Raw genomic sequence first — 57,671 nt, forward strand, 5'->3', positions numbered from 1 at the left:
TAGATAATAACAGTCACTTCTCTTGTCAATTTTACAGTGAGAATTTGAGCAAATGAGTGAGTGGTTTGTCTTAAAATGTCATTAGCGGTTCAGGCAAGAAAAGTGGCTTTAATATTCGTCCCCCAGCGAATATTAGGCAGTTATGATTAGCTGATAACAGTCACTCTTCTTGTCAATTTTATAATGTTTTATTGAACAACTAAGTTAAGCGAGTTACTCAATAATCATTAGCAGTTTCGGCAAGATAAGTTGTTTAGCTTTCGATCCCCAGCGAGAGTTAAAACTAGCAACATATCTTGTCAATTTATTATGCTGGATCTAGTGGTAATTAAGGTTAGGTTCACAGCGTAAAGTGCTACGACAAACTTGCTTGACTTCTCATCAGCGAAAGCGATTGGGAAGGGATAATAAAAATATAATGACAGGCAAGTTTGTCAGTTCATTCTTAATAATTGCTGTTGTGCCCCCATAAACAACAGCGGCTATTTTGAAGTACGTTACAGGGAATAAAAATAATAACATGTAACGATAAAATGTCGTAAGACAATGCAACAACAAAAGCCCTAATGAAATGGATTCATTAGGGCTTTTACCTTTCTATTCAATGGTACTTTTAATGACAGCTCGAATAACATCTGCATCTCACCATTTTTAAGTTAAAAACATACTGTCACAGGTACTGGTGATCATATTGTTCAGAATTAGCGGAATAAGAGTTTATTGACTCACTGCCAGATAACGCTCTGTAGACCAATCAAAATAGTACTCTTTACCATCCCATTGATAAAAAGTCTGACCATCGCGCTGAATTACTCGCGCATTTTCTGGTAGCTGAGTCAGTCCTTTGGCATATTCAATACTGGTTGTAGTACGTTTAGGCGCTTCGATCGGCGTCGCTTTTTGAACGTAATTACTGCGCGGTCTATTATTCATATATCGATCACGGTAATAACGATCATAATAATCGTATCGATATGGGGAACGCCAACCATTATAGCCCCAGCGGTTATGCCATCGATTATTCCAACCGCTACTCCAACCAATACCAACGCTCGGGCCCCAATAATTGTTATAACCTACACCCCATCTCACTGACGATCCTGAATGGCGAGAGTACCGATCGTTTACATGCTTACCTGTCGAATAACTTGTAGCGTGCCGCGAATGTTCATCAGCAGCCACTTTAGAGAGCTGATGATGAGTATATACTTCAGCATTAATAGCACTTGAATACACAGTTAGTAAAAGAGGCGTGAGTATTATTAAACCGTAAAGCCTACGGTGCAAAAGCTTTCGGTCATCATGTTTATCAGTCATACTATTACTCCTTAGTTTCTTCAGCTCATTCCCACTTACCTGACAATTGGGTTCAAACAAAAACTCACATGAAGAAACGGGCAAACTTTACTCATTTCAGTTTACCTCAAAATTCCGTCCTACTAATAATCTTGGCTTAACCCAATATTATAAAAATGCTATAGTGCGCCCCAAAGAGCGATTAACAATAGAGTGAATAAGCCATGAGTTTTAAGGATTTACGTAGCTTTATCGATCACCTAGAAACCAACGGTGAACTAAAACGTATTAGTTATCCTGTTGATCCCAATCTAGAAATGACAGAAATTGCCGATCGTGTATTACGATCTGGTGGTCCAGCCCTGCTTTTTGAAAACCCAACAGATAACAGCATGCCAGTGCTAGTTAACCTGTTTGGTACACCTAAACGTGTGGCCATGGCATTGGGTAAAGAAGATCCATTAGCGCTGCGTGAAGTCGGTGAATTGCTGGCGTTTTTAAAAGAGCCAGAACCACCTAGTGGCTTTAAAGACGCGATTGCTAAAATCCCTAAATTCAAGCAAGCCTTGAACATGCCGCCTAAAACCGTGCGTAACCCTCCATGTCAGGAAGTGGTTATTACCGGTGACGATGTGGATTTAACCAAATTACCAGTTCAACACTGCTGGCCTGGGGATATCGCTCCATTAGTAACATGGGGCCTGACCATCACTAAAGGGCCACGTCAGAAACGCCAAAACCTAGGTATTTATCGCCAGCAACTACTCGGTAAAAATAAGCTTATTATGCGCTGGCTTGACCATCGTGGTGGCGCGTTAGACTTTAAAGATTTTAAAGAAAAACACCCAGGTGAGCGCTACCCTGTTGTTGTAGCTCTAGGCGCAGATCCTGTGACCATTCTAGGCGCCGTTACTCCTGTACCAGATTCAATGAGTGAGTATGCCTTTGCCGGCCTATTGCGCGGTGAACGCACTGAAGTCTGTAAAGCATTAAGTTGCGACTTAGAAGTCCCCGCTACCAGCGAAATCATTTTAGAAGGTTATATTGACCCAGAAGAAATGGCTGAAGAAGGTCCTTATGGTGATCACACAGGCTACTATAACGAAACAGACAAGTTCCCAGTCTTTACTGTCACCCATATGACCCAACGTAAAGATGCTATTTATCACAGCACCTACACAGGTCGTCCACCTGATGAACCTGCAATGCTCGGGGTTGCACTGAACGAAGTATTCGTGCCAATTTTGCGTAAGCAATACCCTGAAATAATCGATTTCTACTTACCGCCAGAGGGCTGCTCGTACCGTATGGCAGTGATTTCGATTCGTAAGCAATATGCAGGTCATGCTAAACGCGTGATGATGGGCGCTTGGTCATTCTTACGTCAGTTTATGTACACTAAGTTCATCATCATTGTAGATGAAGACGTGAACTGCCGCGATTGGCAAGATGTCATTTGGGCTATTACTACCCGTATGGACCCAACCCGTGACACTGTGATGGTAGATAACACCCCAATCGATTACTTAGATTTCGCTTCACCAGTGGCTGGATTAGGCTCAAAAATGGGCTTAGATGCCACTAACAAATGGCCTGGCGAAACTGACAGAGAATGGGGTACGCCGATAGTGATGGACACCAAAGTGAAAGAAAAGATTGATCATATTTGGGAAGAATTAGGTATTGATGACACTCCAACGCTATAATGGTGATCTATATCACACTAGCTTGACCTAGAACCCACATATAAAAAGAAAATAACCCTTCTCAGAAAGGGTCATAAAGGACGTTAGATGAACACCATTCGCTGTAAAGTTGAAAAAGTCACCGCGTTTAATGACGCAGTTTTTCAGGTATTTCTTAAGCCTGAAGCGGCTTTTGAGTTCCAAGCTGGGCAATACTTATCGATCGTGATGGGAGAAAAAGACAAACGTCCTTTCTCAATAGCATCTGCACCAAATGCAGAACTGCTTGAGCTGCATATCGGCGCTGCTGTTTCTGAAAGCTACCCAATGCAAGTGGTAGAGCGTCTAAAAAATGATGAATACATAGACATTGAAGCCCCAGCAGGTAATGCTTTTTTACGCGTTGAAAGCCAACGTCCACGTATTATGGTAGCTGGTGGTACAGGTTTCTCTTACATCAAAAGCATCATTGAAAATCAAATCGCGTTAGGTCAAACAGTAGCAACTCAATTCTATTGGGGCTGCCGCACTGAAGATGCAATGTACTATCAAGCGATTGCCCGTCAATGGCACGCTGATCACAACTGGTTAGAGTTTGTGCCTGTTGTCGAAGAAGCACCTGCTAACTGGAATGGCAAACAAGCCAATTTGCTTGAGCAAATTAAGCAAGACTATGTCAGCTTAGTGGGTTACGACATCTACATTGCAGGCCGTTTTGATATGGTTGGTGCAGCACGTGAAGTCTTTCGTGAAATGGGCGTTGATGAAGCTCACCTTTATGGTGATGCCTTCGCATTTATCAAATAAGCCTAATTGATTTACCCATTAAAAAGCCGACTATTTTAGTCGGCTTTTTGTTTACCCCCATTATTTCTTCGCACTAAAACTCAATTATTCAGTACGCTAAACTAATGGCTAGAATTGTACTTTCTCATATTTAGACCAAGCTACAAGTCCATCCATAAAAGGGAATATCCATACAGCGGTATTCTCAGTGGAATGCACTCTAAAGAAAATCAATTCGGTTTCTTGAATATCCATTCGACGGATTTCACGGTAAAAGCGCATTGCTGACGGGGTAACGAAGTCTGGCTTAATAAACTCTTTTTGAGCTATTTTGCTATAGAAAACGTCAACCTCATAATCGCCAATGGTTTGTTCATATTGATTAAACGTACCACGGGTTTTCCATTTAATTGGCGTCGTGCTGCAATCTTCGTCAGTGATGCAGGTCGTAGTATAGATTTGGCCACTCTTTTCACCGTCGTAGACAAGTGAGAGACTAAAATCACCACGGATAAGCTTCTCACCTGCTGCGGGAAAATACACGTCAGCATGGTAATGATGCTCGATAATATTGCCAACGCTATCTTTTGGGATCAGCACTCGATTAAATCGAATACGTTCTTCCATTTTTTTAGTTAACGGTACAAATTCACGCATATTCAAGCCAGCAGGCTCTGGAGATAGCGCATTGATATTGATAATCCCAACGCCATTACAATCATCTAATGCATAACCAGGACAAGCAGCAAATGAGTAATTGTTTCCATTGGTCAATGCGAAAGCGCTAAAGCCCTTGAGTCCAAGCACAACATTACTTTCAGGCGCAATATGTTTTTGCCATTTCGACTCATGCAACTGATCTGTATCATCTTTATATAATAAGGTTGCGCTTTCTTTTACACCACCAATATTGAGTTCGACTTGCTTGTCGCTGCTCCAAAATGCGGTATTTTTTAGGACTTTATGGTACTCACATTGATACCAAGCAAGAATGATTAATCCAATAACAAATAACGCTCCAGCAATTTTGACCATAACGCTGACATCTAAAAAAGCAGCTCTAATCGTACCGGAGTCAGTTAAAGAAACCATTTTCACATGACTGCGTTCATCAATATGAAGCTGGTAGCCACGTCTTGCGACAGCTTTTAAATGAATTTCAGAAAAAGGCTCTAATTTACGGCGTAATGTACTAATACATTGAGTTAATGAGGTAGGCGCAACCACCCTATCAGGCCATCCTTCCGCCAATAGGTGCTCTTTTGTCCAGATTTCTTCGCTATTATCTAATAGTTTAATTAATACTGCATTTTCAGAAAAAGTCAGACTGGTTTTCTCATCATTAAGATGATTAATCAGCTGCTTGGCTGAAGTATCGAGTGTTAAATATGAAGTAATTTTTAGCACTGCCTGCACCTAAAGTTTTACTATTGAGTCAATTGAAATCACATGAATCATAATTCATATCTTATCAAAAATATGTGATTGCCGACTCAGTCTTAAAATATTTTAAAATCAGATAATACAAACACTTATATAGACATAGCTCAAAATATATTTTTGTTAATTACTGCTATTAATATTGTGAATGAATAACCATTTCATTCTCTAAAATTAAGCATTGCAGTTAAAATATTTTTCGATGAAATAAACTTTGTGAAATCAACATCATTACCCCAACCCATATTGTTAATGCGATATACAAGTTAGACAGAGGAAATTGAACTAACGACGATAAACTACTGCTAGTATCTTGTTGAGGGGCAGCAACTAACATCAGAGCGCGGAAAATGTCACTTGGATTAAGCAGTATCATTACCTGTAAAAGTTGACTAGAAAGCTCCACAGTTTCCGCTACCATAAGTGTGAGTAAAATAAGGTCGTAAACCAATACAACCGCTACCCAAATAAACAATAAAATAGCAATGGCTTTAGCTTTTTCAGCCACCTGCAAACTCACCACATAACCCACTAATACAAAGCACATACTCAGTAAAATACTGCTAAACACTAAATGACAGAACAACGGCAACAATAATGACAATTCAGTGCCAGTAAACACATGAATAAGTGCAGCTGTTAATCCAAAAGAAAATACAATAGTGCAAGCTAGCACAGTGATATGGCCAACAAACTTACCTAATAATATCTGACTGCGGCTTAAAGGGTATGACAATAACAACAGCAAGGTACCAGACTCTTCTTCACCAATAAAACTGTCATAACTCAACAAAATAGCCGTTAATGGTAAAATAAATACTCCAATGGAACTTAGACTGGCCATTAGCATTGGCAGCTCTGGAACAGCTAACTCACCCGTGACAACTGAACCTGAAAATGAAATTATTAATGATAAACTAGTTAATATCAGACCGATAAACACCACCCAACGATTACGAAAGTTGTCTTTAATTTCTTTACTGGCGATGGTTAAAATAGGTGTAAACATCATAATTCCTCAAGCAACGTTTTGCTGACGGTTATTCATGCAGTGATGATAAATATCACTTAAACCAGGTTCTTCAATAGAGAAGTTATAAACGCCACAATGCTGCGTGAGATACTGCATGACTCTTGGCTTATCTACCTGATGAATCAATAATTGATTATTCACAGCCAATGTATTTAAAAACTCATCCTCTGCTATCGCTTGATTAATTTCCTCTCCTTTAAACAACACTTTTAAGTCTGTTAATTGGCGCAACGTCTCTACACAGCCAGAGGCTAATTCCATGCCGTTAGCCATAATAAAAGCACGATCAATATTATCTTCAACAACTGCCAGCTCATGGGTACACACTACAATGGCGCAACCTTGGCGTTTGAGTTCATCAATCTTTTGATACATAAACAGTGAGGCCTGTGGATCAAGTCCAACTGTAGGTTCATCAAGTAATAAAATATCAGGAGATGACAATATTGCTTGGGCAAAACCTAGACGCTGCTTCATGCCTTTTGAATAGCTTTTAACCGGATTATCTTGCGCATGCTCAAGGCCAAACTCTTCCAGTACTTGTAGAACTTTTGATTTATCAATCCGCTTTAACGCGGCAAAATAATTCAACACCTCTTTGCCGGTGAGCTTTTCATATAAACTGATATTTTCAGGTAGGTAACCTAGATTGATCTGACGGCGATCTTTCTCATGAGTCACCGTTTTACCCATCATGGTAATTTGGCCCGATGTGGGTTTTACTATGCCTAACAGCATTTTTATCAGGCTAGATTTACCTGCACCATTGTGCCCTAGCAATGCTAACGTTTCCCCCGCATGTACCTGTAAACTGATATTGCCTACGGCAGTAAATTCACCGTACTGTTTAATGAGGTTCTGAACCTGAATAACTGAATTTCTTGGCATAAAAACCTACTTATTTAACGAATGCTCAGAAGACTGAATTGTTGAAACTATGTTTGAATTTACATATGGATAATCTGCTAGTTCAGCGGCATAACCAATACTGGATTTTGCAGCCGGACTCATCATTGGAAAGCTATCCATCACACCTGCTTCCGGCATAATTTGAAATTGCTGCTGAGTCCAGCGCAGCAAAGAAGCCACAGGACTTTTCAATAAAAAATGCGCTTCAGGATAAAGCCAATACAAACGATCTAAATGATCGCTTGGCTGATAAGCTTGCTCGCTAAACCCATCACCTGTTCGATCCCAACCGATAAAACCGCTCCAATAATTCCCTTGTTCTTTATGACTCCATTCAACAATCGTATCGCCGACATACTTCACATGAGCTTGATTATTAATAAACTGGTTACGATATATTTGATTGCCTTCGCCGCCCATCGCCATATAAATACCAATTTCGCTCTTAGCAAATTCATTGTTATAAACACGGTTATCACGGGCGCCATAAATGAACATGCTTTTACCTTCATCGCCCGTTGGCATTTTAGGGTTTGCATTAACGATATTATTCACATGATTGGCATGAACGTCTGAGTCATTGGTCATGTTTAGCAACACACCAAATATCGCAGCACCATTAACTTGATTATGATGTAGATTAATCCGCTTAGAGTTCATTAATGCGTAACCACCATCGACTTTTGTGGCTGCATTATTAAAGGCTTCGTCATCTTCGGTATACATGTAATGAATACCGTATTGCTGCTTAGAAAATTGATTATTGGTGACTAAACTGTGTTTACCTGATTCTAGATACACGCCATCTCTTACATCTTTAATAACATTGCCATTGATAACAGCATGATCCACACGTTTTAGATAAATACCATCGCCTCTATCCAATACAAAGCGTTCAGCGTCGCCGCTAATCAGGTTGTGAGAAATTTCAATATGCTGAGTATTATCGGCGCGTATGCCAAAACCATCGCCTGTGAGTACATTGTCTGTGATGACAATGTTAGTCATGCCATCATTAATCAATATGCCTGCATTCAGTTCATATTGATCGTCTCCCCAGTTGAGAATATTTAATTGCTTAATATTGACGTCATTGCTGGCGATCGTAATGGCACTACCTTGACCTTGAGCATCAATAATTGACCTGGGATGACCGATTAATGTGAGGGGCTTATTAATAATCGCATTACCAAGATAGGTTTGATTACTCAAAGCAATGCTGTCATGAGCACTCGCGTCGTCAATAATCTCTTGCAATAAAACAGATTTGACTAGTGGATTAACATTTATTTCCATTGAATCAGCAAGCGTAATAGGTGCAGTAAATACACCAATAATCCACCACCAAATCAATACAAATTTACCCATGGACTTTCTCACTTTCATCTAACCAATTATCTGAATTTGCTTAGCTAATGACTTTTAGTAAATTAAGAACATTAATACTTTACCAAGCTAACACCTTTGTTTTTATAGGCTTAATGATGGCTCATATTCTCGCCTAATAATTCAATAGTAATGTCGTCAAACTTCAATACAGCCCCACCAAACTCACGGGCAAAATCTTGCGCTGCTTGTTCAGTACTAAATGAGGCTACAGCTGGGCCCATCACCGCTTGTCGACTGGTGCCATAAACATATGTCGCAGTTTTACCGTCAATAAAGAATTCATCTTTGGGATTATCCCAGTCTGTTTTGGCCATATCATGCACCCAAACTTGGTTCACCTGACGGGTATTTTCTGGTTGTAATAAAAAGCTGAACATATCGCGTGTCGAACAAAAAGAAGGGTTTACTTCAACGTTTTTTAAGCTCAATTGCCCCTTAGGACCAGGGTACTTTGTGATCATCATGCCGCACATATGACAACGATCATGCTCATGTATGGCATGGCTGTGACCACTCGCCTCTGCGCCAACCTTGTCTGGAGTACAGGCAAATAACAATGGCACTAGTAGTAATAACGATAGGATTTTTTTCATTTAAATTTCCAACTCAACACGAGCTCTACAAAGTAAAAAGAATCACCCTTAAAAATGACTAAGGGAAGACATATGCGCTTAAGGGTGATTCTGGCAACACTAAATTGCGTATGTTTGTCCTGCATACAGGATAAACATGCGTAAACACATCATGCCGCTAATGGCACAAAATCCTGATAAGTAAAATGCTTTAGCTGAATGGCTAAAGGTTTTACCTGTGGCGAAGTTAAGCAAGATAGGCCCTAAGAACCCAACACCTACAACACCAATCCAGAATAGATTTGCCCATACACCAGCGGTAAATGCTTCAAAAGCTGATTGCGCACCAGCATTACCCGTTGCAAGCGACATTGCGATCATGCAGATAAACAAAATTTCAGCAATCATGATTGGCCATTCAGCCCCATGAAGGATTTTAAGTTCACTGCTGTGCATGTCTTCTTTGAACAAGAATACCGACAACATTTTTGATGCAGCCGCACCTGCTGAGACACCTGACGCTATAAATAGCGCTGGTAAAACTGCAGTATTAATCAGTGGGAAGCGGATCAACGCTGAAATCAAGAAACCGGTATAAGCACATACAGATGCCGCTAAAATTAATGCTGTCACTTCACAAGGTTTGCGAACTGGTTTAAGCATATTAATAATAGGTAGCAAGAAGCTTAATGCTGGAATCGATTTGATTTCATCTTCAAAGGCATAAAGACACAACACTGCCGTAAGTGGGATGTACACACATAAAGCGATAACCCCTACTGACATCACAGATGTGAAGTTGTAGAACACCAAGATACGCCAGAAGAACAATGGGTTGGTTAAGTCTAAAACCAGACATAACATACCCAGTGCAATCGTCACAAACGAGATTAAGCTGGCAGCTTTATACAGTGGGGTAGTTTCAGTTTGGCCTTTAAAAAAGCGAATTGCTAAAGCAACCACTAAAGAACCACCTGAAATACCGGCTAAGAAAAGGTAAACAGCAATTGGCCAAGGCCATGCAACCCCTTCAGATAGCCCCATGGTAAACTCCATTGAACCGTCCATCTTATACCCCCAACTTAACAACTGGAATGTAACGAAGGCTTGGTTCAGTACCAAATTGAGGCTTCATACGCACAGAGTCTTTCACCGCTAATAATTTATTAACGTATGAGGTTGGATCGTTTGCATCACCAAAGATCAACGCATCATATTTACACTGTTGTACACAAGCTGGTAACTCACCTTTTGATAATTTGCTGTTTAAACAGAAATCGCAATTATCAGCCACATCAGTTTCTTCATTAATAAAACGTGCATTGTATGGGCAGGCGCCAATACAGTATTTACAACCTGCACATTTACTTGCGTCCATGGTGACGATCCCTGTTTTAGGATCTTTATGTGCCGCACCTGTAGGACATACACTGACACATGGCGCGTTTTTACATTGCTGACAAGAAACACGAACAAACTTACGTTCGCAGTTACACTCTTCTTTGCCACAATGTGGACATGCTTGCCCTTCAACACCGCCAGATTGATGTTCCATCAACATTCTTGATTTGCCGTCAGGTAAGTTATTTGCGACATTACATACCTCTTTACACTCACCACAACCGACACATTTATTTTGATCAAACACCATAACGTAATGAGGTTTGTTAGCATCTTCGTTGTCATCTTTAACTGAAGTACAGCCCATAGGGCCCAGAATTAAAGAAGCAGCTCCAATACCTTTTAGAAACCTCCGTCTTTCTATATTTTCACTCACAACATCCTCCCTAGTGCAGCTATCGCTGACTGGTATTTATTGGTTCGCTGCAAATTCAAATGACGAATCATCGACTCAATTCATCTAATTTAAATTCGGCTTTCATAATTGCGTTATTAATAGATTGTCTATTAAAAGATTGAGTTTGATTGGTCAGTAAGATGCGCCAGTGATCTATTGCGTCAACATATTCACCCTTAAGGTAAGCATCTGTTGCGAGTAGCAATCTGGTATTAAGCTCATCACGTTGAAAACTCAACGCTGTATCAATGACCATTTTGGTTTCAGGTAAAAACTGACGACTATCTCGGTAATACATTGATGTCGCTTTTATGCCTAATAACTCAGCATCAGCACCCACTAGCTCAATTAACTGATCTAGCGTCGTCACAGAGTCAGCATATAAACCGCCTTCTGCATATGATTGTGCTAACGAAATAAGCGCTAATTCATTTTGTGGTTGTTGCTGAACTTGATCTCGCCCTTTAGTAATACTGGCTGCAATCAAGTAATCCACCGATTCATCTGCCTGACCTTTATCCCAACCTTGGAAATGTCCTCCACTGGCATATATAGATAATGAAAAAATCAATACAGCGACTGACATCCATAATGGACTTTGATAAGAACCAGCAAGCTTAAATTCATCATATTTAAGGCAATGCTCGCCATTGTTACCGTCAGCCACTTTATTGGCTTGTTTCATCACAGTGCTGCTCAAATTACGGTTATATACACTGTGATGAATCCAGAAGAGTCCGATAAATATACTCAGACATACTGCTATACCTAAGGCCAGAATATTCATAAGTGTTTCTTCTTTCTTGAATTTAATTAATGAGTTATCACCAAACGCTCAATGACAACTTGTTGTTAGTAAAAGCTTAGTGAGAGCCCATCATGCCGTTCATGCCCATACCTGTTAGGCCCATACCTTTTGCGTTTTCACTCGGTGCTTCAGACTTAACTAATTCCACTTCAAAAATTAATGCAGTATCTCCAGGAATATCACCAGCACCGTCTTTGCCATACGCTAGCTCAGATGGAATGGCAAAACGAAAGGTTGAGCCCTCAGGCATCAAGCGTAAACCTTCTTCCCAACCAGCAATGGCTGTCAGTAATGCAAAACGAACTGGATCTGTCGTTTCATCAAATACAGTCCCATCAACTAATGTGCCTTTGTACTTCACAGTGACCACATCTTCAGGGTTAGGTTTTTTGCCTTCACCCATTTTTATCACTTCATACTGCAAGCCAGAACCCGTCACCTTAACGCCATCTTTCGCTTTGTTTTCAACTAAGAAAGCATCACTGGCTTTTTTACTTTCAAGAGCAATTTGTTGCATTTTTTGGCTACTCAATAAATTAAGTAGTTCACTTCGATCGTTTAAGTAAGTCAGTACATCTTCATCAGACATTTTTTGTTCATTCTTAAGCGCATCAATCACACCATCAATCACCAATTGAACATTAATTTGAGCGCCAAGCTCCGTTTGGTTATAAATTTGGCTTGATAGGTAATTACCAATAGAAGCGCCCATGCTGTAAGACTGTTTTTCAACATCGCTTTCTACGTTTTGAGCAGCAAAACTGCCTGCTGATAAAACCAATGTCATACACGTTGCAATGGCTAAGGTACTTTTCTTTAATAATTTCATTTGGCACTCTCTCTTGGAAAATAGATTGACCCAGCGACAACACATCATCAGGTCTTAAATAGGTAATAAAATGGTTAAGGTAATTCTGTTACTCTTCCTGACAATCGCCAGCCGTAAATTCCATCGGCCATATGTCTAACCCCTGTGTAACCTAGTTTTACTGTTTCTCGTGCAGCCATCGCACTTGAAGTACATAAAGTGTTAGCACAGTAGAACACCATCACCGCATCCTTATTTTTTGGAAGTAACTTTTTCCAGTTCTTCACGTTGAAGTACACCGCACCAGGGATAAACCCTTCAGCCCATAACTCCAATGTGTTTACATCAAAAAAATAAACATCTTCATTGCCCACTAACGACTCAGCTTCACGCATTGAAATCGGATTAAGCTGAATGTCATTAATAGGAATTGGAATGAGATCCCCACCCGCACCAGCAAACACTTGTGCTTGCACTGCGACGAACAACGATACTGAAATCAAAATCTTGCTAAGTAGTTTTTTCATGGTTTTCTCTCAAAATATCTCGGCATCGGCTGACGCCGAGTTATTAAAAAAATGGCTACTCACATACGTGAGTAGCCATTAGGGTTTTACATTTTTTTACCATTAATAATGGCTTGAGCTTGAGTCACGTAAGTGAGTGCTGCATCAATACGTTTATGGGTATAACGCGCGCCATGGACACCCCAAGAACCATCTTTTTCAAGCAGCGTCACTGCATCTTGTGCTTTATCAGCCAATAGAAGAACTTGTGATTTATCTTCAACAGATAACTTAGTCACTTCTAATAATTGGTCGATAGTGTCAAGAGCGCCGACAACTTGAGCGTAAGTTTCTTTGATAGGCGTTTGGAACTTCATCACTTCGCCGTAGATCTCTTGTTGATCTTCGTAATGTAGGCTTGGGTCAAGTTCTGATTGGAACTGACTGTGACAACCTTTACCATTAACGACATTATCATCAGAGATAGCAGTACGAGCACAAGACCACATTAAATCTAAGTAGTTATTACCATTAGCATTCTTCGCAACAGTCCAACCTTTCACAGTAGATTCACGAGGTTTGCCTTCTGGTGGGTTCAATGTCTTCTGAGTTGGGTCGATTTCAATCTTCCACATGTGCGACTTACGAACCGCGTCGAAACCAGCTTGATCAGGGAACTGCATTGCGGTGAAGTTTTCACAACTGCCCATGTTAGGCATGTGACAACTTGTACAGCTTTGGTCGCTATGAGTCTTAGTGTTTGCTGCGATTTCAGCTTGCGCTGCGTGACAGTCAGAACACTCTTTCTTCATTTTCGGTTTGGTATAACCAGACTTCCAATCGTTGCTTGTAACTTCATGTGGATCATGACAAGTCGCACAACGCATGCCTTTTTCATAATGCATAGAAGCGAACATTTGCGAACCTTCAGTACCACATGATGGACATGCAGACTTCATTTTCACACCAAAAGCATACTCAAGTTTATCTTGGCCTTCTTCAGTATCAGCTAGCTCATCAACGAAGTTAAAACGTTGGTGACAACGTTCACAATTCGAAGGCATTCCGCCGCCATTACCGCCATCGAGATGACCACCAGCTCCGTGACATTCTTCACAAGCAATACCTTTAGAAATGGTATGTTCTTGTAGTTTTTTAGGGTCACCTAAAGCAGCTAAGTATTCATCTTTAGTTTCGAAGTCGAACTTGAAGCTATGACACACTTCACAGTAAGAGCTTGCAGGCTGGAACAACATTTCTTTTTCATACTTCGCACCGTATGAGCTCATGCCCACTTGGTGAGAACCACTTAGACCAAATGCTTTACCATCGTTAGTTTCAGGAAATTCTGGGATAACTGCGTTAATTTTGGCAGCCATTTCGGGTGTTAACCATTCAGCCCAACCACGTGAGAATTGGTTACCACCAGCGACCATTTTACCGCTGCCATCTCTCAATAAGCCGTCACGAATATGGTAAGTACCACGGACTAACCATGCATCAATGAAGCCGTATTTAGTACGTGGTGTACCCACAGTTGCGTAGATCATGTCAGGCGTAATACCATCAGCCAAAATAGAGGTATCTTTGGTGTTGTACATGGTCTTGTTCAAATCGTTATCCACTTCTGGATGTTCACCAGGGAAACGAATTGTTTTAGAGTGACGAGAACGATTCCATGCTTCGTATTGAACAGCATGACATTCACCACATTTTTCAGGTCCAACAAACTTGTTTGGGTAGTCAAGAATTGATTTAGCACCTAAACGATATTGAACAGCGCTTGGACGACCCACACGTTTGCTATATTTAGGGCTATTACCTGTATCTAAATACTCTTCACCACGATCACTAATGTGGTAATCACCCACTAAGTTACCTTCTTCATGGTATTTAAATACTGGATGGTTCTGGAATAAATAATCAAAAAGTTCTTGTTCTTGAACAATATAATCTTGTAGCGTTTTAACGCCTTTTGATTCTTCATCTCCATTTGGATTTGAAATAACTTTCTGTGCTGTCTTACCCATTTCTGGCAAACTATTATACTTGCCACCAGCAGCTGTTGCATTGCCAACAATGCCAAGACAAACTAGCACACTTAGTGCTGCTATCTTGTATTTAGCCTGTTTCATTGTCCCACTCCTAATCATCATTATTTTATATGTTGCAGTCGAACCTGGCAGTTCAGCTAGCGATATAATTAATTTGAGCAAGACTAAGTTTAAAGATAAAAACCAATGATTTGTTGAGCTAGATCACATCATAAAACGCCTCAGACCTAACAAAACCTAAAAACAATATTAACCAATAAAAACAACAGCATAATTATATTTTTATTTTATTTTTTATATAAAAATGCCATTTTTTTATCTATAAAAAATCATAAATATGTTTTTTACAAAATAAAAATATCTCAATATTAAAATTAGCAAAATTATTAAGATCAACCTCACAGAAAAATATCCTCAACATAGATAACCTTCAGTTGCTTCTTATTTAAGTGATGATATAAGTCACTAGAAACAAGTCGTTTAAAGACAACAAAACGTCTAATTAATATTGATATAACTTTCTCATTAACAAAATAGATTTAACTGATATTAATTATTAAACCCTCCACACAATATATAGGTAATAATATGATTCCAGAGATTGGGCATTTACTGTTAATAATAGCCGCTGCGTTATCATTATTATTAGCCGTTATTCCTATGGTGGGTTTATATAAGCGTAATGCTTATTTAATTAGCTATTATCGCCCTATCAGTAATATGATGATTAGTGCTTTTTTAGGTGCGATTATTTGTTTAGCTATTAGCTTTATTAGCAATGATTTTTCAGTAGCCTATGTCGCTGATCACTCTAATACTCAGTTAGCCACTTTCTATAAAGTCGCTGCTATCTGGGGCAGCCACGAAGGCTCAATGTTATTTTGGGTGAGTGCTATCGCGTTATGGACGGTTATTATTGCCAATACTCATAACAATGAAGCTGATCATGCTTTCTTTATCCGAACAATTTCAGTACTAGCAGCTGTGATCTGTGGCTTTAGTTTATTCATCATTTTCACCTCAAACCCATTTGTTAGGTTATTACCCAACTTCCCTATCGAAGGTCGAGACCTCAACCCTATCTTGCAAAACATCGGCTTAATTATTCATCCACCGTTATTATTTCTAGGTTACGTTGGTCTCACGGTGTGCTTCGCTGCGGCAGTTGCTGCACTCATGGGAAAACAATTCACACAACAGCATGCGCGCTATTTACGTCCTTGGGCTATTTTGGCGTGGGTTTTCTTAACAGGGGGTAATGCGTTTGGTTCTTGGTGGGCATATAACGAACTAGGCTGGGGTGGTTGGTGGTTTTGGGACCCGGTTGAAAATGCCTCTTTTATTCCTTGGCTAGTTGCCACTGCATTAGTCCACTCAGTGGTGATGACTGGACGCTTCGGACAATGTAAAAAGCTCACCTTGTTTCTGGCTATTTTAGCATTCTCATTAAGCTTACTGGGCACTTTTATCGTACGCTCAGGTGTGGTGCAATCTGTTCATGCATTTGCTGCGGATCCAACTCGTGGTATGTCAATACTGCTATTGTTGGTACTGTTTTCTGGTAGCGCCTTAGCACTTTTTGCCACTCGGGCTCAATATATACAATCTACCGATAAGTTTGCCTTAATTTCACGCAATAGTTTGATATTAATCGGCAACTTGTTACTGGTTATTGCTGCTTTATCGGTACTACTAGGTAGTTACTATCCGATTATTTACCGAGTTATTACTGGCGTCACCATCTCTGTAGGCGCTCCTTATTTCAACAGTATTTTTGTCCCTATCCTGGTACTACTCAGCTTATTAATGGGGCTAGCCCCTCTACTGCGTTGGCAACAAGATAGCGCTAATAACCTGAAAGTGCCGACGTTTTTGCTAGGTATCTCAATCGTATTAGCAGCAATCATCAACAACTCGTTTGAACAAGCCAATGCATGGTTTTTCATTGGATTAATGTCGGTAACTTGGTTAGTGCTCACATTGATCATTGCCATGATCCAGCATCAACTTCATACCAGTTCAATAACACAGACTCGTCGATTTTATGCTATGTGTGTCGCTCATCTTGGCGTCGCAGTGGCTATTTTTGCAGGCTCTGTTGTATCAAACCTTGAGCAAGAAGAAGTGTTGAGCATGGGCCCTAATCAAGGGCGAACACTAGCAGGTTATACCTTCGTATTTGAAAACACCCAACAAGTTTCAACCAACAGTTACGATGCGCTACAAGCCAACATTCGTATTATGGATGAGGAAGAAACGACGGTAGGTTATGCCTACCCGCAACGTCAAACCTTTAAAACTAACGGCATGCAGATGTCTGCTGCAGGAGTCTATTCAACCTTAGGTAAAGATTTATATGTCTCAATGGGCAACCAGCTCAACGACACAGAGTATTTAGTGCGTATCAGTTACAAACCTATGGTGAATTGGTTATGGATTGGCGCAATCTTGATGATGTTAGCAGGCGTATGGGTAGTCATAGCTTGCCGTGACAGCACTGCATCAAAACACTCACCATGTCGCACTAATGATCAGAAAACATCTCGACTAGAGGAAGCAACCTCATGACCCCATTCTATCGAATGCTCCACCGCATGTTCAGCCCTATTTCAGTGGCCATATTAACCGTGTTATTGATATTTAGCGTGCAAAATGTCACGGCTTCTGAGGCATTATCCCACCGAAATTATTCTGCTGATGAAAAACGTCAACTTGGTTTTGAAATTGCCCAAGAACTGCGCTGCCCAGCATCTGATAATCGCAGTTTATTTGATTCGGAAACCCAAATAGCAAACGAGCTTAAAGGGCACATATTTCAAAAACTCGATCAGGGTCAATCCAAACAAGAAATCATTGATTTTATGGTAGCCCGTTTCGGCGAACGAATCCGCTATCAACCTAGCCTGCACTCAGGCACGTTAGCTTTATGGCTCATCCCAACTGGGTTGTTTTTTTTCACAATAATCGGTGGTATCGCTTGGATTATTAAACAACCCCAAACGCCAATTAAACTCCATTTAAACGAGAATGAATATGAATAAATTAATGCCAATCACGTTACTGCTTTTAACTGGCTGCGTTACTTTTAATGCTGCTGCAAAGCCTGTGGATGTGAAAGTCTATGAAACGGGTGAACAAATAGAGAAACCTATGGTGATGTCGCGTTTTGTTGAGCTGCGAAATGCGCGCAAAATTCAAGACATTGACTTTAGCGATCAGCAACAAAACAAGGTCAACTTAGCACAACACCACGGCAAGCTAGTCATGGTGAACTTATGGGCAACTTGGTGTGCACCGTGTATCAAAGAAATCCCAGCGATGCAGGCAATTAAAGAGCGAAATCAAGATAAAGACTTTGCACTTGTGCCAATTTCTATTGATGAAAATCCAGATGATATAAAACCCTTTTTCGAACAACATGGTTTTGATAATTACGCGACTTGGATTGATCCTGACAAGAATGTTGATTACATCATGCCTGCAGATTTACTGCCTGCTAGCTTTATTTTAGACGGCAAAGGAAACCTAGTCGGCTTTGTTCGTGGATACATTGATTGGACAGATGAAGGTATCCAACCTTATTTAGATGGTCTGATTGAAAAATACGCCCATCGATAATTAATTTAAAAGTTTCATCATCACAAAAGGTTGTCTATTAACCTCCGCCTAACATCCCTGATTCATCCTAGGCGGTTTTTTTTATTCACAAACGGTGTCCCTGTGCAATTGGGCCGCCGTTTATCTTGAACAAGCCCTGTCAATTCATTACCATATTCGCCTATTTACTACTTTCTAGGCTTAATAAATAATGAAGTTATCTGTATTAGACCAACCCATTTATGACCATTTATATCGTGATATCAGAGAATTTCGTAGTACCTTTGATTTGCCCATTGAAAATGCAGCTAGCCTAGACGACAAAGCAGATACCCTACACACTTCATTGATTATTGAAGAGCTCACAGAGCTCGCAGAAGCAGATTGCCGTGTTGAACAAGCTGATGCCATTGTTGATTCTGTTTATGTGCTTATGGGCCGTTTAGTACACCTGGGCGCATCGAATATGACCGATCGTTTAGAGATCAGCTATTTGATAGATTTATTACTCGCCGTTGCTAAAAATCGTGAAGTTAACTTCATTGAATGCTGGGATGAAGTTCATTCAAGTAACATGAGTAAAGTGTGCCGCAACGAGCAAGAACTCACCGAAACTATTGCTCATTATGCCAAGCAAGGTGTTGAAATTGTCGGTAGCACTAAAGGTGAGTTTATCATTGCCAAGTGTGCCAAAGATGTGGAAATGGCAGGTAAGGTGGTTCGCCAAGGTAAGGTATTAAAATCCGTTTATTATCGCCCTGCAGATTTAGCTAAATTAGTTACGAACTGATCTCCCTTTGAGCTGAGCCCCAAGCCGAAAACAAAAAAGCGCTCTCATGAGCGCTTTTTTATGGCAAATAATCACTAAGTGAGCACTTATTATGACATTCTATTAAGCATTTCTTTAAGAAACCGCCCAGCGCTGAAAACGATTGCCAATAATTCCGCCTAAAATCAGCACAACCAAATACACCCAACCCGATAATGAAAAGTTAGCGATTGGCGTAAATAAAGCGCCCACATTACAACCATTGGCAAAGCGAGTGCCAAAGCCCATCAACAACCCGCCCAAAGCAAATAAGGCAAACTGTTTATAAGAATGATTTAAGCGTAATGAAAATCGGAACTTACCCATAAACAATACCGCAATTAACGCACCTAAAAATATCGCCATGTTCTGCACTGATATTTCATGGTCAAAAAATGCTGTAGTAAACATGCCTTCAGGGCGATCACTCATAGCTGAAATAGTCTCTAGCTCTACGCCAAACAACATCAGTCCTTTGGCAAACCAAATACCAAATGGCGTTGAAGCGCCCCAGCCTGACCCCGTACTAGCCATCATGACGCCAAATATAATTGCAATCACTAACGCTGTGGTGCGCATTTGCCATAAGCTAGCAAACCATGCTCGATATGTTTCCACACTCCACAACTTAAAGGGCTTGTCTTCTTGCTGAGCTAACTGTTGGCGGGCTAGCTCGCCATCGACGCCTAAATACGACCCATTCTGACGACGGTGGCTCTCATACTTTTTAGCAAGTACTACGACAATGAATGCCAATAAACAGGTAATCACCATCGCCATAAAGTAGCCATTCAAAGGCGTATTAGCGAATAAGTCAGGTAAAAATACTCCTTTACCGTCATAGCTTTGAGAAGAAACCCAAGTATCAGTTATCCACTCCTGTCCGCTTTGTAATGGAAAGCCAAAAAATACCCCAGCGCCAAAAAACACTAACGTGGTCGCAGCCCGTGGAATATCACTGACAAATTCAACCATCATGCCAGTGGCGCAACAGCTTGATAAACTCATCCCAGCACCAAACATCACCCCGCCTAGCAATAAGCCCAAGTTGATTGGATTAATCCACAGATCAAACTGACTGTATCCGGTATTCATCAACAGGCCTGCATTGATAAAGGCCGTAATAACAAACATAAACATCAAGGTTTGTAATAGTTGCGTTGAACCACGTCGATATGCACGATTAATACTTCCCGCAAAACCAATAGAGCCTTTCGCAAGGGCAAAACCTAAACTTAACCCTAGTAGTAACCGAAGAAACAACCCATCAGAGCTGAGCAAAGTGCTCCCAGCAACCAGAGTTAGCATGAGTATGATGAGACCAAACAGAGCTTGCTTGTTATTCATAGCTGTAACATTTACCAATATTATGAAACAATTTAGTTACAAAGCTATTGATTTAAATAGCTTTTAATCGTTGTGAGTTTTTCGGTAATTGTGGTGAATCATCATACTGATGTCTATTGAAACCCGCCTGATTGATATACCACTTTGGACTAGCTCATGCCTGAAACAAAAAAATGCCACTCTATGAGTGGCATAGTGAGTAGAATAATGAATAGGATAGTGAGTAAGGTAGAATTATAAGCAGTATTAACATTGCTTTTATAACGTTTACGACTCAGAGTCTGCCTTGTTGGATTGAGCAAGCTCGATGGTTTGTTGTAGCTTTTGTGGCTCATCCACCACCAGTAATAGCTGCTCAATTGGCTCTGGTAATTGCCCCATGGCGCCAAAATAACGTTGAGTTTGGTTAAAATCGACCGTCACATTGGCGACATCACCACGGCCAACAAACAAAATGTCTTCATCCTTGGTTTTGGTTGTTTCAGTGATGGTCACCGCTTTAATGTCAGCGATATTCACCATCAACAACCCCCAAATACTATTGTTAATCACCAGTTTGTCATCATGGACATACAATGAATAATGCCGAGATATTCTGTAGTTCGCGATAAAGGTCAAAAAGCCATAACCGACAATAGCCGACACCAGAATTGCCGCTATTTCACTCCAGTCCACTAACAATAAATACGCGATAGTCGAGCCAATAAAACATAAGCCAATCATTAACCACATGAACCAAGCTTTGGCACTCAGTAGCTTAATATTGGTCATTGCTTTGGGGTGATTAGCACTAAACTTAGGAATACTGTAAAACCAATTAGCCGCTTCCCCCGCCATGATCATGCCTACCATTTGGCTTTTCTCATCGTCACTAATATTCAGTGCTTTTATTCTTGGGTCGCCTTTTAATTTTCTTGCTTGCCATAAACCTTTAATCACACTAAATAATAAGTAAATTTCAAACAGTAGAATAACCGCAAGAATGGGATAGCGCACCCACATCACAAATTCAAAGTAGCTGGCAATGTCTTCAGGAAAGCTCAAACGTGCCATCAAGGCGCTTAAGCTGAGTATCGCCAATATTTTCCATGGTTTTTGCTTACCTATATTGATAATTGCAATCCAATAAAGTACCGGTAAAACCAGAAAATAAAGCACAGAAATACCACTCATAACCGTCATTTCATAAGTGCTATTAAGCTGCTCAGGCATCACCTGAAAACCGATGACATAACTGATAATGGCTAGGGCTAAAAAGCCCAAACGAAATTTAAGCGAACGTTTCACAATACACTCCTTGTAACGATAAACCGTGAGCTAGCGGATTAGTGCAAAGCCAACCTATTCTGCTGAGGCAAAAACCAACTTAAGCCCTGAATCGCAGCGGTTGGAAATGCCATGCTGTGATCTGCCTCGGCAATGACCTGTAATTTGACATTAACCCCTTGGGTCGCCGACAGCCTATTTTTTTGCTCTAAGATGGCTTTAAATTCCTTCGCATCTTTAACCATATCATGACCGAAATCAGTCAGCTCAGCCGTTTCAAACTCGCCAATGGCAATAAACACCTTGGCATTGATGCTTTTAAGCATAAAGTCACTGCCGCGAAACTGCTTCATCAGTTGTTTATCGTTAAACCACAGAGAAGGGCTACTCAATAAGTAATTATTAAATAAATCCGGCTGGGTCAGTAAACTATAGGCGCCAAATAACCCGCCTAATGAATGACCCACTAAGGTGTTTTGGCTAGGTAAAGTGCGGTAGGTTTTGTTGATATGGGGCATCAACTTATTCGCAATAAAATGCAAATGACGTTCGGCTTCGCCGGTTTTACGCTTCCAGCTTTCATCTGAGCTTGGGGTGTAATCACGAATACGACTTGCAGCTGGGCTCATACCCTCTTGCCAATCGATCCCCACTAAAATCGCTTGCTGCATATTGCGCATATTCATTGGTAATCGAGTAACACCTGAAACTACTTGAAAGTTGTACATGGCATCAGTCATATAGACCACAGGGTAATACTGAGCGGGATCGTTCTCTTGATAGCTATTAGGCAGCTTAATAAACACCTTATAGCTTCGGTCTGAGTCTTCTAGCGTAATGGAGCTTGTATTAGGAATGGAAAAGGCATCATTTGCCTTTGCTGGCGTCGGTAAGGTTGATAAACATAACCCCATTACCGCCACAACCAGCAATAAAAAAGTGTGCATCAGCTATCCTTGTTGATGTTGTTTTAGCGCTATTGATTAATGCTGAGCCTCTGATTGACCCAGCTATTATTCAGGCTATTGTACCGTTTTTACACTAAATTAGTAGGGCAACATATAATCAGCAGCGAGTGCAACGAACAAGGCAAATCCAGCCCAGTTATTATTCAAAAAAGCTTTGAAACAAGGTGCCCGTTCACGGCTGTAAATTAGCCATTGTTGGTAGCCACTAAAAACAATAAACGAGCTAATACCAATGCCATAAAATAAGCCGCGTTCAGCCGACCACCCTGCACAGATGAAACACACTAACGCAGCCAGTTGAAACAGTGCAATCCATTCTCTATCGTAGCGACCGAATAAAATTGCTGTCGATTTGATACCGACTTTTAAGTCATCATCTCTATCCACCATGGCATACATGGTGTCGTATGCGACTGTCCAGCACCAGTTAGCCGCAAATAGCCACCATGCTTCAATGGGGACATAACCCAGTTGGGCGGCATAGGCCATGGGGATTGACCAGCTCCAAACAATGCCTAAAAACATCTGTGGCATATTGGTGACCCGTTTCATAAACGGATACATGATGGTGAGAATGATCCCCACCACAGAAAGCTTAACCACCAGCGGGTTTAAAAACAGTACTAAGCTAAAGGCGATTAATGCCATCACCACAAATAGCAATAAGGCTTCTTTACTGCTGACTTCACCTGAAGCTAAAGGGCGGTGTTTAGTCCGCTCGACATGGGCATCGAGTTTTCGGTCGGCAAAGTCATTAATCACACAGCCACAAGCGCGCATGATAAACACCCCAAATACAAAGATAACCAGTACCTTTACATCCGGCATACCACCAGCCGCTAATATCAGTGCCATAAGGCATGGCCACATGAGCAACAAAGTCCCAATGGGTCTGTCTAAACGTGTTAAACGTTGGTAAATCGAAATTTTCTCTTTTAGCGTCCATGAGGATACTGCCATGGCTAACTTCACTCCCGCATTTGAAGTTTATTCACTTCTTATTAGTCACACTGTCATGACGTTCTTTATTATGTGTTGGCCAAAATAATAATCTAACACGCTGAAAATTGAATTAATCAGCAAAAGCCATTAAAGCTTATTCTAATGGCAATTGCTTGATCGATATCAACAAATGATATCAAACAGAAAACGGCTCACTTTCTCTATTAACACGCTTCCAATTTGGCTAAAGAGACTAATAACCATTTGCTGCCAAAATCAGTAAAATTAACTTGTACTCGGGCTTTATCGGCTGTGCCTTCAAAGTCAGTCACTATGCCTTGACCAAATTTAAAGTGTTTCACTTTTTGTCCCACTTTAAAGCCACTGTCATTGGCGATTGACTGGCGAGGCACGTTAAATCGGCTGCTCATCGCTGGTGCTGATACCGACGCTTTCATGCGAATTTCTTCCACATATTCCGATGGAATTTCACCAATAAAACGAGAAGGACTGGCGTAATCTTCACGGCCATAAATGCGACGAGATTCAGCGTAACTGATGTACAGTTTTTGCATTGCGCGGGTCATACCCACATAACATAAGCGGCGTTCTTCATCTAAACGATCGCCTTCATCCAATGCCATTTTACTTGGGAAGATCCCTTCTTCAACGCCCGCCATAAAGACCACTGGAAACTCAAGACCTTTAGCCGAATGCAAAGTCATAAGCTGCACCGCATCGGTAAACTTATCCGCTTGCCCTTCACCTGCCTCAAGTGCGGCATGAGATAAAAAGGCATTTAGCTCGCCCATATCTTCCAGCTCTTCTGGCATCTCAAAGCTGCGCGCAGCCGTGACTAATTCATTTAAGTTTTCTACGCGAGACTGGGCTTTTTCGCCCTTTTCAGCCTCATACATGGCGCGCAAACCAGAACGCTGGATCACAGTATCAGCCATGCTATATAAACTCATGTCACTGGTGTCGGTGCGCATACCAATCACTAAATCCATGAAGCCATTAACGGCATTCGCCGCACGGCCAGTTAATACTTTCTCTTCCATTAATCGCACACTGGCTTGCCACATGGTCATTTCTTGCTGGCGAGCCGTTGAGCGAATAATTTCTAAAGTACGATTACCGATACCACGGGTTGGTGTATTCACCACTCTTTCAAAGGCTGCGTCGTCATCTTTGTTATTAATGAGTCGCATATAGCCCATGGCATCTTTAATTTCTTGGCGTTCGAAGAAACGCAAACCACCATAGATTCGGTAAGCTAAGCCTTTATGTAACAGCGCTTCCTCAAGGACACGTGACTGTGCATTTGAGCGATATAAAATCGCACAATCAGCTAGATTGCCCCCTTTTGCATGCCATTCAGCCATTTTTCCGACAATAAAACGCGCTTCATCCATCTCATTAAAGGCGCAATAAATGGCGATGGGCTCACCGGCTTTATCTTCGGTCCACAGTTTTTTCCCTAGACGCTCAGGATTATTAGCAATGAGTTCATTCGAGGCATTCAAGATATTGGCTGTTGAGCGATAATTCTGCTCCAGTCTAACCGTATTTGAACCAGGAAAGTCAGTTAAGAAACGGTGTAAGTTCTCAACTTGAGCACCACGCCAACCGTAAATAGATTGATCGTCATCACCCACAATCATCACATTGGCTGACTTACCTGCTAACACTCTGATCCAGGCATACTGAATCGCATTGGTATCTTGGAATTCGTCCACCAAAATATGCTTAAAACGTTCTTGATAGTGCGCCAATACGTGTGGTTTATTGAGCCATAACTCATGGGCGCGCAATAAGATTTCAGCAAAATCCACCAAGCCTGCGCGATCGCATGACTCTTGGTAAATTTTGTAGATATTTAAAAGGTTTTTCTCAATGGGGAAATTGCCCGCATCGATATGCTTAGGACGTAATCCTTGGTCTTTTTTACCATTGATATAGCCTTGGCATTGACGAGGAGGATACTGTTTTTCGTCTAAATTTAGACTTTTAAGGATACGTTTTAGTAGACGTAATTGGTCGTCAGAATCAATGATCTGAAAGCTTTGCGGTAAATTCGCATCTTGATAATGGGTACGCAACAATCGATGCGCTAATCCATGGAAGGTACCGATCCACATGCGGCCCATGTTTGTGCCAACGACCTTTTCCACACGTTCGCGCATTTCTGCCGCCGCTTTATTGGTAAAGGTTACCGCTAGAATGGAGTATGGACTTTGTTGTTCAACCTGCATTAGCCAAGCAATACGATGGGTTAATACCCGCGTTTTACCACTGCCTGCGCCAGCCAAAACCAGCATGCTAGAAAGCGGTGCCCCTACGGCTTCGCGTTGCATTTCGTTTAAGCCATCTAATAATGATGATACGTCCATTGGTCCTCCCAAAAATCAAGCGGGCAGTATATCAGTTCAATGCCATCTGATCCTAGGATGCAAGGAGGCTTAATCGTATAAGCACGGATAACAAGCGATGAATATCTTAATTACAGTTCATTGATACTCAAATTAAGAAGGGGATAATGAGCTAATTGTGAGTTTATATTAACGTTTGGTAACTCTTAATAGTGTTTGATAATTTATAATATTATTTGATACTTTTTGGTGAGGAAGCCAGTTAAAAACTAACACATTCTGCCCCCCAAAAATTATTTCAAATTTTGAAGTTATCGTTTGAAAAAAATCAAAGTCGTGACGCTTCGCCCACACCTGACCAAAAGGGTATCAACAGCAATACCCTCTTGGATCACCCTGCCGCCCCAAACGAAAAATGCTGAAAAGCGCATATTTAAAACCGGGATTGATCCAGCTTTCAACCTCGCTTGTAGACTGCTTCGGCCTTATTCGAAAATGCTAACACTTCCGACGGGCCGTCCATGGCCCAACGAAAGCTAGCCTGACGTCCTGTCAGGCTCACGCTATTTTCTCTGCGTCCTCAATTCAAATGGTGCCTTTTAGATTTGTATCTTTTTTATTTTTAAGTTGACGCGAATAAAGTTAAATCGAAGAAATGAAAATTCCGGTGTAAGCGCGGCTGTGACCGTCCATGACATGGACGTCATGGCCGAGCTTACAGGGACGTACTTGCAGCGTGTCACAATAGTGCTTGCACAAGAGCCTGCGGCAGGCAATGGATTAGATTTAAGTGATGGTCTTAAGTAATTGAGCCAATATAGATGGAGTACAAAACAGAAACGGGTAACTCGTTTCTGCCCCAAAACTTGTTAGTAGCTTTACTTAGCTAATGATTTCTAGATTTGGATAAAAATCTAAATCAGGGTCGTGGCGTTTCGCCCACACCTGATTTAGAGCGTAAATTTCCAAACTCCGTTTGGATTAAGGTCGTGGGTTTTCCACCCACACCCGACCAAGAGGGTATCAACAGCAATACCCTCTTGGAACACCCTGCCGCCCCTATCGAAAAATGCAGAAAAGCGCATATTTTCAACGGGGATTGATCCAGCTATCAACCTCGCTTGTAGACTGCTTCGGCCTTATTCGAAAATGCTAACGCTTCCGATGGGCCGTCCATGGCCCGACGAAAGCTAGCCTGACGTCCTGTCAGGCTCACGCTATTTTCTTCAACGTCCTCAATTCAAATGGTGCCTTTTAGATTTGTATCTTTTTATTTTTAAGTTAACGCGAATAAAGTTAAATCGAAGAAATGAAAATTCCGGTGTAAGCGCGGCTGTGACCGTCCATGACATGGACGTCATGGCCGAGCATTCAGGGATGAACTTGTAGCGTGTCACAGTAGTGCTTGCACAAGAGCCTGCGGCAGGCAATGAATTAGATTGAAGTGATGGTCTTAAGTAATTTAGCCAATATAGATGAAGTACAAAACATAAACGGGTAACTCGTTTATGTCCAAAAGTTTGTTAGTGATGATTAATTTTTAATAATAAGTATTTTAAAACAGTAGCCATTGCCAAAAATTATCTCAGCGTCTTAATACATTATTTTGGTTAAGTGAATGAGATTGCTTTAGAAAGCTCTATTGGATAAACAGAGCTTTATAAACGTTTAAAAGTTAAATATTGATGATGGTTTAAAAACTAGCTTTAGGGTTATTTACAGCTGAAGCTTTCAGCACTGTCGATATCACCGCTGCCATCGTAGGTAGAAACTTGTGGGAAAGGACAAAGAGGGTGTGAGCGATCTTTAGCCCAGTTTTCAGGTAATTCACTATTAGCTTCACGCACATTAGCTATTATAGATTCTGGCGCAGTTCCAGTTTCAACCCAAGCAACAATATCATCAAGAATTGTATTTACTTGGTCTGTAGAAGGGCCACTCCCACAATGGTTCATACCAGGGATCAAAAACAACTTAGCAAATTCTTCAGCATTACCAGCATTCGCCTCATCAACAGATTTATACCAATCAATGGTTTGGTTAACAGAAAAGACAGGATCTGAAGTTCCATGAAGTACAATCATTTTTGCCCCGCGATCGCGAAGCGTATCATATTTTGTTTCGTCACCAGTTGACATAAATGACATAGACGACTCAGGAAATTCGCTCGTTGTTGCATGAATAAGTTCGTTGGCGTCATCCATGTCCAGTGCAACAGAATAATTATATGCTTCGATTAATCCTGCATCACCAAAAGTGTTATAGTCTTCAAACTCCACTGGTGGAGTAGAGAATACTGTCGCTACAGTGCCTGCATCACGACTAAAGGCATTTGTCATTTCCCAACTTGCCCAACCACTTGCACCGATACCGGTATCGTAAGGGAAGTTAATATAAATAGCTTCGCCTGCTGAAGTTTGTGGTCCTGCCATAATGTTACTTAACGCTAACTTTTGCGCTGCAGTCAAGCAGGTTCCATCTCGCTCTGATGAGCATAACGGCACATCACGTTCGATATCAAACGCTTCCTGGCAACCCATTAAATCACCAATAATACCGTCAGTCGCACCATCTAATGCATCACATTTTGCTGCAACACTAGATGCCAACAAGCTATATTCTTCCGCAGTTACAGTGCTTGTTACAGCTGTTGTAATTTCTGCTGCTGTCGTAAGCGGTGTATCAGCGTCGATTAAAGTTTCAAGCTGTTGCACACCATAGAGTTGAGATACTGCAGCTTTTGGCAGATTATGACCAGGGTTTCCCACCAAGAAGCCGTCGTACATTTCAGGGTAACGAGTGGCGGCAACCATTGTGTGACGACCACCGTTTGAACAACCTGCAAAGTATGATCGGTCAGGCTCTTTGCCATAGGCCTCTGAAATCAATGATTTTGCCATTGGCGTTAACTTTTCAACAGCTTCATAGCCGTAGTTAATGCGAGCTTGATTATCTAAGCCAAAATATTGCTCACCATAACCCTCATGCCCAGCATCTGAACTGATAACAGCAAAACCTTTATTTAACGCACTAGCGTCATAGGCATCTGTAACCAAAAACCGACCAACAGCTTTGTTCACACGACCGTCTAAACCACCATTTGCTTGATATAAAAAGCGACCATTCCAGTCGACTGGCAAACGTACTTCAAAACTGATTGCGTATTCTTGATTTTCGCTGCCTTTAAGTCCTTTACCTAAACGTTCTTCCATTTTGCCAGTAAGGATACAATGAGCTGGTGCTTTGAAAATTTGTCCGCGGCCATCATAATCAATGTCACCTGCTTCAACTAATTCGGCAGAATTAATAACGGTATCCGTAAACGAAAACTTGTCTACAAGTTCGCTGCAATCTAACAGCTCCGCTGGTTTCGCTTCTCCAAGTATGGGTAAACTTGTCGTATCGTTATCACTACTATTACAACCGCTGATAGAAAGCGACACCGCAATTGAAAGCGCAATAGTGCTTAGTTTCTTATTCATGAGAAACTCCTATTATTAGATTAAAAAAAGGGCCGCAGGGAGACGGCCCTTTGCTATGGGGATATATGATGATGAAATTGGGGTTTAGATTTCGAACTTGTAGTAAACGTAAAAACGTGTGTCCGTGAGGTCATCGCCAGTCGCATAATTAACAATGGCGTGACGAGCACGCAGGCTCAAACCTTCCACATATTCGTTCATATCGTAACGTACGGATATGTCAGTTTCGTCGATGTCTTTGCTTGCATCACCATCGACTTCGTAGCTAGCATAATTTAAGTATGCGCTTACTCCTTTGAGTGCAGAACTCGGTGCAAAGCGATACGCTAGTTGAGCAGCGTATGCATCTTCATTTGCTCTAGCTGACTGAACAACCTGTTGAATGATGACCTTCTCGTCACCAAAAGGAGCCACGATGTCGCCTTCACCCGTTGTGACATACTTTACAGTTGCATCAAAACCATTCCATTTCATCCCAAGATGAAAACCAGCTTGATATGTATCAAACTCTGCTTCTGTACTATTAAGGCTACCTTGTGAGTCTTGTTTTAAATAAGAAGGTTTGAAATACCAATTCGTCGCGCCTAAGTCACCACTCATATTGAGTTTAAAATAGGTTTGGTTATACACATCTTCCATGGTGTAGTGCCAAATGCTTGCTTTAGTTTTAACCTGTTCAAATGGCAAGGTATAGTCAAAGCCCAAAGCTAGCATTGGGTTATCTTCTACATCTACGACAACTCCCTTACGGGCAAATTCGCTTTTTACACCGTCTGCTACACTACCAAATTCTTCAGCAGTCCAGCCCATATAATCTGTTATATACAGTGCTGTAATTGCTAAGTTATCGATTGAGGTGTTTTTAACACTTGCGCCACGGTAAGTGAAAGGAATCGCTCTCAAAGGAAAGGGGTTCATCATTGGAGTCCGTAACTCTTGAGCACCAACTGTAATTTTTGTGTCGTACCAATTACCGCTGACAAAATACTCTTGTAAACGATTAACCGATTCTCTTTCTTTTGCACTACCAGGAGCGCCACCACCAACTAAACCGTAAATAGCGTCATCGGTGTCCCAAATAGGGTTCGCTGAGGCAAATGAGCCGCCGAAGCTAACACCATTAGTTTCACCTGATCGCAAGTAAAAAAGCCCGCCAAATGAAGTGTCACGTCTGTCGGCGCTTTCACCATCGAAGTCTCTCTGGAAATCAAACAGTTGTAGCTGGCCTTTAAAGGTCGCGTCATTAAATAGGTTAGCAATAGGCTCAGCTGAATGAGCAGAACTAGCCACTAAACATGCTGCGACTAATGGAAGTAATTTTGTGTTCATTTTTATCATCCTTGTATAACTTTGATTATTTTTGACTCAATGAGCTAAAACATTTCGTCGATTGATTACGGGGTCACAAAATCAAAACGTTGATGACAACCAACACAATAGTTTTCCGACTCTTTGTGTTGGTGATGACAGTAATTACAATTGGTTTCAGTATCGAAATGGCGATTCTTATGTGGGTTTGTTGGTTCAAAGTCAGCTGTTGTTTCTGCTAAATCAGCAGTGTCATGACATGCTAAACATTGAGTCATACGGACTTCTTCTTTTTTGTTTTTAGCGTGACAGTCATTGCACTCAAGACCTGCGTCTTTATGAGTAACTTCTAACAACGGGGCATCATTAGCCATTGCGTTACTTGCAAATATGCTCAATACAAGAGAAAACATCATGTTGTGGATTGTTAATTTTTTCATTTTTTAGTTCCGTTTTTCTATTTGGTAGACTGCCTAAAATCAGGCATCCACTTTGTTGTTCGTTAATGCACTAAAGCTTTGCCACATACTTTCCGGCTAAATAACCAAATGTGTAACAACGACCTAGAGACAAACCGAAAACGGTAAGTGGGTAATCAACACCACCGTAAAAACCGCCAGCCATGTTGCCAATGACAAATAGGCCGCCAATCTTATTGCCATCAGCATCAAGTGCTTGATGGTTCTTATCGACTAGCATTCCTGAACAAAGGGTTGAAACGCGCATGCGTCGGTGAATACCGTAAAAAGGAGGCTTAAGAACTGGCACCATTTTTGACGAAGGCTTACCAAAGTCGTCATCCATTCCTGTTTTGCACAGTTCGTTATAACGCTTAACATTGGCAACGAATGTTTTAGGATCGCATTCAAGTTTTACTGCTAGCTCTTCTAGTGTGTTAGCTGAGTAAGTATTAGTTAATGATGCATAAACACCTTTTTTCTCAGCAGGGTCTTCTGGCATGTACTTTTTCATTTGCTCAGGCGAGTAAAGCTTTCCTGGCCAATCTGCAGCTTGTTCCATGTAGTTAGAGTCAAATACCTGAGAGTAATGCCCCGCATTTTCTGCATCACGTAAATAGTTGTTCATCAATGACATTGCGACAGTTTCATTGACAAAACGATTTCCTTTACGGTTAACTGCAAGGAAAGGCATATCACACATTGACGCCGGACCAGCATCAAAATCATGCAACATTTTAGTGTGACCAATAGGTTCGATAACACCGCCAGCCCAGTAAACCATGGAGAAACCATCGCCATTACGGTCCATTTGCTTACGTTCAAAGTTCTTTAAATCTGGGATAAAGAAGTCGCACATGGCTTTATTGTTTTGGTAATCACCTGCTGAAAGAATGACGCCTTTTTTAGCCATGAACTTGTGGTAAGAACCATCGCGGTTTTGTGCAATTACACCAATGACTTTGCCAGAAGCATCTTGAATAAGTTGGTTAGCAGGCGTGTTAAAGAAGAACTCAACACCAGCTTTTTCTGCTGTTTTAGCAAGATCGCGCATACCATCACCAGTGGTATATGGTTTAGGTCCAAAATATGATGTGATGAAGTTAAGCTTATGCTCAGTAACACCATGAATTCCATGCTGTGGACCAGTACCTTGATCTACAACTTGTGCACCACCTTTTTTAGCTCGATCGATTACCCATGAAACCGCTTCGCCAGAATTGTAAGCCCACTCTCTTAAAAGGTCTGGGCTACAACGATGCGCGCTGTCACTCATAAGACGAGCTACCATTGCTTCGACAGCAGCTTTGTCACAATTAGGTAAATCTAGGCCTGAACCAGTGTTACCTTGGGAGACCACAATAGCTTGCTTTTGTAGTACAGCAACTTTAGCGCCATTTTCTGCAGCAGATAATGCAGCAGGTACGCCTGAAGCACCGGCACCGACAACCACGACATCAAAAGTTTGTGTAGAAGACATTTGACTGTCTTTGATCGGTTTTGGTTTTGGCATGAAGTCTAAAGTTGCGCCACCATCTGAGCTTTTAGCAACATATTCCATATTATTTGCCGTAGCAGCTTGCGCTCCGACACCTGTTAACCCTGTAAATGCAACAGCCCCTGTCCCCATTGCTGCGCGTGACAGAAAGCTTCGGCGTGAAATACCATTGTGCAATACATGGCTTGTATATTGATCCATGACTTTGCTTTCTGGTGTTTTGTTCTTACTCATTTTCATACTCCTTCCACCCTGCGATTACCTGTGGTTATCATCATTAACAACACATTAAATGCGCTTATAACCGCATTGGATTTTTGTTTACCAGCTTAAGAATTTAGGGCTTTGCGGTAGCTTGATATTGTTCAAACTTCATCTCCCTTCTAAAATATCAAATATATGACATTTGATTGGTGAAATGTATGACATTTAATTTTGTAAGTACACTTTGTTGATATGAAGTTGTAAAAAGGGTCACAGATTCAGCTGTTTTCAGTGTGAGCTCACTAAAATAAAGTTTTAGCAACAAAAACTGTCTAGTTAATGTTGTTTTTTTATACTTATCTCGCTAGGAAGTAGCAATTATTTAACATCTTGGTCAGAGAGATATGTTATCGATGGCTCTCCTCAATAAATATGGATGTGATATTATTGAGTTTGAATAATTTTTAAGGGTTTATCTTGAGCAACTTCACTCCAATCAAGCAAGTAAAGGCCTCTGATGAGGTTTTCAATCAATTAAAAGCAGCTATTTTCGATAGTCAGTACCTTGCTGGTGACAAGTTACCTTCAGAGCGTGAACTGATCGAAACATTTAGCGTTAGTCGCACGGTAGTAAGAGAATCAATTAAGGCTCTAGAGGCTCATGGATTAGTTGAAATAAAACAGGGGGCAACCGGTGGCGCTTTTGTAAAGCAAATGACCTTCGAGCGCCTAACTACCGCAACAAAAGATTTGTTTTTTCTAAATCAAATGTCGTTCAAAGAAATTTGTGAAGCAAGACTTGAAATAGAGCCTATGGTTGCTCGGTTAGCAGCAGAAAAATGCACAGATGAATTTAAAGATTTACTTTTAGAGGCTTGTGCTAGAGAAAATGATTCACTGGAGTATCCTGAAACGGTTTCTTTGAGGAGCCAAGTTCATTACATACTTGCAGATATGTGTGGAAATCGTTTTTTGACAGCAATAGATAAATCTTTAATTCAATTAGTCGCAAAAATTGCACATAGAATTAAACCTGATACAGATGAAATTCATCCTGCTGGCCTGCATGACGATTTAGTTCAAGCAGTGATCAATCAAGATGCTGTTGAAGCTGAGAAATTAATGCATCAACATTTGAAAGAATTCTTGGATATATTACAAAAAATTGAAGCTGATTACAGAGAGCAGCATAGTTAGTATATTTTTTAAATTGAGGTTTGATTATCACTTACTATATATGTAATTAATTGAAATCTAAAATTAAGTTCAACACATAAAATATTACAAGTGATTTTTATTCTGGACATTATAAGCTTATGAATCTTTCCCAAATAGATTTAAACCTACTTTTCGTATTAAAGCATTTACTAGAAGAGAAGCACGTTTCAAATACGGCGATGTCATTAAACATGAATCAATCGTCAGTTAGTCGTACACTCCAAAAAATGAGAATGCTGTTTGATGATGAGTTATTGGTTCGTAAGAAATATGGCTATGAATTAACGCCAAAAGCCGAATCAATTAAGGATGATATCAATACTATTACTATCAATCTTGAAAAACTTATTCATAAGCAATCTTTTGATCCTAAAACAGTAAGTAACACAGTAAAAATTTATGGTTTACTTCCACAAATCAATACTAAGCTAGGCTTTCGTGAGCCGATTCTTCACAGCTTAGTTAAGGATGGCCGTCATGAATGTTTGAGATACTTTTTCTAATCAACATCAGTCAACTTAGACTGAATACTCTAAGCGGTTTCTGTCCAAAAGTGAGTTTGGAAGTGATCAAACTTTACAATCAAAAAGTCACGTTCTTGCTCATATAAATTATCAAGCGGTTACCTTATCACCGCTCATGAAAGCGCGAGTTTTTTCAATCTTTATTATGGTCGCACAGTAATAGCCAAACGAATTAACCTACCGGTGGTTATTCCAGAAAGACTCAAGTAGCCTGAGGCTACTTGAGGGAATTGAATGCTAATGGGTAACAATGAATCTGAGATCTAAATCGATTCATTGCCCTATCGATATAAAACTATATTAAGCCTGAATTTCAGCAGCCACGACAGAAATTTCAACCAGTAGGGCATCACGGGCCATTTTAGCGGCAACGCAAGCGCGTGCTGGCGCATAACCTTCAATCACCCATGCATCCCAAACCGCATTCATTTCAGCAAAATAAGACATATCTTTGACGTAAATGGTCGCAGATAACATATGTTTTTTATCGCTGCCAGCTTGCAGCAATAATGCCTCCACTTTATCCAACATGGTTTGGGTTTGTTCGGTGATGTCTTTAGTGGCATCTTGGCAAACTTGGCCGCATAAATAGATGGTGCCGTTATGTTTCACAATGCGGCTCATACGGGTTTTAGTTTCTATTCTTTCAATGCTCATTGTTATAAATACCTTGATATGTAATCTATTAATTCAGTCGATATTGATAATGACTTCAATAAAGTCATTATCAATGAACTCGAGGCTAAATAACAACTGAGAAAAACTCACTAATTAACCATTAATACTTCAATGGTGTGAGCAATCTAGCGAAACAGAGGCCATTAATTGACAATTGATTTACCAAAAAACTACACTTATTTCAATTGCATCAAAAAAGGCTAAATAAATTGCATATCAATGATTTGGAATTATTCATTGCCGTAGCAAAGCTTGGCAGCTTTTCAAAAGCAGCAGAATCTTTAGATACAAGGCGCGCATTAGTCAGTCGCAGAATTGCTGATCTTGAAAAACACCTTGGCGCACCACTGTTTGTTAGAACGACCCGAGCGATGTCACTCACCCCAAACGGCGAACAATTTTTAGAGCAAGTTGAACCCTTAGTTGATCAGTTGCGAAATGCTGCTCACATAATGCGAAATAAACAAGCCGAGGTACAGGGCCGAGTCAGAATTGGGCTGATCCCTTTTACTGACAGATTACTGGATAAATATATTGCTGAGTTCGTCGTCCAGTATCCTCAAGTTCAGTTAGACATCTTTATGATCAATGGCGGTTATAAAGAGTTAACTCGATTGGGTTTAGATTTTGTGCTCGATACAGGAGCATTAAATGACAGTAGTTTTATCGCTAAAAAACTGGGTTCATTAAAATTAAAGCTATTTGCTTCACCATTATATTTAGAAAAATCCGCCAAAATTACCCATGTGGATGATCTTCTACAGCATTCATTTATTGGCACTCGGTCAATTAATGGCATGGTTGATACACAATTAAAAATGGGCAATCAAACCATTGATGTTAAGTATAATATTGTCACAAATGAATTTAACTCTTTATACAGCTTTTGCTTGGCTGGCGCAGGGATCGCAATGCTGCCATATAGCATTGCTAACGATGCGATTTCATCGGGGAAATTAGTCAGTATTTTACCTGAAATTGAATCGACTCCTATTGATACGTTTTTAGTTTATCCAAGCAGAAAACACATGACCACGGCAGCGAAACTCTTCGCCAATACCATTATTGATATGGCTGCAACGCTTATCGAAACGGAGTCTGATTATTATGCTAATGGCATAAAAAAGACATAACGCTTATTGCGTTATGCCTTTTTTATTAATTCTGAGATATCAGTCCTGAGCGATAAAGACTAAGAACCGAAAAGCAGTAAAGCCGTTAACAACTAATGCTAACCATTAGAATGTATAATCTAGGGTTAAGTACACTTGCTGACTGTTATCAATTGAAACGCCATTTTTATCGTAATCTTGCTCTAAATAGCGATAACCCAAGTCAGATGAAAAATGTTCATTCCACTGATAAGTCACACCAGCTTGCCCACCCCAAGTAAAATCAGCAGAGGCTTTACCCGCCACTTTATTGTCATTACCACCCGCAGTTACACCCATAAATAACTGGGTATTATTAGCCACTGGTATCATGTAGTCATAAGACACTAACCAAGAGTATTGTTCATGCTTGTAATCTTGTTCGCCAATTGAAAACTTATCATCCATGTAGCTAAAAGTGCCCGTCACACGGTGATGTTCATTAATTAATACACCCGCTCGAACCTGGATAGGCAAACCATCAGTATCTTTGTTTACATCACCTTTAATAGTATCAGTTTGATAACCTGTTCCTGCGCCAATAAAATATTCAATATCGGCTGCTTGAGCATTCGTTAACATCATAGAAGAGCACAGTGTAGCCATTAATATCGTTTTCATTTTCATCAAATTCACCTCATCAAACACAGTAATAAAATAGGTTCTAGATATCGTTTTCAATCCAGATTCCATCACTTTACGTGGCACTAAAACAATTGAGAAGATGACAAAAAGGAGAATCTTAGTCCCTTTTTAAGAGACAATCACAGAATGTTACTCATGTTGCCATATTGATACCAACAGGTGGTAAAACAATTAAATTTAAGATAAAACCTATTAAATATAGATAAATAATGAAAAATAAACATGCAACAGTTCAATTATTGATTCATTAAGTAGCCAATACTCTGATGCTTGATTGTCTCATTTTCTGAACAAGTCAAACTACTGATATACCGCTACCTAAATAATAAATATCTGAATAGAATCGCCTCAACAATTATGAGGTATTCCATGAAAATTAATAAATTCGCTAAATTGACTCAAATCGCACTTGTTGTTGCACTTGCAAGCGGCTGCAGTAATGAAGCAAAGATTGAAACTAAGCCAATACAACCTGTTTCAGTTATCACTTTAGGTGAAAGCAATATTAGCCACGACTTACGATTCTCTGGCGTGCTAGAAGCACAAGAAAAAGCACGCCTCGCTTTTCGCGTGACTGGTACTCTCATCGAAATTAATGTAGCGCAGGGTGAGCGTGTCAATAAAGGACAAGTTATCGCAAGACTTGATCCACATGACTATCAAGTCAGAGTAGCTGAATTAGAAGGCCGCTTAACTGAAGCCAACGCCAGTTATGACCAAGCTAAAAATGAATTTGACCGAACCCAAATTGCCATTAATGGTAATGCTATGTCAGATATTAGCTTAGATCGCGCTAAAACAGGCATGACTCGCGCTAAAGCTGCCGTAACGGTTGTCGAGCAAAATCTAGAGCAAGCAAAAGATGCATTAGCTTATACCGAATTAGTCGCGCCATTCAGCGGTATTATCGGCCAGCGTTCATTTGATAATTTTGAACAGGTTTCTCCGGGCATCTCGTTTGTGACATTGCATCAACCAGAAAAGCTTCAGGCGATTGTCGATATCCCTGAAACCATGCTTCAAGCATTTTCACAAGGTCAGGCAGCACTTGTTTTCACCGATAGTGCAGGCAATCTAGATAAGCAAGCAGCTATTAAAGGGACAGTGACTGAAATTGCCACTATTCCAGATCGCATTAAACGTACTTTTTCCGCAACAATTGCCCTTGATGAAAAGCAAGCAAACTTATACCCGGGCAAAGTCGTGAATGTTCGTATTGCCGATCAAACCATCGATCCAAATAGCATATGTTTACCTGCAGGAGCCTTAGTCAGCAGTCAAAACACTCCTCAAATAACCAAGATTGTTGATAACATCGCAAAGCGCGTTGATGTAGAAGTGATTAAGCAAGGTCGTAACGATATTTGTGTCACTGGTGACATCGCTAAAAATGATGTGGTTGTTGTCGCTGGTGGCGCATTTATTTATGACGGTAAGGCTGTTGAGAAAACCCTTCCAATGGGAGGCGTATTATGAACTTTGCCGAATTTGCCATAAAACAGCGCGTTTTTGTGTGCTTTTTTACGGTACTTTGCGTTATCGCAGGGATTTATTCTTACTTTGACTTAGGTAAATTAGAAGATCCTTCTTTTACCATTAAGACAGCTGTAGTCGTCACCATGTATCCAGGCGCATCTGCTGCTGAAGTCGAGAATTTAGTCACCGATAAAATTGAAACCAAGCTACAAGAAATGAGCTCGTTAAAAACATTACGTTCATTATCTCGTCCGGGTGTTTCGATGATTTTTGTCGATCTTAAAGACATTGTGGCTTCTGAAACATTACCACAAGAGTGGGATTTGCTCAGACGTAAAGTCGACGACGTTAAATTAATGCTGCCTTTAGAAGCACAGATTAACATCGTTCAAGATGAATTCTCTGAAGTCTATGGAATGCTATTTGCTATCAATAGTGAAGATGCTTCAGTACAACAACTTAAAGATTATTCAAAAGAGTTGCAGCGCCGCCTAAAAGAAGTTGATGGTATTAAAAAGATTGAATTACATGGTGTACGAGACCGTGTCGTCAACGTTGATATCAGTGATGAACGCATTGCTGAATCAGGCTTATCTGCTGCTCAAGTCTACAACCAATTGTCAAGCCAAAACTTACCCATTGATGCGGGTAGTTTTGACATGGGTATTGAACAAATACGCGTTGCGCAAACTGGCAGTTTCACTGATATTGAAGACTTAAAAAACCTCACTATTAAGTCAGGCGTAGGCTCACTATCAAGTGGACTCATACGCTTAGGTGATGTGGCAGATATTTATTACGATTATAAAACGCCTTCACTAACAGAAAGTCGTTTTAATGGTATTCCTGCTATTACCTTAGCAGTAAGCCCAGTTAACGGTATTAACGTGGTGTCTTTAGGCGATACCCTTAAAGAAGTCATCGCTCAGTACCAATCAGAATTACCACTCGGTGTGGACATTAGCACCATTGCCTTTCAACCTGATGAAGTCCATAAATCCATTACAGGTTTTATCAGCAACTTACTAGAAAGTATTGCCATCGTTGTCATTATCCTGATGATTTTCATGGGCTGGCGCAGCGCATCGATTGTCGGTGCAAGCTTATTAATGACGATTCTATTTACTCTCATTTACATGAACCTGGTTGGCGTAGACTTACAACGGGTATCAGTCGGTTCATTCATTCTTGCTTTAGGTATGCTTGTGGATAACGCCATTGTTATCACCGACATGTTTAGCAGTAAATTGAAAGCAGGCAGAGAACGCTTTATCGCCGCTAAAGAATGTATTAATGAAACGTCAATGCCACTATTAGCCGCGACTGTGATTGCAATCATGGGGGCGACTCCGGTTGTATTCTCGACCACTGATGCTGCAGAGTTTGCGTTGTCAGTAGTGCAAATTCTTGCCAGTTCATTATTGCTGTCATGGGTTGTTGCCATGACGATTACACCATTGATGTGCTGGGCATTCATTAAAGCACCTGTTGAAACTGAAGAGAAAAAAGAAACGACAGCAGCTAAAAAGTTTAAAGCAGCTATCACCTGGACCGTTGCCAACCCTAAGTACACTATTGCGATTATCATTCCAGCGTTAATCATCACGTTAGTGGCTACGCCAATGGTTAAAGTGAACTTTATTCCGACATCGGATCGCGCCATGGTCTTTGTGGATTATTGGCTACCAAACGGCAGTCGTATTCAAGATGTTTCTGAAGACATGAAACAAATTGAGCAATGGTTATTAGCTCGCCCTGAAGTCGATAGTATTTCGACTTCTATCGGTGCCAGTGCACCGCGATTTTCTGTCACTGTTGAGCCAGAACCGCTTGATGGCAGTTACGGTCAAATCCTGATCAATACCCATTCATTTGAAGATATTGAAACCTTAGTAGAAGAAGGTGACATTTGGTTATCAGAAACCTTTCCGCAAGCTCAGCCACGTTTTCGTGACTTAAAGCTGGCGACCTCTGATAAGTTTAGTATCGAAGCGCGTTTTTCAGGTAAAGATCCTTTAGTGCTTAAGCAGTTATCTGATCAAGCACAAATTATTCTCGACCAGCATCCACATACCCGTTATGTCCGTGATGATTGGCGTCAAGAAAGTAAGGTCATTCACCCAATCATTAACCAAGAGCAAGCCCGCCTTGCAGGAATCAACCGCACTGATATCGCGTTAGCAATCAAGCGTGCCAGTGACGGACTTCCTATTGGTCAGATACGAGAATATGACACGTTAGTGCCTATTATGCTGAAGTCATCAAATGCGAGCTTAGATGATTTAGGCGACGTTCCAGTGAGATCGCTTCTAGGTCTTCATAGTGTGCCTCTATCTCATGTTGTAGATGGTTTTGAAGTTCGCGGTGAGCAAAGCATGCTTTGGCGTCGAGATCGTGTACCGACGATTACCGTTCAAGCGGGTGTATTTGGTGACACTATCGGTAATGTTCGCAATGAAGTAGCAACACAAATTGAAGCTATTGCACTGCCAGCCGGTTACAACATGGAATGGGGTGGAGAGTATGCTGATGAGCGTGAAGCGATTGATGACATTATGCTTCAAACACCTAAAGCCTTCTTAATTATGGTGATTATCCTAGTACTGTTGTTTAACGCGTTCAAACAACCAGCCATTATTTTGATCACCTTACCACTGGCCTTTATCGGCGTATGTTGGAGCTTAATCCTATTTGATAAGCCATTTGGTTTCATGGCGTTAGTGGGTGCAATTGCCCTATCAGGCATGATCATTAAAAACGGTATTGTACTGCTCGATCAAATCGAACTTGAGCGCAAAAATGGTGCCGCGCTAGATGATGCCATCATTAACTCGACACTCAACAGAACCATGGCGATTTCGATGGGTGCGCTGACTACTGCTTTAGGTATGGTGCCATTATTGAAAGATTTATTATTCGACCAAATGGCTGCAACCATTATTGGTGGTCTAGCCGTGGCCACAGTATTATCGCTCTTTATTATGCCAGCCTTATATAAATTGCTTTTCAAGCGCCAAGCACAACAGGAGTTAACTCATGAAAATGCGTAATATCTCATTAGTCATCGCCTTATTACTGGGCGGTTGTAGCATGACACCCGATTACAATGCGCCTGAATCTGTGGGATTAGATCAAGTGTATTTACATGCAGAAAATGCTAATAAAGCCGTCATTGAAAATGATTTGTGGTGGCAGAGCTTTAACGACCCACAACTTGATAGCTTGATTGCAGAAGTTCAGCAGCAAAACATTAGCATTCAAATTGCGGCGCAGCGGATTCAATCGGCGCAATCTTACGAAACTATGGTGTCGTCACTTAAGATCCCAACCGTCAGTCTTGGCGCAGGTGCATTTGATTATCGTTTATCTGAAAACGACTCATTGGCAGGCCCTGCCATTGGCGCTGAAATGATCGGCAAAGATCATAATGGCCTGATGGCTGGCGCTAATGTCAGCTGGGAAGTTGACTTGTTTGGTCGCCTTGATGCACTGAGTGATGCAGCAAGTATTCGCGTCCAACAAGCAGAAATACTCTCTCAAGGTGTAAACACCTTGATTACGGCTGATGTGGTACACAATTACTTGCAGTATCGTGGTGCTCAAGCGCGTTTAGCCATTGCTAAACGTAATATAAATGAGCAACAACAAACCTTAGAAATGGTGCAAACTTTGGTGAATAGTGGATTTGGTTCAGAGCTAGATTTAGCCAGTGCTCGTGCAGCACTCGCTAGCGTAACAGCAAGCCAAACATTATTTGAAACAGCTGAAAAGGTGCATTTATATCGAATGGCCACATTATTGGGTCAGCATCCTCGTGACATAATCAGTCGTTTTGAAGCGGCGCCACTACCTACAGTAACAGGTCAAATTCCAACAGGGATGCCATCTGACATCCTTAAACGTCGCACAGATATAGCCTTAGCTGAACGAGAAATGGCGGCGATTAATGCAGAACTTGGTGCCAGTATTGCCAATCAGTACCCACAGTTTTACCTCACAGCAAGTCCAGGGGTGGTAGCAGAAAGCGCCGATGACTTATTCAGTTCTGACTCTGTAGGCTGGGCTGCGGTTTTTGGCGCAAAGTGGACCATATTTGATGGCGGCCGTAGCAGCGCAATGGTGGATATGCAGCAGTCGCGCTTCAAACAAGCCAGTCTTCGATATGAACATGCAGTGAATGCCGCGTTCAATGAGGTCGAGACCACGCTAATGAGTTACGGCAACAGCTTGCGTTTTTATCAGCAACTCAACATCGCAGCCGCTCAAACGGAAACGGCTGTTGAAAAAGCCAATAACTTATATAAAGCTGGCTTAATTGATTACATCCAAGTGCTTGATGCACAAAGACAAGATAACACGATGCAAGATGCTGTGGTGGTTGCACAGCTCAATATTGCCAGCAATGTCATTATGGTGAATAAAGCACTCGGCGGCGATTGGAACGTGGTAAACCAAGAGTCAGTGACGTCAGATAAGGACAAAGACAAAGATAAGGATAAGGAGTCTAGCCAAGTTAACCCAAGCGCTGATTAATTTTAGTCTGGGCAAGAAAAAATCCCCTAATGCATCATATTAATGTGATGCTCAGGGGATTTTAACGCGCTCAAACTGTCTTTTGGGGTCATGCGCGCAACGATTCATTTCATTCTTAACTCATCACTGTTAGTTAATCGACTTAGCTAATCAACTTAGCTAATCAACTTAGCTAATCGACTTAGTTAATCAACTTAGTTAATCAACTTAGTCGATCATGCTTTAATCAATAGTAAGAGACTGTTCCTCAGCTTCCATATCATATGACCACATCTGATAAACAGGATCTGAACCATCATAAAACCACACCACAGCGACTAAGTTTTGTTGATGGTTTGCCACCAATAGTGCTTCAGATAAACTGCCTTCATCTAATGCACCACGTAATAAACACGATTCAAAGTTCACCGTAACCTCAGCACCATTTTGCTCAAATTGGTCACACAATGAGAAGTAACCTCGCTGGGTTGAATCAAGCGCTACATCAATCGCTAGCGTGAATGCCGCTTGTAAGTCAAAGTCTGCATCCACAACTAAGTCATCAATCGAAGTTGCTGGAGGCGTTGGCTCCGTTGGCGGTGTTTCAGGATCTGGGTCAACTGGCGTCTCCGGTGTTGTCGGGGTGGTAGGCGTCGTTGGTGTAGTCGGCGTCGTTGGTGTAGTCGTAGTCGTAGTCGTTGGTGTTGACGCTACTGGTTCTGGAGAACTATCGTCTCCCCCACCACCGCCACAAGCGGTTAATTGTGTCAGTAACATTGCCATTGCTATGCTAGTGCTGTTAATACCGAAACCTTGATTTTTCAGGTTTTTAGCTTGTTGAGTTAATGTTTTCATCGTATTCACCTTAAATTCCGTTAACTGCTTAATTGAGTTAAATTGATTTGCTGCAATAGCGTCATTAGTCTTTGAAAATTAACGAGTCAGTTGCATTTAAATACCAATATGGCTTGGTTTCACCTGACTCATCTGCTGCAAACTCAATAAACTCAATATAAGCACTATCAACACGTTGGTTTTCTGCAGGATGCTGCCATGTATCTGGTACTTCTATTGCCCAGCTCATGCCATTTTCATCTTGGAAATAATGCCCTTGCGAAGCGGCAGAAGCATCGTCGTGCATGCCTAAAAAGCGCGTATCGAATAAGTCTGTTGGAGCTTTGTTTTTTAGATGAATTTCTAATTTACGACCCGGGTTTTGACCATCAGTAATATTTTTAGCCGCTAAACTATGGTCAGTTCCTGGGGTTGCAAAAATAAATGGGTCATAGGGAAACTCTGGCATATCATCAACATGAACAGAGTCAACAAAGGGTACGGTCATCTGCCAAGTTGCGCGGTACTGGGTGCCGCAACCTGGTTCGGTTCTGAAGTATAAACAGTCATTACCGGGTGTGGCGTGTTGCCATAAATCTTCACTGAATAACAACACTGCGTTAGTTTGGCCTGCTTCTAACGGCGAGGTGGTTTGTTTAACCCCTTGCATACTCCAGTCAATCGCAGACTCTTGCACATTACCGCGGCCAATATCAGGTAACTGCACCGCAAAACCATTGTGGTAGGCTGCACCCATTGCCACTAGCTGTGCATCAAACGCCACTCGGCGAACCATATCATTTTTACTAAACTGGCTAATACGTAGCTGCATGACCACATCGTTCATATCAAAATCGCCTTGATATGGGTATAAATCCTCATAAGCTAACGTGGTGTATTCAGAAGACGATGGGTAGTAGCTGATAGTGATACCGGTTTCGGTAACAGTAATTGGATAATCCTCTACCTCACCATCGCTCACACCACCTGTTGGCAGAATGTCCGCCACCGAACTGAGACGGAAGCGAGCCCATGTATCACCTGTTGTAGCCCAGTTTGGAACATCTATTGATAACGTAGTGGTACCCGCATTGACTGAACGCGCTGCAATAACTTTTTCATCAGTATCGAATTCGCCATTTTGGTTCCAATCAATCCAGCCATTTAAAAAGGCAGCATCGCCTTGGGTGGTGACAATCAACATGGCACTTTCACCAATCTCAAAACCTGTAGGCATGCTGATACCGTCATCATCATCAATGCCATCACTTTCATCATCAGAAAGTGGCGCTGGGTACCCATCGGATTCGTTGTCCACTAAGCTACCTAACGACATGCCGGCAACAATACCGTGGCGAGCACCATTTGAGTCAATCAAGGTGCCGTAGCTGTCAGGTGCGTCACCAAAGTCGACACTGTCACCCACTGGGACTTCAGCAAGTGCACAACGAGCACCATCATTAGAGGTTGATGACGGACCATAAGAGAAGAGTTCAGCAGCGGGGTTGTCACTATCAACGTTGACTTTATACACGTTACCGTCGCCGTTGTTACTTAAATAAAGGTTACCGTCAGGGTCAAAAAATTGTGCGCCAAAAGTAAAGCTACCACTGCTTTTAGTAATAACCGTTGCAATGGTTTCAGCTGCACCTGTGCTAGGGTCAATTTTGATTAATTTACCTGTACTCCCGTTAGTCACGGCATACAAAAAACCGTTGCTTGGATGAAAGGCAAAATCTGTTACGTTGTAGGTGGCATTGGCTTTACTACCTGGGACAATGTTCATTGGGTGATCGTTACCATCAAGCGGAACAGTAAATAAGCCTTTATTTTTACGGTAGCCGTACCACACGTTTTCGTTAATGGCGACGTCACCAACATAGAAATCTCCAGCTGCAGCAGCTGAACTGTCTTTTACGATAGTTAGTGGTTCAACTTGATAATCCTCACCCACTTTACCCACAGTGCCATGTTCATAATCCCAGCCATATAGATAATTATCTAGATAACTGAAACCCACACCATTAAGTGACTTAGTAAGCCCCATATCAGGTGACAACACGGTGTAACTACCTGTGCCTAATTCAACCCCGAAGGTTTTTGGCACACCCGATGGTGTTTGTACAATAAAGGCTTCAGTTGGACACGCTTCAAAAGCTTCGGCAGCATAGGTATTGGCACTAAACAATGCCATGCTAGTACCAATAGCAATGCTACTGAAGCTTAAAATTTTGATCATCTTAGCGTTCAAAGCATTGGCGTTTACGGTTTGTTGTGTCGGTATTTTCATATTGCATCTCGCTATTCATTATCAGGATGTAACTTGATAATGCACAGTGAGTGCCAACTTTTATTACCTAATAAATACAACAGCTTAGTTAGTTGTTGAAATTATTTATTGTTTTATAAATGCATTCTGCAACGCATTCTGAATGTGAGAGTTTGTAATTTTTAAGGTTGAGAATGGTTTGAATTAGTTCGACATGTATTGTTCCAAACTTTGTTTGGATTAAGGTCGAGGTGTTCCTATATTTCCAAACTCCGTTTGGATTAACATCGTGGGTTTTCCACCCACACCCGACCAAAAGGGTATCAACAGCAATACCCTCTTGGAACACCCCGCCGCCCCTACGAAATTTTCTGAAAAGCGAAATATTTCAATGGGGGCTTTCATATCGTTTAAATTTATCTGTACCCGCTTCGGCAAGCTGCAAAAATCACTAGCGCTTACGAAGGGCGTCCCTTCCCCTCGAAAGCTAGCCAGACATCCCTGTCTGGACTCACGCGATTTTCTTACTTACCTCAATTCAAATTGAACATCAAAGAAGATCAAAAGCATCAAGAAGCAAATAAAATTAACTTCAAAAAAATTTGGAACTACAAGCGAAGTTGCAGGCTTGATATTCCCCATTGAAATTGCTGAAATGCGTTGAAGAAAATAGCTTAAGCCTGACAGGATGTCAGGCTAGCTTTAGTTGGCCATGGATGGCCTTTCTAAAGCGTTAGCTATTTTCGAATAAGCATGAGGCTTGCTCGCTTTTAAGAGCAATTTCGTAGGGGCGGCAAGGGATGTCGAGAAGGGAAATGCTGTTGTTTCCCTTTCGTCGGGTGTGGGCGAAGCGCCACGACTTTTATAGATGCAAAACACTACGAGTAAATGAAATTAATAAGAATATTAACGATAAATATGCAAATTAAACTTTATAATATAAATAACATTGCCATCACAATATGATTAAAATATATGATGATAGAGCCATCAACTTAAGCCACCAGCTATATACTGCAAACCGTTCAATAAGTTATTAGGCAACTAAGCGTGGTATCAAGTTATGAAAGTCGCCGTTGAGGCGATCTTATCTATCTTTGGAAGGTCATTACTCTTTTATCCAACCTTGCTGAATAGCATGTAGCTTCGCTTTGCTAGTTAATTTAAAACCTTCAATAGCCTCCCGAAACTCGATATGGACATAATCTGTTTTGATAAAGTCTTTTTCTAATAACTCACCGATATAAACTTCAGCAAATATCTTAGAACAGCCCAACTTTCTATGAAGATCATCAAAAGTGAAGAAGCCGCCACCTTGGTTGTAGCTGTCTATCCAACTCTTTAAGAGCTCAGTTTTCTTATCGATTACACTTTCTGCTGGCTTCTCTATCACAGACTCAAAAGGGTTATTCCCTACTGGCGGCTCTTTAAATAATGGAGCTTCATGAATTTCACGAAGTAAATTATCAAACTGTAATTCGAACTCATCCTCACGAGAAAAATTTATGTGAAGGCGGCTCTTTAGAAAAGTAGGTACACTATGAGTACCATGTTGACGAATTAAAGGAATAACTTTGTTGCTGTCAACTTGGCTCATATAGTCAGCAGTCATAATCATCTTTTCATAGCCAACGCCACCAAGTCCATCGTTGGCTTTTGTCACATAAGTGTCAGTGCAAACCATTATGATACGGTTTGACTCTGAAACACTCTTCTCCATGAAACTACCCAAATCATCACCAAGCCCCAAGCGGAATTGATCTAAAATAGCGTCAACGCCAGAGTTTCTAAGGCGCTGAGCTAACTCGAGAACCCACTTTTTATGAGCTTGGTCATCATGAGAATAAGAGATGAATACTTTAGGTACAGTCATGTTCAAGAGTTACTCCTTATCATATATGTCGTATCATATATTGTATTAATGCTATGAAATTTCAAGTACAAGTAATTGTAAAATATGAAACTATAGTCATTTCTAAATTATTCGCCTAATACAATAAATCGGGTCGGTGTAAACGTTAAAAAATTAAAAAACTTCCCCTAATTCAACCCTTACTTATCTCCCAACAATTGCTTAAACAAGCTTTTCCATGCTTGTTGTAATTCAAGCCATTGTTGCTGTTTCCAGTGATTGATATAGCCAATATTTGAGTCTGTGTTTGATGAAATCCCGTGAGATAGAAATTGGTTAATGGCATCTGCAATCGAATCAACTGAAATAGGTCCTGCAATAGCTGTGATCGCAGATTGATGGCCATCATCAATAAGGTGATGTTCTGCATGCTGGTTAATTTGATCGCCTAAGCCATCCACTTGGCTTGAAATAATCGGTTTATTCATTGCTAGTGATTCAATGAATATCAGCCCAAATGGCTCCCATCTTGACGGGATAATGACGGCATCACATGCTTGTAAAAAACTGGGCACATCATCTATTTTACCGACAATTTCAACATTAGTTACCTTTGCTGCTAACGCATTAAGCTCATCGAGTTGCTCACCTTCTCCAGCTAACAATAATCGACACGGTGACTTCACCTGCTGCATGGCTTTAATTAATAAATCAAAGCCTTTTTGAGGGTGAAATCGGCCATAAGCGGCTAACACCGGAGCCTCATTAGCGTTTAGCTTATCTTGGCTTTTGTTAGGGCTTTTACTGGCGATATCACTAGCGGTAAAACGAGTTAAGTCCCGTCCCTGCCCTAGTAAAGCGATTTTTTGCTGAGAAATAAGCTTATGTTCTAGCATCCATTGTTGCTGTGAAGGGGCGATGGCGATGACTTTATCCATCAGCCAATAATTCAACTTCAGCATTAAATAAAAACGCTTGGGAGATCTAATTTGTTCACTGACAAAAGCGGCGCTGTAATGATGCTCTTGCAGCACAAATGTGGCATTAGGATGACGCCATTTAAACTGAATAATGTTGAGCAGGTTTCGCCAGTTTGATGCCCCATGAAGGCAGATAATGTCGGCATCGCTATTGATATTCACAGGCGTTGAAAAATCGATATATTGAATATCGAATGCAAAGTCATCTTGCAACGTGGAGCCACACAGGCTTTGCAGCGCAAAATTAACGCCGCCCATGTTGGGGTCATCGACACAATGCAAAATCTTAGGTTTCATCAAATTCCATCATTGATAAGTTAAAACAGAACAAGGCAAGCAGCCAGTTAATTAAACATAACGTTATCTCATTGATTTCGCAAAGGCTTCATTTGATAGTAAAGGTTAATCGTAATACCCGCTTTAACGATCAAAAAAAGAGGCTAGCGTAGTGCTAACCTCTTTTAGTTTTTTTTATCTAGGTTAACTTAATACTCAGCGTTTTGAGTTAACCAAAGCAGCTGAAAGCTACTTCTTCTTTTCGTCTTCAAGACCCATGCTATTTAACCAGTAGTCGAAGTTAATCATACTGCCGGGTAAGACCACACGATTGTCTTTGTCGCTTAAGCCACCCAGTTGTTTAAAGTACTGCTCACCGAGTTGCAGGCGCAGCGCACTTTGACCACCGGGTTTTGAAATCACTACAGCCAACTTTTCAATCGACTCTGCTGTTGCTTTAGCCAGAGTTAAAATCTCTTCAGCTTTACCTTCAGCTTCGTTGACAATACGCTGCATTTCACCTTCTGAGCGGTTAATGGTTTCAGTCATGATACCTTCAGAACGGTTGATTTTACTTTGCTTATCACCTTCACTTCTTGCCAGTAATGCACGGCGCTCACGCTCGGCGTTCACTTGCATTTCCATGGCATTTTTAACGGTTTCTGGTGGAGTAATATTCTTGATTTCATAGCGATGAACTCGAATGCCCCACATAGCGCCCGCTTCATCGAGTACTTCAACCACTTTAGCCGAAATGACGTCACGTTCTTCAAAGGTGCGGTCTAAATCAAGCGTACCAATCACTGAACGTGTGGTGGTTTGTGCTAGCTGAATCGCCGCGTAACGGTAATCAGTAATACCATAGCTCGCTTTAACTGGATCAGTGACTGAAATATAAATCACTCCATCCACTTCAACATTCACTTCATCACTTGAGAAACATTCTTGTGGTGGCACATCAATGGTTTCTTCTTTCAAGTCATGTATATAAGCCACTTTATCGATAAACGGCACCAGTGCGTGAAAGCCTGCATCTAAGGTGCTGTGATACTTACCTAAACGCTCAACAATATAGGCCGATTTAGTCGGTACTAAGCGAATAGATTGAAACAGCTTTAACACGAAAATGAGAAATATCGCGCCCCAAATAATCATCACAACAAAATCGGTATCAATTCCATTTAACATATTAACGTGCTCCTTTTGTTGCTGCCGGTGCTTTAGCTACCGCGTGAGTCACTTGCTCCATGCCCTCAAAGAAGCCTTCAAGCTTGGCCATTTCAGCCGGGACAATCGACACTTGAGATTCAGATAAGATATTACCGACTTGGCTGATGAACTGCTCTTTAAGCATCATATTCATTGCATCATTACCGCCTTCATTATCAAGGGCGGTACAAATCATATTCATGCCTTCAGATTTAGCTTGAGCAATAATCGTTATCTGCTGACCCGAGCCTACTGCTTCATTAATTCGTTTCTGTTTTTGCCCTTCGGACAAGTTAATTGCCTCTTGGCGTTCACCTTGCGAAATATTAATCATTGCGTCTTTTTCAGCATTGGCTAAGGTAATCTCAGCACGTTTACGACGCTCGGCTTCCATTTGCTTTTCAAGCGTATGGATAACGTGAATTGAAGGGGTAATGTTTTTGATCTCGTAACGCAGTACTTTTATCCCCCAAGGATCGGATGCCTTGTCAATCTCACGAACGATAGATTCGTTTAAGCTGTCACGCTCTGAAAAGGTTTGCGACAAGGTCAATTTACCAATCTCTGAACGCATGGTGGTTTGTGCAAGGTTAACGGCAGCGCGGCGGTAATTCTCAATACCATAACTGGCTAACTTACCGTCCATGACTTTTAAATACACTAAGCCATCAACTTCTAGCTGGGTGTTATCTTTTGAAATACAGCTTTGTGGCGGGACATCTAATACTTCTTCACGGGTATCGTGACGGTAAGCAACGCGATCCACAAATGGCACTAAGAAATGAAATCCAGGTTTTAGTACGGTTCTAAATTTTCCTAAACGTTCGATCACATTGACCTCACGCATAGGCACTATCAACATCAGTTTATAAAGAATAAACATGATAAATAAAAATGCGATGGTTAGTTCAAACATACTTCCCCTTCCTTTTGTAAATATGGTTTTTACTTAAATTCGATGAGTGTTAAAGCGCAATAACACTTTAATTCGGTGTTTCGGGTTCTGATTCAACGTAAGGCTCAACAATCAATCCGATATTCTCACGACATATAATACGCACTTTGCTGCCTGATTTGATCTCGGTGCCATCACCTAAAGCAGGCCATTCAGTGCCAGAGAACGTCACGCGTCCTTCATGTTCACCGGGGCCAATATCCGCTTTTACCGTGACAACTTGATTATATAAATCCATTTCTTCATCGGTATTATCCACATGAGCATCACCACCAATCATTTTTTGAGTGATATGGCGAAAACTCAGTAACAACACGATTGACGTAATAAACCATAAGGTAAAGCTTTGTGTTGCGCCGTCAACAATCCCTGCAAACAATGCAGCAGCGACGATAACACATGCAGCGCCGAGTAAGATTACGATGCCGCCCGGAACGATAATTTCCGCGACCATTAAGATAAGACCAACAATTAACCAAATGCTGGTTGGATTTGAAAACTCCATATACCCCCCTGTAAAAACGTTATCATAAAATCCTTTAAGCTATAAAACCCTGTTCGGCATCCTCTTTAGTTGGGATAGCGTGAATTGTATAGACTTGATAACTGTTGGAATGCCTAAGGCATAGTAGTAAAAATATTAATGAAAATAGTAGTAACAATGACGACAGATAATCGTTATCGATAATGCCTGCTAAATGCGACATATTATGTCAACAATACAGTAAAACGATGAAATTGCAATCACATTCCCTCGTTGAAGGGTTAGGTTTACATTAAAATCACTTCATCATTCGTATAAAAAAGGCAACAAAAAAGGTGCCGAAGCACCTTTAATTACAATAAGTTAACTAGGGCCTGTTGAACTTTGCCGGTTAAGTTTTGTTCGAAATAAAAGCGTTTTAATTGAGGCGGATGGATTGATGCCTAGTCATCTAAGCAAGATTCATCCAACAAAGAGTAAAACGCTTTTAGTCGAACCCTTTGGGCAGCGTTTGTTGGCGATTTTTACTGCGTTATCGACTTTTTATGTAGAATAACTACACCACAAAGTCTCTGCCTTGTATAAATGGCCAACAATTCGCTGCAAAAACAACCTTGAAAGATCAACAGGCCCTAATTAGACTTAACAATATTAAGCCAATAACTTACGAGCAGCATCAACCACGATGGTAATTGCGCTGACTTCGGTTTTCTTCATCATCGCTTCATCAGGGATCTCTTGCTGAGTACGGTTTACGATAACACCCGCTACACACGCTGCGCGCCAGCCTTGAGAAGCACACATAGTGAATAAGGTTGCTGATTCCATTTCATAGTTAAGCACGCCCATTGACTGCCACTCTTTCATAGAACCTACAAAGCGACTTGTCACGCGACCAGAAACGGTATCATAACGTTCTTGACCTGGGTAGAAAGTATCTGAAGAAGCGGTAATACCAATATGAGGCTCTAAACCATAATCGCGACATGCTGCAACCATAGCAGTCGTACAATTAAAATCAGCTGCTGCTGGGAATTCAAGCGGCGCAAAGTGCAAGCTTGCACCGTCTAAACGCACTGATGCTTGAGTCACAATCACATCACCCACATTGACTTCAGGTTGAATCGCACCCGTTGTGCCCACTCGCAAGAAAGTCGTCACACCTAATTGTGCTAACTCTTCTACTGCAATTGAAGTCGATGGACCACCAATACCCGTTGAGCAAACCACAACAGCTTTGCCATCAATGTAAGCAAGATACGTTGTATATTCACGGTGACTTGCTAAGAAAGTCGCGTTGTCCATTAATTCAGCAATTCGCTTAACTCTTTCTGGATCGCCAGGCACAATTGCCAAAGTTGCGCCATCAAGCATTTGCTTGGTTAAACCTAAGTGAAATACGTCGGCCATGTTGAAAACCCCTTTCATTATTGAATATAAAATCCTAATTGTGTCGACTTTAACCCACTATCCACTCAGTTAAGGTTAACTCGATCACATAAATCTTGATATTTATAAAACGATTGCCGTGGCAAATTTACAAGCGCAAACATCGTTAGCTAATTTAGCGCACCATAAACCACCTAAAAAATAATAGCTAATTTTAGTTCATTTAGGGCAATTTAACCCAATCAAGCAATAGTTGATCTTAGTCACGTTACCTAGGCAAAAGAGGGAGTAATTTTAAGTTAACAGTAACGAAAAGGAGTTGTTCTATGTTTCCAGAGTACCGTGATTTAATCAGTAAATTAAAAACATCAAATGCACATTTTTCTAGGATTTTTGATGAGCACAATCAGTTAGATGAAAAAATTAAGCATCATGAAAAGCACTATAATAGTGACACCACACCTGAACTTAAAATCCTTAAGTCGAAGAAGCTACATTTAAAAGAAGAAATTTATACCATGCTTAAAAAACAGTAAGCGGTAATTTCGCTTATTTACTGTAAGCATTTACGAGTTAACCTTGTAACGCAAGCAACAAAAAAGGACGCATAGGCGTCCTTTAGTTTTAGGCTAGATTAAGTCGCCTTTTTGAATTGAATTACTGCTTACTGATAGCTTCAACAATAGCGTCACTTGAGTCAAAGTTCTCAATGCTGACTACGGTAAATTTATCTAATACAATAACTGTTGCCATATCTTTTTCCGCAGGCCAAGAAGCTGTCACTTCACCTTCACGATCAAGCCCCATTGAAAAAGGTAAATCTTTCATTTTTGGGATTGCAACAAAACGAGCAATTAGTGAAGGCATGCCGCTGATATCAGCAATATAAGCCAAGTTTTCAGGCTTTTTCTCTGCTGGAATTGCTTCTAAGGCTTCTTGGATGAATTCGCCACCTTTCATACCACGGCTAAATAGTACAACTTGGGTTTGCTCGTTAATAACTAGCGGTTGTTCAAATTGATCTTCTAACGTCACAGGTTCAATTTTATCGTTCACAGCAAACACATTCGCTTGTGCCGTCGTCATAAAAAATAAACTTACTACAAATAAAATTGCTTTCATCTTGTTATTCCTGAAGTAGGGTTTAAAGCCTTAATCATAGAAAAAGTCTTCAAATAGAGGGTGCAATGCACTATACCTTAATGAGATTCCCTACCTATTAACTAGCCTGAAAAACTTGAGGTATCTCACGTATTAACGACATTAAAATTAATGAAATAGGATTAATGAATATTTTGTGAGTCTAATTATGTAAAAACGTTAAAAAACAACCCAAGACAACACTTAATTACAACACTATAATCAGTGATTATCTGTTTATTCATCTAATAAAAAGACCATCATTATGAATGAGACCCCAGCAGGCTTAGATCAAGAATTAGCTCAACTGCAAAATGTTTATGAGTTGCTGACAGAGTTTATTGTCCAATATAGCTTCCAAATCATTGGCGCTATTATCATTTTGCTCATTGGTATCTGGATAGCTAACAAGATGTCTGATGTGGTGACCAATCAATTTGAAAAACATAATATTGATGTCACTTTAGGTAACTTTGTTTCAAACCTTGTCAGAATTACCATCATCGTCATGGTATCGATTATTTGTTTAGGCAAACTCGGGATCAGTGTGACGCCAATGGTCGCCGCTATTGGTGCAGCCTCATTGGGCGCTGGTTTAGCGTTACAAGGCATGCTTGCCAATTACGCTGCAGGCGTGACGATTATTGTCACTAGACCTTTTGTTATTGGTAACACTATCGAGATCCAAGGCGTGTCAGGCGTCGTACAAAAAATTCAACTAGGACTCACGATTCTGACTAACGAAGAAGGCGAGTTAATTCATATTCCTAATAAGCACATTGTTGGTGAAATCTTACATAACTCTCAAGAATACAAATTGGTCGAAACCAAGTTCAACATTGATTATGAAACCGATCCTCAAATTGTGACTACGTTAATTACTGACGCATTATTGTCTCAAGAGAAAGTGAATCAGTCTCGTCCGCCACAGGTTGGTATTAATGACTTTAATAGCATAGGAATGGAAATTGGTGTGCGCTATTGGGTACCAACTAAAAGTTATTATGAAGATAAATATCAAAGTAATTTAGCCATTTTTAGCGCATTAAGAACCGCTAGCATTACCATTCCTTGTCCGGTGAGAGAGATACACCTACAACATTAATCTACCGTTAGTCGATCACTCCCTTACGCTCACTGAGCGAGTTATGGTTATAACTCGCTCAGTGATTTATAGCTTATAGATTAGCAGCTTAATAACTCCCCACCCTTTCAAAAATGCCAAATAGTTCCCTCTAGCGCCTATAGCTATGTCATGCCAACTTGATAAAATGTCGCTAAAACTTGACATTTTAATTTTAAAAGCACATATTTAAGTCAAGCTTACTTTACATAAAGACAAGTTAAGTTTAATTTTAAATCAAAATGGATAACAGGGTGTTCTATGAATGATTCAATGGATAATGATTGGAAAAAGTGCAACAGCATCAACACAATACGATTAGCTAAATGGACTGCAGCATGGGTGATAACGCTCGCAATAACGACTTTTGGGCCTATCTTTTTGTGGCCTGAAAATGACATCATCACGGTGGCTACAATTGGAGGAAACTTCTTGGTGGGTATCGGTATGATCTGGGCCAATAAACAACACCTCGCTTCTCTCGATGAGCTACAACAAAAAATTCAGTTAAATGCCATGGGCTTGAGCCTTGGAGTCGGATTAATTGTGGGTATTAGTTACTCAACCCTAGCTACAACAGGGATAATCAACGCTCATGCCGAAATTTCTCATCTTGTCATCGTCATGAGTTTGACCTACATGGTCGGCATTATATTGGGTAATAGGAAATATCGATGAATAACAGATTAAAAGTGCTACGGGCAGAGCACAATTTAACTCAGGCGCAACTGGCTGACTTATTGAATGTATCCAGACAGACTGTTAATGCGATTGAAAAAGGTAAATTCGATCCGAGTCTGCCTTTAGCCTTTAAAGCAGCAAGATTATTTAAGCTCACAATTGAAGATATCTTCCAAGATGAAGAGGTCGTATCTTGAATAATAAAAGCAGCTAATAGTGCGTTTATTTCGCTTATAAACTCAGGGTCATAAACACACTATTAGCGTCTGCTTTATAATCTGCAAAGGGGCCGCATTCACTAAAACCATGGCGAGCATATAACGTTCTTGCAGGGATAAAGAAATCCATGGAACCCGTTTCTAAGTTAACTGTTTTAGCCCCGCTAGCTTTAGCCTCATTGAGCATAAAGGTCAATAAAGTAGCTGCAACACCACGGCGGCGAAATGCATTCGATACCCGCATAGATTTTATTTCAACATCGTCTACTGAATATCGATTAATTGCACCACAACCTGCTAGTTGGTTGTTTTCCCAAATAGTCCAAAAGTCGATATGAGGTTGGCGCAGCTTGGATAAATCTAATGCATGCACACTGTCGGCAGGTGAAGTCGCATACATATCTTGTAAATGCTCACTCAATAACTTTGCCACATCATCGCCTGTGAGGTCGTCGAGTCTAATATCCATATTTATCATTCCTTTTGCTACTCATTCTCTTTTTACCAAGCTTACTTGGCTATTACAACTACCACTTTAATGACGCTATAACCTTGTATCTCAACGATAAAATAGTTAACCATAATATCTTAGCTTAACAGAGACTAATGCATTGATTGACGCTGTGATTGACTCTTTTGATTAAGCTGCCATATTTACTAACAGTATTATTTAAGGGATTAATCATATGCGCAATCGTCAGTTTTACCCAGCTATTCTAGTGA

At 40.8% G+C, this 57,671-nt stretch carries 51 protein-coding genes (1 of these 51 running past the window's edge); 18 read left to right on the forward strand and 33 right to left on the reverse strand.

Annotated features, from left to right (window positions below; all coding sequences use genetic code 11):
* Window positions 1-717: 717 nt before the first annotated feature.
* Window positions 718-1,317: a hypothetical protein gene (locus Q4600_RS13615; RefSeq protein ID WP_303517008.1), complete on the reverse strand. Its 600-nt coding sequence runs from the start codon at window positions 1,315-1,317 to the stop codon at window positions 718-720.
* Between the two features lie 203 nt (window positions 1,318-1,520).
* Here Q4600_RS13615 and ubiD point away from each other — a divergent pair, with 203 nt between their 5' ends.
* Both ubiD and fre read left to right on the forward strand, forming a co-directional pair.
* Complete coding sequence (gene ubiD, locus Q4600_RS13620) at window positions 1,521-3,002, forward strand: 4-hydroxy-3-polyprenylbenzoate decarboxylase (protein ID WP_303517009.1); 1,482 nt, start codon at window positions 1,521-1,523, stop codon at window positions 3,000-3,002.
* Between the two features lie 87 nt (window positions 3,003-3,089).
* Window positions 3,090-3,788: an NAD(P)H-flavin reductase gene (gene fre, locus Q4600_RS13625; protein ID WP_102528037.1), complete on the forward strand. Its 699-nt coding sequence runs from the start codon at window positions 3,090-3,092 to the stop codon at window positions 3,786-3,788.
* Between the two features lie 108 nt (window positions 3,789-3,896).
* Here the strand turns inward: fre and Q4600_RS13630 are convergent, their stop codons facing one another.
* From Q4600_RS13630 to Q4600_RS13680, 11 genes are all read right to left on the reverse strand, one after another.
* The gene (locus Q4600_RS13630; RefSeq protein WP_248957033.1) at window positions 3,897-5,174 is read right to left on the reverse strand and encodes a winged helix-turn-helix domain-containing protein; all 1,278 of its coding nucleotides are present in this window, start codon (window positions 5,172-5,174) and stop codon (window positions 3,897-3,899) included.
* Window positions 5,175-5,394: 220 nt separating this feature from the next.
* Window positions 5,395-6,216 (reverse strand): ABC transporter permease, encoded by an 822-nt coding sequence (locus Q4600_RS13635; RefSeq protein WP_102528039.1) that lies wholly within the window; start codon window positions 6,214-6,216, stop codon window positions 5,395-5,397.
* 9 nt (window positions 6,217-6,225) lie between these two features.
* Window positions 6,226-7,128 carry an ABC transporter ATP-binding protein gene (locus tag Q4600_RS13640; protein ID WP_102440249.1) on the reverse strand — a complete coding sequence of 301 codons (903 nt, stop codon included), beginning with the start codon at window positions 7,126-7,128 and terminating at the stop codon, window positions 6,226-6,228.
* A gap of 6 nt (window positions 7,129-7,134) precedes the next feature.
* On the reverse strand, window positions 7,135-8,517 hold the full coding sequence (gene nosD / locus Q4600_RS13645; protein ID WP_303517010.1) for a nitrous oxide reductase family maturation protein NosD: 1,383 nt from the start codon (window positions 8,515-8,517) through the stop codon (window positions 7,135-7,137).
* 110 nt (window positions 8,518-8,627) lie between these two features.
* The gene (locus Q4600_RS13650; RefSeq protein ID WP_248957037.1) at window positions 8,628-9,131 is read right to left on the reverse strand and encodes a nitrous oxide reductase accessory protein NosL; all 504 of its coding nucleotides are present in this window, start codon (window positions 9,129-9,131) and stop codon (window positions 8,628-8,630) included.
* Between the two features lie 99 nt (window positions 9,132-9,230).
* Window positions 9,231-10,178 (reverse strand): NrfD/PsrC family molybdoenzyme membrane anchor subunit, encoded by a 948-nt coding sequence (gene nrfD, locus Q4600_RS13655; protein WP_303502688.1) that lies wholly within the window; start codon window positions 10,176-10,178, stop codon window positions 9,231-9,233.
* Between the two features lies 1 nt (window position 10,179).
* Window positions 10,180-10,887 carry a 4Fe-4S dicluster domain-containing protein gene (locus Q4600_RS13660; RefSeq protein ID WP_303517011.1) on the reverse strand — a complete coding sequence of 236 codons (708 nt, stop codon included), beginning with the start codon at window positions 10,885-10,887 and terminating at the stop codon, window positions 10,180-10,182.
* Between the two features lie 67 nt (window positions 10,888-10,954).
* Window positions 10,955-11,695, reverse strand: a complete 741-nt coding sequence (locus Q4600_RS13665; protein WP_303517012.1) for a nitrite reductase — start codon at window positions 11,693-11,695, stop codon at window positions 10,955-10,957.
* 76 nt (window positions 11,696-11,771) lie between these two features.
* Window positions 11,772-12,545 (reverse strand): FKBP-type peptidyl-prolyl cis-trans isomerase, encoded by a 774-nt coding sequence (locus tag Q4600_RS13670; RefSeq protein ID WP_248957040.1) that lies wholly within the window; start codon window positions 12,543-12,545, stop codon window positions 11,772-11,774.
* 74 nt (window positions 12,546-12,619) lie between these two features.
* On the reverse strand, window positions 12,620-13,051 hold the full coding sequence (locus Q4600_RS13675) for a rhodanese-like domain-containing protein (protein WP_102440243.1): 432 nt from the start codon (window positions 13,049-13,051) through the stop codon (window positions 12,620-12,622).
* An 86-nt stretch (window positions 13,052-13,137) separates the two neighbouring features.
* Window positions 13,138-15,165 (reverse strand): cytochrome C, encoded by a 2,028-nt coding sequence (locus tag Q4600_RS13680; RefSeq protein ID WP_303517013.1) that lies wholly within the window; start codon window positions 15,163-15,165, stop codon window positions 13,138-13,140.
* Between the two features lie 507 nt (window positions 15,166-15,672).
* On the opposite strand from Q4600_RS13680, the gene Q4600_RS13685 reads away from it, so the two are divergent.
* The 4 genes from Q4600_RS13685 (at window position 15,673) to Q4600_RS13700 (ending at window position 19,471) form a co-directional block, all read left to right on the forward strand.
* Window positions 15,673-17,652 (forward strand): heme lyase CcmF/NrfE family subunit, encoded by a 1,980-nt coding sequence (locus tag Q4600_RS13685; RefSeq protein WP_303517014.1) that lies wholly within the window; start codon window positions 15,673-15,675, stop codon window positions 17,650-17,652.
* Complete coding sequence (locus Q4600_RS13690) at window positions 17,649-18,125, forward strand: cytochrome c-type biogenesis protein CcmH (protein ID WP_303517015.1); 477 nt, start codon at window positions 17,649-17,651, stop codon at window positions 18,123-18,125. Before Q4600_RS13685 ends, Q4600_RS13690 begins: the two co-directional genes overlap by 4 nt.
* Window positions 18,118-18,702, forward strand: a complete 585-nt coding sequence (locus Q4600_RS13695; RefSeq protein ID WP_102436891.1) for a TlpA disulfide reductase family protein — start codon at window positions 18,118-18,120, stop codon at window positions 18,700-18,702. Before Q4600_RS13690 ends, Q4600_RS13695 begins: the two co-directional genes overlap by 8 nt.
* 190 nt (window positions 18,703-18,892) lie before the next feature.
* The gene (locus tag Q4600_RS13700) at window positions 18,893-19,471 is read left to right on the forward strand and encodes a nucleoside triphosphate pyrophosphohydrolase family protein (protein ID WP_102529812.1); all 579 of its coding nucleotides are present in this window, start codon (window positions 18,893-18,895) and stop codon (window positions 19,469-19,471) included.
* A 114-nt stretch (window positions 19,472-19,585) separates the two neighbouring features.
* Here the strand turns inward: Q4600_RS13700 and Q4600_RS13705 are convergent, their stop codons facing one another.
* The 5 genes from Q4600_RS13705 to uvrD form a co-directional block, all read right to left on the reverse strand.
* Window positions 19,586-20,836 carry a YeeE/YedE family protein gene (locus Q4600_RS13705; RefSeq protein ID WP_229371069.1) on the reverse strand — a complete coding sequence of 417 codons (1,251 nt, stop codon included), beginning with the start codon at window positions 20,834-20,836 and terminating at the stop codon, window positions 19,586-19,588.
* Between the two features lie 267 nt (window positions 20,837-21,103).
* On the reverse strand, window positions 21,104-22,123 hold the full coding sequence (locus tag Q4600_RS13710; protein ID WP_303517016.1) for a hypothetical protein: 1,020 nt from the start codon (window positions 22,121-22,123) through the stop codon (window positions 21,104-21,106).
* 38 nt (window positions 22,124-22,161) lie between these two features.
* Window positions 22,162-23,049 carry an alpha/beta hydrolase gene (locus tag Q4600_RS13715; RefSeq protein WP_303517017.1) on the reverse strand — a complete coding sequence of 296 codons (888 nt, stop codon included), beginning with the start codon at window positions 23,047-23,049 and terminating at the stop codon, window positions 22,162-22,164.
* A gap of 99 nt (window positions 23,050-23,148) precedes the next feature.
* Window positions 23,149-24,030, reverse strand: a complete 882-nt coding sequence (ubiA, locus tag Q4600_RS13720) for a 4-hydroxybenzoate octaprenyltransferase (RefSeq protein ID WP_303517018.1) — start codon at window positions 24,028-24,030, stop codon at window positions 23,149-23,151.
* Between the two features lie 206 nt (window positions 24,031-24,236).
* On the reverse strand, window positions 24,237-26,405 hold the full coding sequence (gene uvrD / locus Q4600_RS13725; protein WP_303517019.1) for a DNA helicase II: 2,169 nt from the start codon (window positions 26,403-26,405) through the stop codon (window positions 24,237-24,239).
* Window positions 26,406-27,065: 660 nt separating this feature from the next.
* Between uvrD and Q4600_RS13730 the strand changes: the two genes are divergently transcribed.
* Window positions 27,066-27,191 (forward strand): hypothetical protein, encoded by a 126-nt coding sequence (locus tag Q4600_RS13730; protein WP_303517020.1) that lies wholly within the window; start codon window positions 27,066-27,068, stop codon window positions 27,189-27,191.
* A 905-nt stretch (window positions 27,192-28,096) separates the two neighbouring features.
* On the opposite strand, the gene Q4600_RS13735 is transcribed toward Q4600_RS13730, so the two are convergent.
* The 4 genes from Q4600_RS13735 to Q4600_RS13750 all read right to left on the reverse strand — a co-directional run bounded on the left by Q4600_RS13735 (window position 28,097) and on the right by Q4600_RS13750 (window position 33,364).
* Entirely contained in the window at window positions 28,097-29,866 is a 1,770-nt protein-coding gene (locus tag Q4600_RS13735) for a tannase/feruloyl esterase family alpha/beta hydrolase (protein ID WP_102526444.1), read from the reverse strand.
* Between the two features lie 84 nt (window positions 29,867-29,950).
* A complete protein-coding gene (locus tag Q4600_RS13740; protein WP_303517021.1) occupies window positions 29,951-31,195 on the reverse strand; it encodes an OprD family outer membrane porin in 1,245 nt (414 codons plus the stop codon).
* Window positions 31,196-31,260: 65 nt separating this feature from the next.
* Window positions 31,261-31,614: a cytochrome c3 family protein gene (locus Q4600_RS13745; RefSeq protein ID WP_153916499.1), complete on the reverse strand. Its 354-nt coding sequence runs from the start codon at window positions 31,612-31,614 to the stop codon at window positions 31,261-31,263.
* A gap of 70 nt (window positions 31,615-31,684) precedes the next feature.
* Complete coding sequence (locus tag Q4600_RS13750; RefSeq protein WP_303517022.1) at window positions 31,685-33,364, reverse strand: FAD-binding protein; 1,680 nt, start codon at window positions 33,362-33,364, stop codon at window positions 31,685-31,687.
* Window positions 33,365-33,811: 447 nt separating this feature from the next.
* On the opposite strand from Q4600_RS13750, the gene Q4600_RS13755 reads away from it, so the two are divergent.
* Both Q4600_RS13755 and Q4600_RS13760 read left to right on the forward strand, forming a co-directional pair.
* Window positions 33,812-34,531 carry a FadR/GntR family transcriptional regulator gene (locus Q4600_RS13755; RefSeq protein WP_102526441.1) on the forward strand — a complete coding sequence of 240 codons (720 nt, stop codon included), beginning with the start codon at window positions 33,812-33,814 and terminating at the stop codon, window positions 34,529-34,531.
* A gap of 119 nt (window positions 34,532-34,650) precedes the next feature.
* Window positions 34,651-35,055: a LysR family transcriptional regulator gene (locus Q4600_RS13760; RefSeq protein ID WP_198589511.1), complete on the forward strand. Its 405-nt coding sequence runs from the start codon at window positions 34,651-34,653 to the stop codon at window positions 35,053-35,055.
* Between the two features lie 321 nt (window positions 35,056-35,376).
* Here Q4600_RS13760 and Q4600_RS13765 read toward each other — a convergent pair whose 3' ends face one another.
* Window positions 35,377-35,733 (reverse strand): RidA family protein, encoded by a 357-nt coding sequence (locus Q4600_RS13765; RefSeq protein WP_102526440.1) that lies wholly within the window; start codon window positions 35,731-35,733, stop codon window positions 35,377-35,379.
* A gap of 230 nt (window positions 35,734-35,963) precedes the next feature.
* Between Q4600_RS13765 and Q4600_RS13770 the strand changes: the two genes are divergently transcribed.
* Window positions 35,964-36,887: a LysR family transcriptional regulator gene (locus tag Q4600_RS13770; RefSeq protein ID WP_198589510.1), complete on the forward strand. Its 924-nt coding sequence runs from the start codon at window positions 35,964-35,966 to the stop codon at window positions 36,885-36,887.
* Between the two features lie 105 nt (window positions 36,888-36,992).
* Here the strand turns inward: Q4600_RS13770 and Q4600_RS13775 are convergent, their stop codons facing one another.
* A complete protein-coding gene (locus Q4600_RS13775; protein WP_303517023.1) occupies window positions 36,993-37,532 on the reverse strand; it encodes a porin family protein in 540 nt (179 codons plus the stop codon).
* 387 nt (window positions 37,533-37,919) lie between these two features.
* On the opposite strand from Q4600_RS13775, the gene Q4600_RS13780 reads away from it, so the two are divergent.
* From Q4600_RS13780 to Q4600_RS13790, 3 genes are read left to right on the forward strand one after another with little or no spacing between them, the layout of a single operon-like run.
* Entirely contained in the window at window positions 37,920-39,026 is a 1,107-nt protein-coding gene (locus tag Q4600_RS13780; protein WP_157936181.1) for an efflux RND transporter periplasmic adaptor subunit, read from the forward strand.
* Window positions 39,023-42,076: an efflux RND transporter permease subunit gene (locus Q4600_RS13785; protein ID WP_303517024.1), complete on the forward strand. Its 3,054-nt coding sequence runs from the start codon at window positions 39,023-39,025 to the stop codon at window positions 42,074-42,076. Before Q4600_RS13780 ends, Q4600_RS13785 begins: the two co-directional genes overlap by 4 nt.
* Entirely contained in the window at window positions 42,063-43,559 is a 1,497-nt protein-coding gene (locus Q4600_RS13790; RefSeq protein WP_303517025.1) for an efflux transporter outer membrane subunit, read from the forward strand. Before Q4600_RS13785 ends, Q4600_RS13790 begins: the two co-directional genes overlap by 14 nt.
* A gap of 222 nt (window positions 43,560-43,781) precedes the next feature.
* Here Q4600_RS13790 and Q4600_RS13795 read toward each other — a convergent pair whose 3' ends face one another.
* The 8 genes from Q4600_RS13795 to udp form a co-directional block, all read right to left on the reverse strand.
* Window positions 43,782-44,393, reverse strand: coding sequence for a hypothetical protein (locus tag Q4600_RS13795; protein WP_303517026.1), 612 nt, complete (start codon window positions 44,391-44,393; stop codon window positions 43,782-43,784).
* 64 nt (window positions 44,394-44,457) lie between these two features.
* Window positions 44,458-46,662 carry an LruC domain-containing protein gene (locus Q4600_RS13800; RefSeq protein ID WP_303517027.1) on the reverse strand — a complete coding sequence of 735 codons (2,205 nt, stop codon included), beginning with the start codon at window positions 46,660-46,662 and terminating at the stop codon, window positions 44,458-44,460.
* A gap of 1,087 nt (window positions 46,663-47,749) precedes the next feature.
* Window positions 47,750-48,514 carry a toll/interleukin-1 receptor domain-containing protein gene (locus Q4600_RS13805; RefSeq protein ID WP_303517028.1) on the reverse strand — a complete coding sequence of 255 codons (765 nt, stop codon included), beginning with the start codon at window positions 48,512-48,514 and terminating at the stop codon, window positions 47,750-47,752.
* A gap of 179 nt (window positions 48,515-48,693) precedes the next feature.
* Window positions 48,694-49,770: a glycosyltransferase family 4 protein gene (locus Q4600_RS13810; protein WP_303517029.1), complete on the reverse strand. Its 1,077-nt coding sequence runs from the start codon at window positions 49,768-49,770 to the stop codon at window positions 48,694-48,696.
* Window positions 49,771-49,998: 228 nt separating this feature from the next.
* Window positions 49,999-50,937 (reverse strand): SPFH domain-containing protein, encoded by a 939-nt coding sequence (locus tag Q4600_RS13815; RefSeq protein WP_102526431.1) that lies wholly within the window; start codon window positions 50,935-50,937, stop codon window positions 49,999-50,001.
* A 1-nt stretch (window position 50,938) separates the two neighbouring features.
* The gene (locus Q4600_RS13820) at window positions 50,939-51,874 is read right to left on the reverse strand and encodes a slipin family protein (protein ID WP_248956976.1); all 936 of its coding nucleotides are present in this window, start codon (window positions 51,872-51,874) and stop codon (window positions 50,939-50,941) included.
* Between the two features lie 67 nt (window positions 51,875-51,941).
* The gene (locus tag Q4600_RS13825) at window positions 51,942-52,418 is read right to left on the reverse strand and encodes an NfeD family protein (protein WP_102526429.1); all 477 of its coding nucleotides are present in this window, start codon (window positions 52,416-52,418) and stop codon (window positions 51,942-51,944) included.
* A gap of 630 nt (window positions 52,419-53,048) precedes the next feature.
* A complete protein-coding gene (udp, locus tag Q4600_RS13835; protein ID WP_248956977.1) occupies window positions 53,049-53,807 on the reverse strand; it encodes a uridine phosphorylase in 759 nt (252 codons plus the stop codon).
* A gap of 305 nt (window positions 53,808-54,112) precedes the next feature.
* Between udp and Q4600_RS13840 the strand changes: the two genes are divergently transcribed.
* Window positions 54,113-54,322 carry a YdcH family protein gene (locus Q4600_RS13840; protein ID WP_102526427.1) on the forward strand — a complete coding sequence of 70 codons (210 nt, stop codon included), beginning with the start codon at window positions 54,113-54,115 and terminating at the stop codon, window positions 54,320-54,322.
* A 121-nt stretch (window positions 54,323-54,443) separates the two neighbouring features.
* Here the strand turns inward: Q4600_RS13840 and Q4600_RS13845 are convergent, their stop codons facing one another.
* Window positions 54,444-54,908, reverse strand: a complete 465-nt coding sequence (locus Q4600_RS13845) for a hypothetical protein (RefSeq protein ID WP_229372338.1) — start codon at window positions 54,906-54,908, stop codon at window positions 54,444-54,446.
* Window positions 54,909-55,191: 283 nt separating this feature from the next.
* Here Q4600_RS13845 and Q4600_RS13850 point away from each other — a divergent pair, with 283 nt between their 5' ends.
* From Q4600_RS13850 to Q4600_RS13860, 3 genes are all read left to right on the forward strand, one after another.
* Window positions 55,192-56,031, forward strand: a complete 840-nt coding sequence (locus Q4600_RS13850; RefSeq protein ID WP_303517030.1) for a mechanosensitive ion channel family protein — start codon at window positions 55,192-55,194, stop codon at window positions 56,029-56,031.
* A gap of 279 nt (window positions 56,032-56,310) precedes the next feature.
* A complete protein-coding gene (locus tag Q4600_RS13855; protein WP_229372340.1) occupies window positions 56,311-56,727 on the forward strand; it encodes a hypothetical protein in 417 nt (138 codons plus the stop codon).
* Complete coding sequence (locus tag Q4600_RS13860; protein WP_303517031.1) at window positions 56,724-56,927, forward strand: helix-turn-helix transcriptional regulator; 204 nt, start codon at window positions 56,724-56,726, stop codon at window positions 56,925-56,927. The genes Q4600_RS13855 and Q4600_RS13860 overlap by 4 nt, the downstream gene beginning before the upstream one ends.
* 34 nt (window positions 56,928-56,961) lie before the next feature.
* On the opposite strand, the gene Q4600_RS13865 is transcribed toward Q4600_RS13860, so the two are convergent.
* Window positions 56,962-57,417 carry a GNAT family N-acetyltransferase gene (locus Q4600_RS13865; protein WP_303517032.1) on the reverse strand — a complete coding sequence of 152 codons (456 nt, stop codon included), beginning with the start codon at window positions 57,415-57,417 and terminating at the stop codon, window positions 56,962-56,964.
* Between the two features lie 217 nt (window positions 57,418-57,634).
* On the opposite strand from Q4600_RS13865, the gene Q4600_RS13870 reads away from it, so the two are divergent.
* Window positions 57,635-57,671 carry the start of a DUF3313 family protein gene (locus Q4600_RS13870; RefSeq protein ID WP_303517033.1) on the forward strand. The gene runs 677 nt beyond the window's last position, so the window shows 37 of its 714 coding nt (coding positions 1-37); the start codon lies at window positions 57,635-57,637; its stop codon lies beyond the right edge, outside the window.

The sequence above is a fragment of the Shewanella sp. 2_MG-2023 genome, from assembly GCF_030548905.1.
GTDB classification, from domain to species: Bacteria; Pseudomonadota; Gammaproteobacteria; order Enterobacterales; family Shewanellaceae; genus Shewanella; species Shewanella electrodiphila.

Excerpts from the sequence above, each read along its gene's own strand:
- Q4600_RS13825 (WP_102526429.1), bottom strand. The coding sequence starts at position 52,418 with ATGGAGTTTTCAAATCCAACCAGCATTTGGTTAATTGTTGGTCTTATC.
- Q4600_RS13790 (WP_303517025.1), top strand. The coding sequence starts at position 42,063 with ATGAAAATGCGTAATATCTCATTAGTCATCGCCTTATTACTGGGCGGT.
- Q4600_RS13745 (WP_153916499.1), bottom strand. The coding sequence starts at position 31,614 with ATGAAAAAATTAACAATCCACAACATGATGTTTTCTCTTGTATTGAGC.
- ubiA (WP_303517018.1), bottom strand. The coding sequence starts at position 24,030 with ATGGCAGTATCCTCATGGACGCTAAAAGAGAAAATTTCGATTTACCAA.
- Q4600_RS13785 (WP_303517024.1), top strand. The coding sequence starts at position 39,023 with ATGAACTTTGCCGAATTTGCCATAAAACAGCGCGTTTTTGTGTGCTTT.
- Q4600_RS13650 (WP_248957037.1), bottom strand. The coding sequence starts at position 9,131 with ATGAAAAAAATCCTATCGTTATTACTACTAGTGCCATTGTTATTTGCC.
- Q4600_RS13820 (WP_248956976.1), bottom strand. The coding sequence starts at position 51,874 with ATGTTTGAACTAACCATCGCATTTTTATTTATCATGTTTATTCTTTAT.
- Q4600_RS13700 (WP_102529812.1), top strand. The coding sequence starts at position 18,893 with ATGAAGTTATCTGTATTAGACCAACCCATTTATGACCATTTATATCGT.
- Q4600_RS13855 (WP_229372340.1), top strand. The coding sequence starts at position 56,311 with ATGAATGATTCAATGGATAATGATTGGAAAAAGTGCAACAGCATCAAC.
- Q4600_RS13795 (WP_303517026.1), bottom strand. The coding sequence starts at position 44,393 with ATGAAAACATTAACTCAACAAGCTAAAAACCTGAAAAATCAAGGTTTC.
- Q4600_RS13775 (WP_303517023.1), bottom strand. The coding sequence starts at position 37,532 with ATGAAAATGAAAACGATATTAATGGCTACACTGTGCTCTTCTATGATG.
- Q4600_RS13705 (WP_229371069.1), bottom strand. The coding sequence starts at position 20,836 with ATGAATAACAAGCAAGCTCTGTTTGGTCTCATCATACTCATGCTAACT.
- Q4600_RS13760 (WP_198589511.1), top strand. The coding sequence starts at position 34,651 with ATGAATCTTTCCCAAATAGATTTAAACCTACTTTTCGTATTAAAGCAT.
- Q4600_RS13670 (WP_248957040.1), bottom strand. The coding sequence starts at position 12,545 with ATGAAATTATTAAAGAAAAGTACCTTAGCCATTGCAACGTGTATGACA.
- fre (WP_102528037.1), top strand. The coding sequence starts at position 3,090 with ATGAACACCATTCGCTGTAAAGTTGAAAAAGTCACCGCGTTTAATGAC.
- Q4600_RS13840 (WP_102526427.1), top strand. The coding sequence starts at position 54,113 with ATGTTTCCAGAGTACCGTGATTTAATCAGTAAATTAAAAACATCAAAT.
- ubiD (WP_303517009.1), top strand. The coding sequence starts at position 1,521 with ATGAGTTTTAAGGATTTACGTAGCTTTATCGATCACCTAGAAACCAAC.
- nrfD (WP_303502688.1), bottom strand. The coding sequence starts at position 10,178 with ATGGACGGTTCAATGGAGTTTACCATGGGGCTATCTGAAGGGGTTGCA.
- Q4600_RS13780 (WP_157936181.1), top strand. The coding sequence starts at position 37,920 with ATGAAAATTAATAAATTCGCTAAATTGACTCAAATCGCACTTGTTGTT.
- Q4600_RS13690 (WP_303517015.1), top strand. The coding sequence starts at position 17,649 with ATGACCCCATTCTATCGAATGCTCCACCGCATGTTCAGCCCTATTTCA.
- Q4600_RS13865 (WP_303517032.1), bottom strand. The coding sequence starts at position 57,417 with ATGGATATTAGACTCGACGACCTCACAGGCGATGATGTGGCAAAGTTA.
- Q4600_RS13675 (WP_102440243.1), bottom strand. The coding sequence starts at position 13,051 with ATGAAAAAACTACTTAGCAAGATTTTGATTTCAGTATCGTTGTTCGTC.
- Q4600_RS13695 (WP_102436891.1), top strand. The coding sequence starts at position 18,118 with ATGAATAAATTAATGCCAATCACGTTACTGCTTTTAACTGGCTGCGTT.
- Q4600_RS13800 (WP_303517027.1), bottom strand. The coding sequence starts at position 46,662 with ATGAAAATACCGACACAACAAACCGTAAACGCCAATGCTTTGAACGCT.
- Q4600_RS13615 (WP_303517008.1), bottom strand. The coding sequence starts at position 1,317 with ATGACTGATAAACATGATGACCGAAAGCTTTTGCACCGTAGGCTTTAC.
- Q4600_RS13815 (WP_102526431.1), bottom strand. The coding sequence starts at position 50,937 with ATGTTAAATGGAATTGATACCGATTTTGTTGTGATGATTATTTGGGGC.
- Q4600_RS13715 (WP_303517017.1), bottom strand. The coding sequence starts at position 23,049 with ATGCACACTTTTTTATTGCTGGTTGTGGCGGTAATGGGGTTATGTTTA.
- nosD (WP_303517010.1), bottom strand. The coding sequence starts at position 8,517 with ATGGGTAAATTTGTATTGATTTGGTGGTGGATTATTGGTGTATTTACT.
- Q4600_RS13680 (WP_303517013.1), bottom strand. The coding sequence starts at position 15,165 with ATGAAACAGGCTAAATACAAGATAGCAGCACTAAGTGTGCTAGTTTGT.
- Q4600_RS13735 (WP_102526444.1), bottom strand. The coding sequence starts at position 29,866 with ATGAATAAGAAACTAAGCACTATTGCGCTTTCAATTGCGGTGTCGCTT.
- Q4600_RS13740 (WP_303517021.1), bottom strand. The coding sequence starts at position 31,195 with ATGAACACAAAATTACTTCCATTAGTCGCAGCATGTTTAGTGGCTAGT.
- udp (WP_248956977.1), bottom strand. The coding sequence starts at position 53,807 with ATGGCCGACGTATTTCACTTAGGTTTAACCAAGCAAATGCTTGATGGC.
- Q4600_RS13635 (WP_102528039.1), bottom strand. The coding sequence starts at position 6,216 with ATGTTTACACCTATTTTAACCATCGCCAGTAAAGAAATTAAAGACAAC.
- Q4600_RS13860 (WP_303517031.1), top strand. The coding sequence starts at position 56,724 with ATGAATAACAGATTAAAAGTGCTACGGGCAGAGCACAATTTAACTCAG.
- Q4600_RS13685 (WP_303517014.1), top strand. The coding sequence starts at position 15,673 with ATGATTCCAGAGATTGGGCATTTACTGTTAATAATAGCCGCTGCGTTA.
- Q4600_RS13765 (WP_102526440.1), bottom strand. The coding sequence starts at position 35,733 with ATGAGCATTGAAAGAATAGAAACTAAAACCCGTATGAGCCGCATTGTG.
- Q4600_RS13805 (WP_303517028.1), bottom strand. The coding sequence starts at position 48,514 with ATGACTGTACCTAAAGTATTCATCTCTTATTCTCATGATGACCAAGCT.
- Q4600_RS13665 (WP_303517012.1), bottom strand. The coding sequence starts at position 11,695 with ATGAATATTCTGGCCTTAGGTATAGCAGTATGTCTGAGTATATTTATC.
- Q4600_RS13640 (WP_102440249.1), bottom strand. The coding sequence starts at position 7,128 with ATGCCAAGAAATTCAGTTATTCAGGTTCAGAACCTCATTAAACAGTAC.
- Q4600_RS13810 (WP_303517029.1), bottom strand. The coding sequence starts at position 49,770 with ATGAAACCTAAGATTTTGCATTGTGTCGATGACCCCAACATGGGCGGC.
- Q4600_RS13750 (WP_303517022.1), bottom strand. The coding sequence starts at position 33,364 with ATGAGTAAGAACAAAACACCAGAAAGCAAAGTCATGGATCAATATACA.
- uvrD (WP_303517019.1), bottom strand. The coding sequence starts at position 26,405 with ATGGACGTATCATCATTATTAGATGGCTTAAACGAAATGCAACGCGAA.
- Q4600_RS13850 (WP_303517030.1), top strand. The coding sequence starts at position 55,192 with ATGAATGAGACCCCAGCAGGCTTAGATCAAGAATTAGCTCAACTGCAA.
- Q4600_RS13845 (WP_229372338.1), bottom strand. The coding sequence starts at position 54,908 with ATGAAAGCAATTTTATTTGTAGTAAGTTTATTTTTTATGACGACGGCA.